Annotated in this window: 49 protein-coding genes, 1 pseudogene and 1 riboswitch (2 of these 51 running past the window's edge); of the genes and pseudogenes, 28 read left to right on the forward strand and 22 right to left on the reverse strand. The window is 63.8% G+C overall.

Annotated features, from left to right (window positions below):
- A protein-coding gene (locus ACS3WA_RS09200; RefSeq protein ID WP_438278227.1) for a hypothetical protein crosses the window boundary here: on the reverse strand, positions 1 to 194 show its 5' end (the start). 337 nt of this gene lie to the left of the window's left edge; only the first 194 of its 531 coding nucleotides appear in the window; its start codon is at positions 192 to 194; the stop codon falls past the left edge of the window.
- 398 nt (positions 195 to 592) lie between these two features.
- Here ACS3WA_RS09200 and ACS3WA_RS09205 point away from each other — a divergent pair, with 398 nt between their 5' ends.
- From ACS3WA_RS09205 to ACS3WA_RS09225, 5 genes are all read left to right on the forward strand, one after another.
- The gene (locus tag ACS3WA_RS09205) at positions 593 to 1507 is read left to right on the forward strand and encodes an ABC transporter permease subunit (protein WP_438278228.1); all 915 of its coding nucleotides are present in this window, start codon (positions 593 to 595) and stop codon (positions 1505 to 1507) included.
- 40 nt (positions 1508 to 1547) lie between these two features.
- Positions 1548 to 2906, forward strand: coding sequence for a high-affinity branched-chain amino acid ABC transporter permease LivM (gene livM, locus ACS3WA_RS09210; protein ID WP_438278229.1), 1359 nt, complete (start codon positions 1548 to 1550; stop codon positions 2904 to 2906).
- Positions 2906 to 3739 carry an ABC transporter ATP-binding protein gene (locus ACS3WA_RS09215; RefSeq protein ID WP_438278301.1) on the forward strand — a complete coding sequence of 278 codons (834 nt, stop codon included), beginning with the start codon at positions 2906 to 2908 and terminating at the stop codon, positions 3737 to 3739. The genes livM and ACS3WA_RS09215 overlap by 1 nt, the downstream gene beginning before the upstream one ends.
- A gap of 145 nt (positions 3740 to 3884) precedes the next feature.
- Positions 3885 to 4619 (forward strand): ABC transporter ATP-binding protein, encoded by a 735-nt coding sequence (locus ACS3WA_RS09220; RefSeq protein ID WP_438278230.1) that lies wholly within the window; start codon positions 3885 to 3887, stop codon positions 4617 to 4619.
- Between the two features lie 267 nt (positions 4620 to 4886).
- Complete coding sequence (locus ACS3WA_RS09225) at positions 4887 to 6008, forward strand: branched-chain amino acid ABC transporter substrate-binding protein (protein WP_438278231.1); 1122 nt, start codon at positions 4887 to 4889, stop codon at positions 6006 to 6008.
- Positions 6009 to 6365: 357 nt separating this feature from the next.
- On the opposite strand, the gene ACS3WA_RS09230 is transcribed toward ACS3WA_RS09225, so the two are convergent.
- Positions 6366 to 7100, reverse strand: a complete 735-nt coding sequence (locus tag ACS3WA_RS09230) for a cytochrome c biogenesis CcdA family protein (protein WP_438278232.1) — start codon at positions 7098 to 7100, stop codon at positions 6366 to 6368.
- A 433-nt stretch (positions 7101 to 7533) separates the two neighbouring features.
- Here ACS3WA_RS09230 and ACS3WA_RS09235 point away from each other — a divergent pair, with 433 nt between their 5' ends.
- Positions 7534 to 8532, forward strand: a complete 999-nt coding sequence (locus ACS3WA_RS09235; RefSeq protein WP_438278233.1) for a P1 family peptidase — start codon at positions 7534 to 7536, stop codon at positions 8530 to 8532.
- Between the two features lie 224 nt (positions 8533 to 8756).
- Positions 8757 to 9011: a hypothetical protein gene (locus ACS3WA_RS09240; protein WP_438278234.1), complete on the forward strand. Its 255-nt coding sequence runs from the start codon at positions 8757 to 8759 to the stop codon at positions 9009 to 9011.
- Positions 9012 to 9055: 44 nt separating this feature from the next.
- Here the strand turns inward: ACS3WA_RS09240 and ACS3WA_RS09245 are convergent, their stop codons facing one another.
- Together ACS3WA_RS09245 and ACS3WA_RS09250 are read right to left on the reverse strand one after the other, a co-directional pair.
- The gene (locus ACS3WA_RS09245) at positions 9056 to 10210 is read right to left on the reverse strand and encodes an outer membrane beta-barrel protein (protein WP_438278235.1); all 1155 of its coding nucleotides are present in this window, start codon (positions 10208 to 10210) and stop codon (positions 9056 to 9058) included.
- Positions 10211 to 10391: 181 nt separating this feature from the next.
- Positions 10392 to 11165 (reverse strand): EF-hand domain-containing protein, encoded by a 774-nt coding sequence (locus ACS3WA_RS09250; RefSeq protein WP_438278236.1) that lies wholly within the window; start codon positions 11163 to 11165, stop codon positions 10392 to 10394.
- Between the two features lie 259 nt (positions 11166 to 11424).
- Between ACS3WA_RS09250 and rpe the strand changes: the two genes are divergently transcribed.
- Both rpe and ACS3WA_RS09260 read left to right on the forward strand, forming a co-directional pair.
- Positions 11425 to 12126 carry a ribulose-phosphate 3-epimerase gene (gene rpe, locus ACS3WA_RS09255; RefSeq protein ID WP_438278237.1) on the forward strand — a complete coding sequence of 234 codons (702 nt, stop codon included), beginning with the start codon at positions 11425 to 11427 and terminating at the stop codon, positions 12124 to 12126.
- A 171-nt stretch (positions 12127 to 12297) separates the two neighbouring features.
- A riboswitch (cobalamin riboswitch) is annotated at positions 12298 to 12494 on the forward strand.
- A 107-nt stretch (positions 12495 to 12601) separates the two neighbouring features.
- Positions 12602 to 14680 carry a TonB-dependent receptor plug domain-containing protein gene (locus tag ACS3WA_RS09260; protein ID WP_438278238.1) on the forward strand — a complete coding sequence of 693 codons (2079 nt, stop codon included), beginning with the start codon at positions 12602 to 12604 and terminating at the stop codon, positions 14678 to 14680.
- A gap of 133 nt (positions 14681 to 14813) precedes the next feature.
- On the opposite strand, the gene ACS3WA_RS09265 is transcribed toward ACS3WA_RS09260, so the two are convergent.
- Positions 14814 to 15464, reverse strand: coding sequence for a peptidoglycan-binding protein (locus ACS3WA_RS09265; RefSeq protein ID WP_438278239.1), 651 nt, complete (start codon positions 15462 to 15464; stop codon positions 14814 to 14816).
- A complete protein-coding gene (locus tag ACS3WA_RS09270) occupies positions 15457 to 17349 on the reverse strand; it encodes an ATP-binding protein (RefSeq protein WP_438278240.1) in 1893 nt (630 codons plus the stop codon). The genes ACS3WA_RS09265 and ACS3WA_RS09270 overlap by 8 nt, the downstream gene beginning before the upstream one ends.
- Positions 17350 to 17666: 317 nt before the next feature.
- Here ACS3WA_RS09270 and ACS3WA_RS09275 point away from each other — a divergent pair, with 317 nt between their 5' ends.
- Both ACS3WA_RS09275 and ACS3WA_RS09280 read left to right on the forward strand, forming a co-directional pair.
- A complete protein-coding gene (locus ACS3WA_RS09275) occupies positions 17667 to 18074 on the forward strand; it encodes a DUF5330 domain-containing protein (RefSeq protein ID WP_438278241.1) in 408 nt (135 codons plus the stop codon).
- Between the two features lie 220 nt (positions 18075 to 18294).
- Positions 18295 to 18723, forward strand: coding sequence for a SufE family protein (locus tag ACS3WA_RS09280; RefSeq protein WP_438278242.1), 429 nt, complete (start codon positions 18295 to 18297; stop codon positions 18721 to 18723).
- A gap of 17 nt (positions 18724 to 18740) precedes the next feature.
- On the opposite strand, the gene ACS3WA_RS09285 is transcribed toward ACS3WA_RS09280, so the two are convergent.
- The 7 genes from ACS3WA_RS09285 to ACS3WA_RS09315 form a co-directional block, all read right to left on the reverse strand.
- Positions 18741 to 19370: a DUF6456 domain-containing protein gene (locus ACS3WA_RS09285; RefSeq protein ID WP_438278243.1), complete on the reverse strand. Its 630-nt coding sequence runs from the start codon at positions 19368 to 19370 to the stop codon at positions 18741 to 18743.
- Positions 19357 to 19740, reverse strand: coding sequence for a helix-turn-helix domain-containing protein (locus ACS3WA_RS09290; protein WP_438278244.1), 384 nt, complete (start codon positions 19738 to 19740; stop codon positions 19357 to 19359). Before ACS3WA_RS09290 ends, ACS3WA_RS09285 begins: the two co-directional genes overlap by 14 nt.
- 149 nt (positions 19741 to 19889) lie before the next feature.
- A complete protein-coding gene (locus ACS3WA_RS09295) occupies positions 19890 to 20303 on the reverse strand; it encodes a MucR family transcriptional regulator (RefSeq protein WP_438278245.1) in 414 nt (137 codons plus the stop codon).
- Between the two features lie 247 nt (positions 20304 to 20550).
- On the reverse strand, positions 20551 to 21432 hold the full coding sequence (locus tag ACS3WA_RS09300) for a hypothetical protein (protein WP_438278246.1): 882 nt from the start codon (positions 21430 to 21432) through the stop codon (positions 20551 to 20553).
- Between the two features lie 532 nt (positions 21433 to 21964).
- The gene (locus ACS3WA_RS09305) at positions 21965 to 23371 is read right to left on the reverse strand and encodes a M20/M25/M40 family metallo-hydrolase (RefSeq protein ID WP_438278247.1); all 1407 of its coding nucleotides are present in this window, start codon (positions 23369 to 23371) and stop codon (positions 21965 to 21967) included.
- 32 nt (positions 23372 to 23403) lie between these two features.
- A complete protein-coding gene (locus ACS3WA_RS09310) occupies positions 23404 to 24705 on the reverse strand; it encodes a glycosyltransferase family 87 protein (protein ID WP_438278248.1) in 1302 nt (433 codons plus the stop codon).
- Positions 24706 to 24791: 86 nt separating this feature from the next.
- Positions 24792 to 26357, reverse strand: a complete 1566-nt coding sequence (locus tag ACS3WA_RS09315; protein ID WP_438278249.1) for a helicase HerA-like C-terminal domain-containing protein — start codon at positions 26355 to 26357, stop codon at positions 24792 to 24794.
- Positions 26358 to 26923: 566 nt separating this feature from the next.
- Between ACS3WA_RS09315 and ACS3WA_RS09320 the strand changes: the two genes are divergently transcribed.
- The 12 genes from ACS3WA_RS09320 to ACS3WA_RS09375 all read left to right on the forward strand — a co-directional run bounded on the left by ACS3WA_RS09320 (position 26924) and on the right by ACS3WA_RS09375 (position 39569).
- Positions 26924 to 27331 carry a DUF4332 domain-containing protein gene (locus ACS3WA_RS09320; protein ID WP_438278250.1) on the forward strand — a complete coding sequence of 136 codons (408 nt, stop codon included), beginning with the start codon at positions 26924 to 26926 and terminating at the stop codon, positions 27329 to 27331.
- Positions 27332 to 27416: 85 nt separating this feature from the next.
- Positions 27417 to 28274: a dihydropteroate synthase gene (gene folP, locus ACS3WA_RS09325; protein WP_438278302.1), complete on the forward strand. Its 858-nt coding sequence runs from the start codon at positions 27417 to 27419 to the stop codon at positions 28272 to 28274.
- A gap of 16 nt (positions 28275 to 28290) precedes the next feature.
- Positions 28291 to 28656, forward strand: a complete 366-nt coding sequence (gene folB / locus ACS3WA_RS09330; RefSeq protein WP_438278251.1) for a dihydroneopterin aldolase — start codon at positions 28291 to 28293, stop codon at positions 28654 to 28656.
- Between the two features lie 2 nt (positions 28657 to 28658).
- Complete coding sequence (gene folK, locus ACS3WA_RS09335; RefSeq protein ID WP_438278252.1) at positions 28659 to 29150, forward strand: 2-amino-4-hydroxy-6-hydroxymethyldihydropteridine diphosphokinase; 492 nt, start codon at positions 28659 to 28661, stop codon at positions 29148 to 29150.
- Between the two features lie 345 nt (positions 29151 to 29495).
- On the forward strand, positions 29496 to 31388 hold the full coding sequence (locus tag ACS3WA_RS09340; RefSeq protein WP_438278253.1) for a methylmalonyl-CoA mutase family protein: 1893 nt from the start codon (positions 29496 to 29498) through the stop codon (positions 31386 to 31388).
- Positions 31385 to 31849, forward strand: a complete 465-nt coding sequence (locus ACS3WA_RS09345; protein WP_438278254.1) for a GFA family protein — start codon at positions 31385 to 31387, stop codon at positions 31847 to 31849. Before ACS3WA_RS09340 ends, ACS3WA_RS09345 begins: the two co-directional genes overlap by 4 nt.
- Positions 31850 to 31855: 6 nt before the next feature.
- Positions 31856 to 34021: a methylmalonyl-CoA mutase gene (gene scpA, locus ACS3WA_RS09350; RefSeq protein WP_438278255.1), complete on the forward strand. Its 2166-nt coding sequence runs from the start codon at positions 31856 to 31858 to the stop codon at positions 34019 to 34021.
- A 107-nt stretch (positions 34022 to 34128) separates the two neighbouring features.
- Positions 34129 to 34953: a PdaC/SigV domain-containing protein gene (locus tag ACS3WA_RS09355; protein ID WP_438278256.1), complete on the forward strand. Its 825-nt coding sequence runs from the start codon at positions 34129 to 34131 to the stop codon at positions 34951 to 34953.
- Positions 34950 to 35930, forward strand: coding sequence for a methylmalonyl Co-A mutase-associated GTPase MeaB (gene meaB / locus ACS3WA_RS09360; protein WP_438278257.1), 981 nt, complete (start codon positions 34950 to 34952; stop codon positions 35928 to 35930). Before ACS3WA_RS09355 ends, meaB begins: the two co-directional genes overlap by 4 nt.
- A 163-nt stretch (positions 35931 to 36093) precedes the next feature.
- On the forward strand, positions 36094 to 36759 hold the full coding sequence (locus ACS3WA_RS09365; protein WP_438278303.1) for a pyroglutamyl-peptidase I: 666 nt from the start codon (positions 36094 to 36096) through the stop codon (positions 36757 to 36759).
- Positions 36760 to 36863: 104 nt separating this feature from the next.
- A complete protein-coding gene (locus ACS3WA_RS09370) occupies positions 36864 to 38126 on the forward strand; it encodes a multidrug effflux MFS transporter (RefSeq protein WP_438278258.1) in 1263 nt (420 codons plus the stop codon).
- 75 nt (positions 38127 to 38201) lie between these two features.
- Complete coding sequence (locus tag ACS3WA_RS09375; RefSeq protein ID WP_438278259.1) at positions 38202 to 39569, forward strand: TIGR03808 family TAT-translocated repetitive protein; 1368 nt, start codon at positions 38202 to 38204, stop codon at positions 39567 to 39569.
- Between the two features lie 74 nt (positions 39570 to 39643).
- Here the strand turns inward: ACS3WA_RS09375 and ACS3WA_RS09380 are convergent, their stop codons facing one another.
- From ACS3WA_RS09380 to ACS3WA_RS09395, 4 genes are all read right to left on the reverse strand, one after another.
- A complete protein-coding gene (locus ACS3WA_RS09380) occupies positions 39644 to 40162 on the reverse strand; it encodes a TIGR03809 family protein (protein ID WP_438278260.1) in 519 nt (172 codons plus the stop codon).
- A 356-nt stretch (positions 40163 to 40518) separates the two neighbouring features.
- Entirely contained in the window at positions 40519 to 42372 is a 1854-nt protein-coding gene (locus ACS3WA_RS09385) for a S8 family serine peptidase (RefSeq protein ID WP_438278261.1), read from the reverse strand.
- A 30-nt stretch (positions 42373 to 42402) separates the two neighbouring features.
- Positions 42403 to 43098: a hypothetical protein gene (locus ACS3WA_RS09390; protein WP_438278262.1), complete on the reverse strand. Its 696-nt coding sequence runs from the start codon at positions 43096 to 43098 to the stop codon at positions 42403 to 42405.
- Positions 43095 to 43664: a sigma-70 family RNA polymerase sigma factor gene (locus ACS3WA_RS09395; RefSeq protein WP_438278304.1), complete on the reverse strand. Its 570-nt coding sequence runs from the start codon at positions 43662 to 43664 to the stop codon at positions 43095 to 43097. Before ACS3WA_RS09395 ends, ACS3WA_RS09390 begins: the two co-directional genes overlap by 4 nt.
- A gap of 557 nt (positions 43665 to 44221) precedes the next feature.
- Between ACS3WA_RS09395 and ACS3WA_RS09400 the strand changes: the two genes are divergently transcribed.
- The 3 genes from ACS3WA_RS09400 to ACS3WA_RS09410 all read left to right on the forward strand — a co-directional run bounded on the left by ACS3WA_RS09400 (position 44222) and on the right by ACS3WA_RS09410 (position 47152).
- Positions 44222 to 45331, forward strand: coding sequence for a DUF2336 domain-containing protein (locus tag ACS3WA_RS09400; protein ID WP_438278263.1), 1110 nt, complete (start codon positions 44222 to 44224; stop codon positions 45329 to 45331).
- Between the two features lie 128 nt (positions 45332 to 45459).
- Entirely contained in the window at positions 45460 to 46170 is a 711-nt protein-coding gene (locus tag ACS3WA_RS09405) for a hypothetical protein (RefSeq protein WP_438278264.1), read from the forward strand.
- 202 nt (positions 46171 to 46372) lie between these two features.
- On the forward strand, positions 46373 to 47152 hold the full coding sequence (locus tag ACS3WA_RS09410) for an enoyl-CoA hydratase (RefSeq protein WP_438278305.1): 780 nt from the start codon (positions 46373 to 46375) through the stop codon (positions 47150 to 47152).
- Positions 47153 to 47253: 101 nt separating this feature from the next.
- Here ACS3WA_RS09410 and ACS3WA_RS09415 read toward each other — a convergent pair whose 3' ends face one another.
- Both ACS3WA_RS09415 and ACS3WA_RS09420 read right to left on the reverse strand, forming a co-directional pair.
- Complete coding sequence (locus ACS3WA_RS09415; protein ID WP_438278265.1) at positions 47254 to 49104, reverse strand: acetyl-CoA hydrolase/transferase C-terminal domain-containing protein; 1851 nt, start codon at positions 49102 to 49104, stop codon at positions 47254 to 47256.
- Positions 49105 to 49186: 82 nt separating this feature from the next.
- On the reverse strand, positions 49187 to 50443 hold the full coding sequence (locus ACS3WA_RS09420) for a threonine ammonia-lyase (RefSeq protein WP_438278266.1): 1257 nt from the start codon (positions 50441 to 50443) through the stop codon (positions 49187 to 49189).
- 328 nt (positions 50444 to 50771) lie between these two features.
- Between ACS3WA_RS09420 and ACS3WA_RS09425 the strand changes: the two genes are divergently transcribed.
- Positions 50772 to 51059 carry a hypothetical protein gene (locus ACS3WA_RS09425; protein WP_438278267.1) on the forward strand — a complete coding sequence of 96 codons (288 nt, stop codon included), beginning with the start codon at positions 50772 to 50774 and terminating at the stop codon, positions 51057 to 51059.
- A 175-nt stretch (positions 51060 to 51234) separates the two neighbouring features.
- Here the strand turns inward: ACS3WA_RS09425 and ACS3WA_RS09430 are convergent, their stop codons facing one another.
- Genes ACS3WA_RS09430 through ACS3WA_RS09440 form a run of 3 tightly spaced genes read right to left on the reverse strand, consistent with a single transcriptional unit; the run spans position 51235 to position 57153 of the window.
- Positions 51235 to 54759 (reverse strand): error-prone DNA polymerase, encoded by a 3525-nt coding sequence (locus tag ACS3WA_RS09430; RefSeq protein WP_438278268.1) that lies wholly within the window; start codon positions 54757 to 54759, stop codon positions 51235 to 51237.
- Positions 54756 to 56447 (reverse strand): Y-family DNA polymerase, encoded by a 1692-nt coding sequence (locus tag ACS3WA_RS09435; RefSeq protein WP_438278306.1) that lies wholly within the window; start codon positions 56445 to 56447, stop codon positions 54756 to 54758. The genes ACS3WA_RS09430 and ACS3WA_RS09435 overlap by 4 nt, the downstream gene beginning before the upstream one ends.
- Positions 56341 to 57153 carry an ImuA family protein gene (locus ACS3WA_RS09440; RefSeq protein ID WP_438278269.1) on the reverse strand — a complete coding sequence of 271 codons (813 nt, stop codon included), beginning with the start codon at positions 57151 to 57153 and terminating at the stop codon, positions 56341 to 56343. Before ACS3WA_RS09440 ends, ACS3WA_RS09435 begins: the two co-directional genes overlap by 107 nt.
- Before the next feature lie 140 nt (positions 57154 to 57293).
- Here ACS3WA_RS09440 and ACS3WA_RS09445 point away from each other — a divergent pair.
- Positions 57294 to 57671, forward strand: a pseudogene (locus ACS3WA_RS09445) (UdgX family uracil-DNA binding protein) (its annotated part continues 303 nt past the right edge of the window); the annotation flags it as partial.

Below are 57671 nucleotides of genomic sequence, written 5' to 3' on the forward strand. Positions count from 1 at the left end.
ATCCGCACCATGCTGACCGTCGCGAAATTCATATGGTCGCTGAGAAAGAGCGCCACCGAGACGTTCGGAAGGGCATAGAGCCCCTGTACCGGCGATACCACGATGTTGAACGCCACCACGGTCCATGCCGGAATGAAATAGAGCGCCAGCAATGCACCGTTGACCGTGCTGATCCGCCAGGAATTCGTCGCCATGCCGCCATCCCGCTTCTGTATGGCCGCCGTTATCTGGCGCGGCCTTGGCGAGGTAACGCCCGTAAACTCGGGCGGACAATTGAAACCCTTTATTTACCTTAATCGGCCGGTCGGACCTGTGGACAACATGCGGGAAGCGCCGCCTCCGTTGGGGGAGTTTTGAGAGCCTCGGGAACTTCCGGTTGAGGCTGATCGACCCTGTTTTTGCGGACCGCCCTCCTGCCGCCCGGAACTTGCAGGGTGCAAGAGGAAGACGCCGGACGCCGGGATATCGCCCCTGCGGTTGCCGCACCCCGTTGCCACTGTTAGACATTGATTCAAGACGCGCCGGTCGGGCTGCCGGGCCTCCATCGCCCGCGTCTGATCTGGCCGCGTTCGGGGACACGCAACGGCAGCGCATGGATTATTTCGCCCAGCAACTGATCAACGGCCTCGTGCTCGGCTCGATCTACGGCCTGATCGCGATCGGCTACACGATGGTCTACGGCATCGTCGGCATGATCAATTTCGCTCACGGCGACATCTTCATGATCGGCGGCTTCATCGCGCTCATCACCTTCCTGATCCTGGTATCGATGGGCCTCTCCGCCGTGCCGCTGATCCTGCTCATTGTGCTGCTGGTCTCGATGGCGGTCACCGCCGTCTACGGCTGGGCCGTCGAGCGCATCGCCTACAGGCCGCTGCGGCACTCGTTCCGCCTCGCGCCGATGCTGTCGGCGATCGGCATGTCGTTCGTGCTGTCGAATTTTTCGCAAGTGACGCAGGGCGCGCAGGTCAAGCCGATACCGCCGCTCATTACCGGCGGTCACAGCCTGTACGAACAGGGCGATTTCACCGTGCGGCTGTCCAACGTGCAGATCGCCGTCGTGCTCACGACAGTCGTGCTGCTCGCGATCTTCACCTGGGTGGTGTCGCGCACCCGGCTCGGCCGCGACATGCGCGCCTGCGAGCAGGATCAGACCATGGCGGCGCTGCTCGGCGTCGACGTCGACCGCACCATCTCGATGACCTTCGTAATCGGGGCGGCGCTCGCTGCCGTCGCAGGCATCATGTACCTGCTCTATTACGGCCTCGTCGATTTCTACATGGGCTTCGTCGCCGGCATCAAGGCATTCACGGCGGCGGTGCTCGGCGGAATCGGCTCGCTGCCGGGCGCGATGCTCGGCGGTCTCGCGATCGGATTGATCGAGACATTCTGGTCGGCCTATTTCTCGGTCGAGTACAAGGACGTCGCCGCCTTCTCGATCCTCATCGTCGTGCTGATCTTCATGCCGACCGGCCTGCTCGGCCGGCCCGAAGTCGAAAAAGTCTGACGGACCCGACGTGGCAGCGCCAGCTTCGAGACAACCGACCATGGCGCGCGAACCGGCCATTGTTTTTATTTTGAAGAAATCCGTCATCAGCGCTTTCGTGGCGCTGATCCTGTTTTCCCTGATGGTCGGCATCCGCACCTTTCCCGGCGAAACCGGGCAACTGACTTACGAAACGCGCTTCGCCGAACTCGCCATGATGGTCGGTGTCGTGTTCGCCGGCAGCATCTTGGTCGAACTGTTTCGACTGTGGTGGGGGCCGGCAGACCCTGCGCGCAGTATTCCGCCGCCGCTTCAGGCCGGTCTCCGCATCGCGGGCCGGCTGCTCGGACCGGCGCTCCTGATCTTTACGCTTCTCGTTCCGGTGATCTTCTACGACAATCGCTACATTCTCGACCTTGCGATCCTCGTGCTGACCTACGTGATGCTGGGATGGGGCCTGAACGTGGTGGTCGGTCTCGCCGGTCTGCTCGACCTCGGCTATGTGGCCTTCTACGCGGTGGGCGCCTATTCCTTCGCGCTGCTCGCGCAAAGCGGCCTGCCGTTTCCGCAGATTACCGACAGCTATCCCTATATCTCCATCGATTTCCTGCAGCTCGGCCCGTGGGCATTCTGGGTGCTGTTGCCGATCTCCGGGCTGCTGGCGGCGTGCTGGGGCGTGATGCTCGGCTTTCCCGTGTTACGGCTGCGCGGCGACTATCTGGCCATCGTCACGCTCGCGTTCGGCGAGATTATCCGCCTCGTCATCATCAACTGGCAGAGTCTGACCGGCGGCCCTAACGGCATCAGCGGCATTCCGCGTCCGACGTTCTTCGGCATTCCGCTGACGCCGGGCGACAGCGGCCTTGCCGCAAAACTCGGGATTCCATTCTCGCCGACGCACCGCATCGTGTTCCTGTTCTATATCATTCTTGCGCTGGCGCTGCTGACGAACTGGGTGACGATCCGCCTGCGCCGCCTTCCCATCGGGCGCGCCTGGGAAGCGTTGCGCGAGGACGAGGTCGCCTGCCGCGCGCTCGGCATCAATACCACGACGACGAAATTGACGGCATTCGCCACCGGCGCCATGTTCGGTGGTTTCGCCGGCGCGTTCTTCGCGACCCGTCAGGGCTTCATCAGCCCGGAATCCTTCACCTTCCAGGAATCGGCGCTGGTTCTCGCCATCGTCGTGCTCGGCGGCATGGGCTCGCAGCTCGGCGTCGCGCTCGCAGCGCTGGCCATGATCGGCGGCTTCGAACTGTTCCGCGGCTTCGACCAGTACCGTATGCTGGTGTTCGGGGCCGTGATGGTGCTCCTGATGATCTGGCGTCCGCGCGGCCTGATCGGGCACCGGTCGCCAACCGTTTTTCTTGAGCACAACCGGGCGATCTCCTCCGACCTCGTCAAGGAAGGCCACGGATGATCGGCGGCGACGACATCCTCGCCGTCGAGCACCTGTCGATGCGCTTCGGCGGCATCGTCGCGGTCAACGACCTGTCTTTCGCCGCGCAGCGAAACAGGATCACCGCGCTGATCGGGCCGAACGGCGCGGGCAAGACCACCGTCTTCAACTGCATCACCGGCTTCTACAAACCGAGCGGCGGTTCGATACGGCTGGCGCAGGCCGGTGGCGGCGTCCTGCGCCTCGAGCGGCTGAATGACTTCCGTATCTCCAAGCTGGCGAAAGTTGCGCGCACCTTCCAGAACATCCGCCTGTTTCCGGGAATGACGGCGCTCGAGAACCTGATGGTCGCGCAGCACAACACGCTGATGCGCGCATCGGGTTTCACGCTGCTCGGCCTGCTCGGCCTTCCCTCCTGGCGCACCGCAGAGCGCGACGCGATCGATCGGGCGCGATCCTGGCTCGATCGCATCGGCCTGCTTCAACGCGCCGATGACGCCGCCGGAAACCTGCCCTATGGCGACCAGCGCCGCCTTGAAATCGCGCGCGCGATGTGCACCGAGCCGGTACTGCTCTGCCTCGACGAGCCCGCCGCGGGCCTCAACGCACGGGAAAGCGCGGCGCTCAACGAACTCCTGCTGGCGATCCGCGACGACCATGGCACCTCGATCCTGCTGATCGAGCACGACATGTCGGTGGTGATGGAGATTTCCGACCACATCGTGGTTCTGGATTACGGCGTCAAGATCGCCGACGGCGCGCCGCGCGCCATCCGAGACGATCCCAAGGTGATCGCGGCTTATCTCGGCACCGACGAGGACACCGCCGCCGCCGTCATGGAGGACGACGCATGATGGCCTCGCGCACAGGTATCCGGGCGCGATGTGGCGCTTCGGCGCTGCTTTGCGGAATCAAGACATTCACGAACCCTGCGCGCCGCCACGGCTCAGCAAAGCAACGCTTCGCATTGCTTTGCGTCCGCGGCGCGGAGGCCGTGTGATGAGCCAGCCACTTCTCGTCATTCGCGGGCTCCGCGCGGCCTACGGAAAGATCGAGGCGCTGAAAGGCGTGGACCTCGTCATCAGTCCGGGCGAGATCGTGGCGCTGATCGGCGCCAATGGCGCCGGCAAATCGACGCTGATGATGACGATATTCGGCCGCCCCCGCGCCAAGGCGGGCAGCATCGAATTCGACGGCCGCGACATCACCGGCATGGCGACCCACGAGATCGCGCGCATGCGCATCGCACAGTCGCCCGAAGGACGGCGGATTTTCCCACGCATGAGCGTCGCCGAAAATCTGCAGATGGGCGCCGACGCAACCGAGTCGGGCGAAAGCGACCGCGCGGCGAGCCTCGATCGCGTGCTGACGCTGTTTCCGCGCCTCAAGGAACGCCTGACCCAGCGCGGCGGCACGCTGTCCGGCGGCGAGCAGCAGATGCTGGCCATCGGCCGTGCGCTGATGAGCCGTCCGCGACTGCTGATGCTGGACGAGCCGTCGCTCGGCCTTGCGCCTCTGATCGCCCGCCAGATTTTTGATGCGATCCGCAGGCTCAATCGCGAGGACAACCTGACCGTTCTGGTGGTCGAGCAGAACGCCAACCATGCGCTGCGGCTGGCGCATCGCGGCTACGTCATGGTCAACGGCCTCATCACGCTCAGCGGAACCGGCGCTGAACTGCTGGCGCAGCCGGAAATTCGCGCGGCCTATCTGGAGGGCGGCCGGAAGATCTAGTGTGGTGGTTCAGAAGTTCGCTTCATTTTCCCGGCAAGTCCTCCCGGCAAGTCCGTCAAGCGAACTTCGGAATCGGGACACTAGGGCTTGCTCGGATCACCGGCGGATGGTCGCATTCGTCCGGCAACATAGCAAAACTCCGTTCGAATGCGGCGGCCGGATGTCGCGCAACCTCAAATTGCCGATGACTTCGCCGCCGATTCAGCCGACAATGGTGTTGGTTCGCACCGCGCCGGACCCTCCGTAACATCATCGCGAGGACCACGTATGACATCCTTGAAGCTCATCGGCCTGGCCCTGGGAGCGTCGCTCGCTCTGTCGACGGCCGCGTTCGCGCAGGACATCACAATCGCAGTGGCCGGCCCGATGACAGGCGGCGAATCCGCGTTCGGCCGCCAGCTCAAGAACGGCGCCGATCAAGCGGTGGCCGACCTGAACGAGGCCGGCGGCGTGCTTGGCAAAAAGCTCGTTCTGTTCGTCGGCGACGACGCCTGCGATCCGAAGCAGGCACGCTCTGTCGCGGAGAAGATCGCGAGCCAGGGCATTCCATTCGTCGCGGGGCATTACTGTTCGTCCTCGTCCATCCCGGCCTCGGAAGCCTATGCCGACGGCAACGTGCTGCAGATCACGCCCGCTTCGACCAATCCGCTGTTCACCGAGCGCAAGCTTTGGAACGTCGCCCGGGTCTGCGGCCGCGACGATCAGCAGGGCCTAGTCTCCGCCGAGTACATTCTCAAAAATTACAAGGGCAAGAACGTCGCCATTCTCAACGACAAGACGACCTACGGCAAAGGCCTCGCTGACGAAACCAAGAAGGCGCTCAACAAGGCCGGCTTCCAGGAGAAGATGTTCGAGTCCTACAACAAGGGCGACAAGGATTTCAGCGCGATCGTCTCGCGCATGAAGCGCGACAATATCGACCTCGTGTTCGTCGGCGGTTATCATCAGGAGGCCGGGCTGATGGTGCGCCAGATGCGCGATCAGGGCATGAAAACCGTTCTGATGGCGGGCGACGCGCTGGCCGACAGGGAATTTGCCTCGATCACCGGCCCGGCCGCCGCGGGCACGCTATTCACCTTCGGCCCCGATCCGCGCAAGAAGGCGACAGCCAAGGCGATCGTCGATCGATTCAAGGCCAAGGGCGTCGATCCCGAGGGCTACACCCTCTACACCTATGCGGCGATGCAGGTGTGGGCACAGGCCGCCGCCAAAGCCGGCACGACAGATCCGATGAAGGTCATGAAGGTTCTCAAGGCGGGCGCGTGGGACACTGTCCTCGGCAAGCTGGAATTCGATGCCAAGGGTGACATCAAGCAGATCGACTACGTCGTCTACAAATGGGACGACAAGGGCAATTACGCCGAACTCGACCCCGGCAAGGGCACCTGAAATAATATTCCTTTATTAATTACCGAGACATTCAACGCCCCGGTTCGCCGGGGCGTTTGTTTGTCAAACGCAGGCTCTGATCGCGCAAGCCAAAAGCGTTTTCAAGCGAAGTGGCTTACCGGTTCGCGTAAAGAAAACGCGTCGGATCAAAAAATATAAGAGCCCCGCTTCTGATTCCATCAGAACCGGAAAGGCTCTAGCCTGATGGGATTCCCCGGCCGTATTCCGGAAGCGGCGCGGAGCGCCGAAGCCTGAATCCAAAACCACTTGCCTTTCAATCTTTCTCGCGCAGGAGGTATGGATTCCCGACGAGCGCTGGCGCGGCTTCGGCAATGACGGCGAGGGCTTTTGAGAACCTCACCCGAAATTCTGCAGCGCCGGAAAAGTCTCCAGCAGCCAGATGCTGACGTTCGAGATCGAGCCGGTGAGAAACGCGATGCCCGTCAGCACCATCAGCACGCCGATCCCCCGCTCGATGGCGGTGAGATGGCGTTTCATGCGATTGAACAGCGAAGTGAACCGTTCGATCATGAACGCCGCCAGCAGGAACGGAATGCCGAGTCCCGCCGAATAGACCGCGAGCAGCCCGGCTCCCTTCACGACCGTGGCCTCCGCCGCCGCGACCGACAGGATCGCCGCAAGGATCGGCCCGATGCACGGCGTCCAGCCGAATGCGAAGGCGAGCCCCATCACATAGGCGCCCCACAGGCCAATCGGCTTCGGCGCGGTGAGCCGTCCTTCGCGCATCAAAAATCCGATCCGCGTCAGTCCCAGGAAGTGCAGTCCCATCACGATGATGACGATGCCGGCGACGATCGACAGTTGCGCCGACCAGGCCCGGATGAGGCTGCCGATGAAGCTGGCGCTGGCGCCGAGCGCGACGAAAACCGTCGAAAATCCCAGCACGAACGTCAAAGCGGCCAGCATCACGGCCCGCTTCGAAGCCTTGGCCGTCTCGTCGTTGGAGACATGTTCGATGGTCGCGCCGGTGAGATAGATCAGATAGGGAGGGACCAGCGGCAGGACGCAGGGTGACAGGAAACTGACAAGGCCCGCGACCAGCGCGGCGGGAATTGAAACGTCGTGAATCATGAGGCTACTTGCCCTGCGATGCCGTCCTGACGCAAGAGCTTCGCTTCCTTCCGACTGCGTTTGTGATCGAACCGTGATCGGTTGACCCGGCTGCGCACATGCGTCATCTGGCCAGCAGGTCCCCAGCGGCCTGGTGTGGGAGTTCAGATTTTCGTTTCATTTCTCTGCAAGTCCTTCAAACTCTCTGCAAGTCCTTCAAACGAATTCCGAACTTAAACCACCCTAGAATCATTGGTTTGCTGGTGTCCTTTCGAATCCGGAGTTCGCTAGGCCCGCGCCACTCGGGGAGACGCACCTCAGATTCGGGACGCTAGAGCATGATTCCGAAAAGTGGAAACCGGTTTTCCGAAAAGATCATGCTCAAACAAAAAGATAACCGACGAGTCTGATTCAACGCAGTTGAACCAGACTCTAGCCCTTAAGAGGCCGAACCATGAAGAACCTGCTCACCGACATTCCCGGCGTCCGTGTCGGCCACGCCGACGATGCAGCGCTCGCCTCCGGCGTCACGGCGATCCTGTTCGATTCTCCAGCCGTCGCGGCGATGGACGTGCGCGGCGGCGGGCCGGGCACGCGCGACAGCACCCTGCTCGATCCCGTCAACACCGTGGAACGGGTCGACGCCCTGGTGCTGTCAGGTGGCTCCGCTTTCGGGATCGAGGCCGGCGGCGGCGTTCAAGCCTGGCTCGCCGAACGCGGGCGGGGCTTCGTGATCCGCGACGCCGTCGTCCCCATCGTGCCCGGCGCGGTGTGCTTTGATCTTTTGAACGGCGGCGACAAGCAATGGGGCCGTTTTGCGCCCTACCGCGATCTCGGCTACGCCGCCGCCGCGGCGGCGGCAGACGACTTCGCGCTCGGCAGCATCGGTGCCGGACTCGGCGCCACCACGGCCAACTTGAAGGGCGGCCTCGGGTCGGCTTCGGCTACTACGCCAGGCGGCGTGCAGGTGGCGGCGCTGGCGGTGGTCAATGCGGTCGGCAGCGTCACGGTCGGCGACGGCCCCTGGTTCTGGGCCGCGCCATTTGAATCCGGCGGAGAATATGGCGGGCGCGGACTGCCGCCGTCGTTCACGCCGGACATGCTGACCATGCGATTGAAGGGCGGCCCTGCGGCAACCGGAAGCGAAAACACCACGCTGGCGGTCGTCGTCACCGACGCCGAACTCACCAAACCGCAGGCACGACGGCTCGCGATCATCGCGCAGACCGGATTCGCGCGGGCGATCTATCCGGTGCACGCCCCGCTCGACGGCGATGTCGTCTTTGCTGCTGCTACCGGAGCGAAGCCGATCGAACCGTTCATTGGATTGACTGAACTCGGCATGGTCGCAGCCAACACCGTGGCCCGCGCGATCGCACGCGGCGTCTACGAGGCCACTGCGCTGCCGTTCAAGGACGCGCTGCCGGCATGGAAGGATCAGTTTGAACGATAAGAATTTTTCAATGCACCTACCTACTGAGCGCGCCGGACGCGGTTGCACGGGATGCAGGATTTTTGCTGATGTAATGCGGTATCAATTTAAAGTATAATACGTATATATACTTGATATTCATGCTTAATTTAAGGTTAGTTTACAGTATAGCTTGAGACGACGCTGTGACCGGCCGATGCTCTCCCGGTGCGCGCTGTCGCGCATGTCAACAGTGGAGAAACGTCATGAAGAAGATTCTCGTTCTCGCCGCGGTCGCCAGCACCCTCATGGCTGCGCCAGCTTTCGCCAAGGGCCAGGGCATCGGCATCGGAGCGAACGTGCTGACCGGCCGCGGCGGCGTGGTCGGCCTGCTCGACGGGCGCGGCGCGCTGGTCGTCAACACCGCGGTCACCACCGGCAAGAGCGGCGTACTCGGCGCGGTGCTCGGCCGCAGCAATGTGCTGGGCGGGCTGCTCGGCGGCGGATGCGGCTGCCACTGAACATCGATGGGAGCGGGCGGGGGCAACCTCGTCCGCTCCCGCGGTTACGCGCCCGAGCCTTTGTCCAACACCGGCGGCCTCGCGGAAAAGCGCTTCGTGATCGACGACGTGACCACAAGCCCGTTCACGTCGTCGCCCGAGATCAGCGAGCCCTTCGCATAGGCGACATCGATGCCGAGCGTCAGGTCGTCGTCAATGTCGCGGGACGCGCCAAGGCCGCAGGTCAGCGTGCGCGCATGGAACGGCGAGTCCAGATAGTCGGACGCCGCATAACCGACCGAAGCCGCCAGCGTCACCTTCGGTTCCACGGTCCACGAAACCTTCGCCGAGTATGCGGTATCGATGGTAATCGGCGAGATCGGGAACGTGGTTTCGCCAGCGCGACGCCACGCGGTCAGATCGATTTGAAAAGGCGCTGCGCGCCAGGCCAAACTTGCATCGAACAGCGTGCGATCGACGTTGGTGAAATCCGGATCGTGCCACCTTCCGTATAACCGCGAGACCGAGACAAACGCGCTCACGGCATCGCCTCGATATTTCGCAAACAGAAACGGCTGCACCCTCTCGTTATTGCGACGATAGCCAAACACGTCGAATTCCTGCAGATAGTGCCGCACCGACAGGTTCACGGACGCACCGAGTTCGGACTTGCCACTGACGAGACTGACGCCGGGGATCAGCGTGCCACGCAGATACTGTTGCGGATCGGGAAGAAAATCCTGAAAGATCGCATTGGTCTGGTTCAGGCTCGAGCGGCCTCCTTCCGCGGTCGCGAACAGCTTGATCGACCGGTATCGGGCTTCAGCCCTCACCGACTGGATCAGATCGGTCGAGCGCAAATTGTAGGTGCTGGCGTCGGCAATGGTCGATGTGGAATCCAGCTTGAGATCATCGTCGCCGATCGAACCGCGCAGGATCACCTTGCCGCCGCGTGAGGGCGTCAACAGTGGCTGGACGTAGTGCGTCGTACTGGCTTCCGCCGCGACGCCCAGCGTATAGCCGTCGGCTTTCGTTCCCGCCGCCAATGCCGTGTCGGCGGCAACGAACGCACTGCCGCTGCCCTGCCCGGTCGAAAACAGCGGGTTGGAATCGAAACCGCCGCGCAACCGGAACGAAGCGGTGAAGTCGTCTTCGGCGAAAGCGTGGGAGCCGATGAGGCCGAGACAACCTGCGAGCAGAAATACTTGTGGTAGATACATACGCTCCTCGCAATACTTTGCAGAGGAAACGATTACTTGACGCGTATGGTTATCGGATCATGAAAATCGGCAGCGGCTGCGCAGTGATACGGATGCGGCGAACCCAAGGCTACCATTGGCCGCAACAGCGACGGTTACCGGATTTCCCGACTGCAGCGCAGCTATCCCGGCTCGGCTTCAGCTAGACGCTGACCGAGAGCGATTGAGTAGCTGCCGCGGAAATCTCCTCGGTTTCACGCTGGATTGCCTGCTGCATGAGGCTGTAGGACGATGATGCGGTGCCTGATGTCGACGAGGACGGCGGCGACGTCAGCGTCACCTGAGTTCCATCCGCAAGCGTGGTCGTGGTGGTGACCGATCCGTCGCTGTTGGTGGTCGAAGTCGACGGGTCGATCGCCGAGAGCAGTGAATCGGGACTAGCCCCGCTGGCACCGCTCGATCCGTCCGCGCTGCCGGAGCCATCCGAACTCGCGACATGGTGATGGCCATGACCGCGTCCGTGTCCACCCGCGCCCTTCAGGGCGGAGGACATCTCATCGAGGTTCACGGAGCCGTCGCCATCGGTATCCAGCTTGCCGAACACGTCGTCGGCCTGCGCCAGATTGGTGCCACCGGCGCCGAGCGCACTTTCGAATTCGGATTTGCTGATGCGGCCGTCGCCGTCGCCATCGATCTGCGAGAACAGATCCTGCAACGCGCTGGAGGCGCTGGCGCTTGGCGCGCCCGACGACTGCCCCTGGGCAGCAAGCAAGGCGCTCATGGTCGCCGGCGAGATGCAGGCTCCCGACCCGCCGCCCGAAGCCGTTGGCCCCGTCGGGCTCGCCGCACTGCTGGTGGGATCGAATGATGCCGGTGCAGGCTGGCCGACCCCGGTCTTGACCTTCGCGGAGGCCGACGACGTCAGCGATTGAAATGCTTCGATCGCCGATGACACGGCCCCTAAGGCAAACAGCATGGCCCAACTCCTGATACAGCTTCGCGCGTGGCGTGCCCGTTCCGGCATCAATCGAGCAAATGCCGTGCCATCACGAAAATGCCGATAAATGTGGAATTTCCACGCAACGTCCCGGCGAGACCGGGCAGAACATGCCGTCCGCGGCAGAACTTGCCGCCGCCTGCGTCGCCCCGATCAGTCGATGCCGCGCATTGCCCCCGGGCGCGGCCCATGTTAGGCGAGGCTCTCTCAAGCCCCGCAGAAACTCCCGGAAACGTTCATGTCTCAGACTTTTGCGCCGCGTCCTCTCGTCATCGCACCGTCGATCCTGGCCTCGGACTTCTCGAAGCTGGGCGAGGAGGTTCGCGCCGTCGATCAGGGGGGCGCCGACTGGATCCACCTCGACGTGATGGACGGCCATTTCGTGCCGAACATCTCCTACGGCCCCGACGTCATCAAGGCGATGCGCCCGTACACGAAGAAGATCTTCGACGCCCACCTGATGATCTCTCCCTGCGATCCCTATCTCGAAGCCTTCGCCAAGGCGGGTTGCGACCACATCACGGTTCACGTCGAGGCCGGGCCGCATCTGCATCGCTCGCTGCAGGCCATTCGCAACCTCGGCAAGAAGGCCGGTGTCACGCTCAATCCCGCGACGTCGCTCTCCACCATCGAATACGTGCTTGATATGGTCGATCTCGTGCTGGTGATGTCGGTCAACCCCGGTTTCGGCGGCCAGAAGTTCATTCCCTCGGCGGTCGACAAGATTCGGGATTTGCGTTCGATGATCGCCGGGCGGCCGATCGACATCGAGGTGGACGGCGGGGTCGGACCTGACGTCGCGGGCGAACTCGGCGCGGCCGGCGCCAACGCCTTCGTGGCCGGCTCGGCGGTCTTCAAGGGCGGCACGATGGAATCCTACAAGGCCAACATGGATGCCATCCGCAACGCCGCCGCCGCGGCGCGGGGCGAACTGGTCTGACGCAAGCGCAGTCCTGACCGCGCATCACTCCCGGCCATGACAGACACAAGCCCGCCGAGCAGGCGGGCTTGTTCACGCCGGCGACAACTCCCGCCCTGCTGCGGATATGCAACGTCAACGGGAAAAGCCCCGGCGCAACCGCGCCGTCAATTGACATCGACTTTGATCCCCTCCAAACAGATCGACGACGGTTCTCCCTTGGGAGATCAAAAGGGAACGTGGTGCGGGATCATCCCAACGCCACGGCTGCCCCCGCAACTGTAAGCGGCTAATCTGCGTCACAAGCCACTGGGGAATCTCGGTCCCGGGAAGGCGACGCAAGGTCACGATCCGCGAGCCAGGAGACCTGCCGTCAGCCGTGGTCACACGCGAAGATGTCGGTCGGGGACTACAGACATCCGCTTCACCGGGCCGCAGGGCTTTCGTGAAACCTCGTTCGCTGTGACGTGCCACCGCCGTCTGCCGAGGTTTCCTCATGTCCGCCGTCATTTTTAATCGCAGAAGCCTGTTTGCCTCCACCCTCCTCGCATCCGTGGGATCGGTCGGCCTGAATGCGCCAACTTTCGCGCAGCAATCCGCCTCCCCCAACCTGCTGCCGCCGATCCAGATCGCGCCCCCGCCGGCGAGAAGCGCGGATATGCCGCCGCCTGCCCGCCGCGCAGCATCGCATGCGCGGCGCGCGGCGCGTGCTGCTCCTCAGCAACTTCCGGCCGGCGACGCCGCCGCGCCCGGCGCGACAGCTCCGGTGGTGGTGAGCCCGACGGGAATCGTGACGCCGGCCTCCCAGTTGGCAAGCTCCGTCACCATCGTCACCGAGCAGGATATCCAGACCCAGCAATACCGCACCGTCCCCGACATCCTGAATACGGTCCCCGGCTTGAACGTCATACAAGCCGGCGGACCAGGCGCCCAGACCTCGGTCTTCATGCGCGGCACCAACGCCAACCACACCAAGGTGCTCCTCGACGGAATCGACATCGGCGATGTCGGCAACGCGAACGGCGCGTTCGACTACGCGCATCTTCTTGCAGCCGACATCCAGCAGATGGAAATCCTCCGCGGCCCGCAGAGCGGACTCTATGGTTCCGACGCGATCGGCGGTGTCGTCTCCATCATCACCAGGAAAGGAGAAGGCCCACCGCGCGCCACGGCCTCGATTGAGGCGGGCTCGTTCAACACCTTCAACCAGACGCTCGGATTGAGCGGCTCCGAACAGAACTTCAACTACGCGGTCAATGTCGCCCATCTCCATGCCGGAGACATTCCCGTGACTCCGCCGGAGCTTCTGCCGCCGGGGCGGAAGGCGATCGGGAACAACTACGACAACAAGACCTATTCGACCAAGCTCGGGGTCGATCTCAATGACAACCTGACCGTCAATTCGGTGGTTCGTTATATCGACACGACACTGCTGTTCACCGGAGACAGCGGATTTCCAAGTTTCCCCAATGCCGCGCAGAGCACGCACGCCGTCCAGCAACTCTTCAACCGCGAAGAGGCGGTATGGTCGCTGTTCGACGGACGCATAAAAAACTACTTCGGCGTCAACTATACCAACAGCAGAGCCTACGACATTGGCCCCGGAGATCCGGTTGGAAAAACCACCACTGGCGAACGCCTCAAGCTGGACTGGCACGCCGTGGCCGAGATCGCGCGCGACAACAACCTGATCGTCGGCGCCGAGCAACAGACCGATCGCATCGAGACCACCGACTTGACGGCCCAGAACGGCAACAAGGCCGGCTTCATCGAACTGCAATCTGCTTTTGCGAAATGGTTCTTCCTGGTCGCGAATGTCCGAGAAGATTCCAACGACCGCTTCGGCGAGCATATGACCTATCGGGTCGCGCCGGCGGTCATTCTTCCCGTCACGGAGACGAAACTGAAGGCGAGCTACGGCACCGGATTCAAGGCGCCGTCGCTGAGCCAGTTATATCAGGACTATCCGGCCTTCGGTTTCTTCGCCAACCCCAACCTGAAGCCAGAGGAAAGCACGGGCTACGATGCGGGTTTCGAGCAGCCTCTGTTCAACGACCGCGTGCGGTTCGGTTCGACCTACTTCCACAACGACCTCACCAACCTGATCGACTACAACGACACGTTCACCTCACTGGTGAACGTCAACCGCGCGACGACGGAAGGCACCGAGACGTTCGTCTCCGCCCAGATCACCGGCCGTTTCGGCATCCGCGCCGATTACACATTCACCCGCGCCGTCGATGCTGCCACCGGCCTGCAACTGTTGCGCCGGCCCAAGGACAAGTGGAGCGTGACGGGGACATGGCTCCCCCTCGATCAGTTGACCTTGTCGGCGACGGTGCTTCATGTCAGCAACTGGATCGACGTCACCCGCGACGGCTCGGCCTCCGGCATTGTCGCGCCCGGCTATACGCTCGTGAACCTGCGCGGCGACTACGCCGTCAACGACCAGATCAAGCTCTTCGCGCGGGTCGATAACCTCTTCGACCGCCGCTACCAGAACCCGACCGGATTCCTCGCGCCCGGCCTCGGGATTTTCGGAGGAATCCGGGTGGCGAGTTACGGAGTGCAGTAGGTTTCGAAGGACAATCGGCGGCGATCACAGATGCGCAATTGCGCATCTGGGGAATCCAGTTATCCGAGAATTATTGACTACTGGATTCCGGGTCGTCGCTTCACGACGCCCCGGAATGCGAAGCAGCCACGCTTTAATCAATGGGCCGTCCGGTCATGGCGACGAGTTCTCGCACCAGGCGGTCAGACATCTGTCCGGTCACCGGCAGCCGGCGAGCCTGCTCGAATTTCCGGATCGCGGCCTGGGTGTCGGTCCCGACCGTTCCGGTCGGCTTCAACTGGCCGTAGCCGTATTCGGTCAAGGTCCGCTGAACCGAGGCGACACGACGTGTCGCGTTGATGAGATCGGCAACGGGATCGCCATGCGGCGCAGCCGCGACCGGCGCCGGCGAACGCGCACCCTGCCCTGATGCCGCACGCGACGGTGCAGCCGACTGGGCAGGACTGGCGGAAGGAGCTTCGGACGATTCAGCCGGCCGTACGCTGGCCGTATCCGCCTCGACCGGCCGGGGCCGCGGCAGCGGATTGGCCTGCGGCAATGCCAGCGGCGTCGCGCCGCTCGATCCGAACATCGGCGACGGATGATGACCGGCCTGCATGAACATGGCATTGGCGACGATCACGCCGACGGCGGCAAAGGCAAGCGACCCCGCAAGCAGGTCCTTCGGACTGTGCAGCAGAATGCGCATGGCGAAGCCGCGTTCCTCGTCAGCTTCGCCTCTCCCGGCAGCCACGCTGCGGCGGCGCGGCCGGATCAAATCTCCTCCGACAGCTTTTCTAGGCACTCTTCTTCACCCGATGACCTTGATCCTGTTTGCCGGGACGCGGCGACGGCGTCAGCGTCGCGATGTTGTCCGATGACGGCTCGACTTCGGACATGAACGTCAGCGGCAACGTGACGGTCACCGTGGTCCCCTCCTCCACCTTGCTCTGCACATCGATCTCGCCCCGATGCAAGGCGACGAGACTCTTGACGATCGACAGTCCGAGCCCGGTCCCTTCGTGACGCCGCTGGTAGGTTTTTCCAGCCTGGAAGAAGGGATCGCCGATCCGCTTGAGGTCCTCCTGCGCAATGCCGACGCCGTTGTCCATCACGCACAGCATCATGCGCGCCCCCTCGACGCGGGCCGAGACCGTGACCCGGCCGCCGCGCTCGGTGAACTTGATGGCGTTCGATACCAGGTTCAGAACGATCTGCCGGAACGCGCGCGGATCGCCGGTGATCTGCGGCAAATCCTCCGGAACGCGGGTGACGAGTTCGATGCCGTTGTCGCGCGCCTTGAGCGCAAGCAGACTACCGCAGTTGAGCAGCATCTCACGCGGCGCAAACGGCTCGGGCACGATCTCGAAGTTTCCGGATTCCATTTTCGACATATCGAGGATGCTGTTGACCACCGACAACAGATGCTGGCCGGAATCGTTGATGAGCTGGGCATACTCCTTGCGCCGCGCCGCATCGATCAGCAGAGCATCCTCCTGAACCATCATCTCCGAAAAGCCGATGATGGCATTGAGCGGCGTTCGCAGTTCGTGGCTCACGGTTGCGAGAAACCGCGACCTGGCGGTGTCGGCGCGTTCGGCCGCGGCTCGTGCCAATTCCAGCGCATGCTCCTGATGCTTCCGCTCGGTGATATCACGCATCACCGCGACGACTTCGGGTTCATCGGAGATTGTTGCGGCGGAGGCCGGCTCGAGCGGACGGCATCGCATTTCAACCCATATGAAGTCCGCCGGATGGCGCGCCTCTCGCTGCGGACCTCGCGTAGTTTCGCGCCTGAGCCTGAATTCGACGCTTTGTGCGTCGTTGCCGAGCGCGGCCGCCGCGAGCGCGGTGAGATAGGCCGGGCGGTCGGCCACATGAACCCGCTCGAACAGGCCGTGATCCCGCAATTCCGATACGGGCACGCCGAGCAGGACTTCTGCGGCAGGCGAAATGAACTGCACGGCGCCGTTGCGCCGGTGACGCGAAATCACGTCGCTCATGTTGCGCGCCAGCAGGCGATAGCGACCTTCCTCGACGTTCAGCAGCGACGTTCCGGTGCGCGCCAGCGCCTCGGCACCGAACGCAATTCCCGCCGCATAAAGCGTCGCGGACGCAATGCCGGAAGCCATCAGGACGCTGTGCGCGGTCGCGTCGGAGTCCAGCGACGGCAGGACGCCGAGGTAGCTCATCGCGATCAGCGCGAGCGCGCACGAAACCGCAAGCGCCGATGCGAACCCGATAACGCGGCGGGAAGCGGACAGCGCCGCTTCCAGTGGAATCAGGGCAAGCCAGATCGCCGCGAACGATCCGATTCCGCCGGTCGCAATCGCGATCATCATGACAAGGCCAGCGAGCGCGATCGACGACAGCACGTGCGCGTCTTCGTAACGGCCGGTCCGCGACAGGAAATAGGCGAGCAGGATCGGAACGACGAGCCAGGCGAAAGCCAGCACTTCCAGCGCCGTCGGCGCACCGCGGATCGCAAGATAGACCGGAAACGCCGCGAACGCGACGAGGCTTCCCAGGAGACGCGGCCCCATGAATGCCCGATGACGCGCCCGCGTCAACGCATCGTATCGCGCCGACGGATGCAGCAGGGCGTCGAGACAGTCCTGGATAAGGGTCAATGCGGTCACGTCGCTCGCGCTTCGGCCGACGTCGTAGCAGACGCGCCGGAACGCCTCCATTTTCGTTGGCGCAACGTGTCAGAGTGAACTTAAGCGAACGCTAAGGCCGTCCGGTCCGTGACGAAACAACGCGCGCGGATGCCGTTTTCCCGGCCGCCGACGGCGGCATTCGACGAGAATGGTGAACGCAAGGTTTCCAGCGTGCGTGGACGGCGCATCAATCGAAAATTTACGCCGAATCGAATTCCGCCGCCGTTCGTATGATTTTCTTCGCGGTAAAGACTGGGGACACACCTGCGATTCAGCACCGCCTGATACGGAAGGGGACAGATTGCGGAATTCAACGCAACGGGGTGAAAGACACATAGGGACGCGACATGTTTTTCCTGCTTCGCATGGCCTTCTGGCTCGGGCTGGTGCTCGTGCTGCTGCCGAGGGACAACGCGCCCGAGGCGAACAAGGGTCCCCAGATCAAAGCCTCCGAGGCCGTATCGGCCGCGACGGCGGCCGTCTCCGACATGAGCCAATTTTGCACGCGCCAGCCGGCCGCTTGCGAGGTCGGCGGCCAGGCCGCGGTCGCAATCGGACAGCGCGCGCAGGATGGCGCGAGAAAGCTGTACCGGATCATCACCGACAAGCGCGCGCCCGACCATACGGGCTCGATCGGGGCCATGGCCTCGAACGAAGGAGCAACCTCCGGGGAAACGCAGCATGACACGCTGACGCCGGAGGATTTGCAGGCGGAATGGCATCTTGTGGTCCCAGCCACCGTCACGGCCAACTAGCCTGCTCGGGAAATGGAGTGATCTTCGGGGCGCCACAGGCACGGAACAATTTCCGCAATGATCGCCGCGCCCGTATCGATTTTACCCGCCGGGCGTCTTATATAGGGCTGACGGTTCAATTCCAGCATTCGAATGCCGTGCGCCGTGTCAGCGGGTGCTGTTCGGATGCCGGAATGATGGAACCACGGGCAACACCGCATACATGGACACCTGGGCCTGAATGACGATCGACGAGATCAGGGACAACTTCGAGCTGCTGGAGGAATGGGACGACCGCTATCGGTACGTCATCGAGCTCGGACGCACCCTCCAACCGATGAGCGAAGCCGAACATTCCGCCGCCAACAAGGTTCAGGGCTGCACCAGCCAGGTCTGGCTGTCCCTCAAGACCGGCCGCGACGCCGACAACGATCCGGTGCTGACCTATGTCGGCGACAGCGACGCGCATATCGTGCGCGGCCTGGTCGCGATCCTGCTGACGCTTTATTCCGGCCGGAAGCCGCAGGCCATTCTCGATACCGACGCGATCGCCGTCTTTGACGAACTCGGCTTTCGCGAGCATCTCACGCCGCAACGTTCGAACGGGCTGCGCGCCATGGTCGAGCGCATTCGCCGGGACGCGCGGGAAGCGCTGGCCGACGCGGTCTGATCCGACAATGCGCGTGTTTACCTGCTGGTAAAGGCTGCGTCGCTCGCGAGCCATGTGCGGACATGCGCGCTCGCCTCGGCTCGCCCAGCGTTCCCCAGGCCGTAGTGCCGCGCCAGCCTGTCCAGCGCCAGTTGCAGCACGACTTTGGCAGATCGCGGCGGCCAGCCGCGCTCGCGCTCGACATCTTCGAGCCCGCGCAGAAAGCAGCAGACATCCATCAGCAGGCCGGAAAATTCCGGTCCGCACGCCTGCATCGCCAACCGCACCCGCTGCCGCGACGCGACGATCAGATCGGTCATCTCGCAAGGGCCTGCTCCGGACCCGCGCGGTCGTCCTCCGGTTGGCGCCGACCAGTTCGAGGTCACCCGCGGCGTCAGATTCCCGCGCGTAAAATCCGCGCGCAGCCGTTCGCCGGCTGCGAACTGATCGCGGCTGATCATCGCGCAGCCATCGCGGCCCTTGCGACGCGCCAGCCAGGCGAGCGGACTCTCGCTGTCGTTGGCCATCACCGTCGCAACGCCTGCGTCGGTCATGATCTCGCGCTCGGCAAGCGCGAGATGCTGCGCGCGAAACCGATCGACGACTTCGGCCGTGCGGCTCTTCGGCCGACGCGTCGACTTGCCGACGCCGCGATCAGAGGCCGACATCGGGCGTTCCATCGAGGCGGGCACCGGGAGCCGCGCATATCGTTTCGAGCAATGCGAGACGGCGGTCCTGTTTCTCGTCGTCGCGGCTGTCTTCGACAACGCGGCATGCGTGGGAGACCGTGGTACGGTCGCGGTCGAAGGCGCGTCCGATCGCTTGGAAACTCAGGGCGAAACCGACATGGGCCAGATACATCGCCACCTGCCTGGCATATGCGGCGCATGGCGAGCCGCGCGTGGGCGACATGAGGCTTGCGGCATCGAGCCCGAATTCGTCGGCCACCAGCGCCGCGATACCGTGACAGATCTGCTTTGCCGGAACGGGCGGCCGCTGGATGAGCGCGGGCTGCCTGGACAGATGGGTCAGAAGCATGGAACCTCCGCTATAGGAATATATTCACATATCCTATAGGGCCATTCCACCCCCGGGGATAACATTTTTCAAAGAAAACGGGGCATCAGCAAGGCTGCCGAAGGGTCGATTCAGATATTATTCCTAATATAGAGTACCCGGAACGCACGCTATTTTCGCCGCCGGCGCTGTTGGCCAAGGCCCATGTTTTTGGCCAGTTGAGAGCGCGTGACCGCATAATTCGGGGCCACCATGGGATAGTCCGCCGGAAGTTTCCATTTGTCCCGGTACTGCTCGGGGCTCATGTTGTACTGCGTCCGCAGATGGCGCTTGAGCGATTTGAAGCGTTTGCCATCCTCCAGACAGATCAGATAGTCGGCCGTCATTGATTTCTTGACCGGCACGGCAGGCTTGGTCGGTTCTGCCGGGGATTCGCCCCGGCCGGACGACACCCGCGTCAGCGCGGCATACACCTGGCTTATGAGCGCGGGAATTTCCGATGCCGGCGTCGTGTTGTTGCTGACATAGGCCGATACGATCTCCGCCGTGAGGTCGAGAAAGCTCTTGCCTGCTAGGTCGCTCATGATCTCAATCTTCCGGATCGTGAAGCAGCATCGATACGCTCAGGCCATAGTCGGATTCAATGCAGTTGAACCAGACTATGCCTTATCCTTTCGATTGAGCATGATCTTATCCGGAAGCCGGTTTCCACTTTGCGCTGGCGCGGCTTCGGGCCGGGAGCATGCCCCTACGATCAGAATCTGCCTTTACTCGGCAAATATGAGCGGATTGCCGCCGGCGTGACAAGAACGACGCGCAGGCGCGCCAAATTTATTTCAGGGATGACCGGGCGGGCCCGTTGTCGAGATGCGCGCGCAGTTGATCGATCGATGCAAATCGCATCATGCCCTCCGGCATCTGCGCCTCGATCGTGCCGTCGGAATAGAGCGAATAGGCCATTCCGTCGACAACGCCGGACCTCAGCACCGTGACCGCGGCAATGTTCTGGCTCTGAAGGCCAGCCGGGCGATCGGCGCGCGCGCCAGAGGACGACGCCGGCGACGGCGCGCTGCCCGGCTCCAGCCGCGACCGCTCTGACCGCGCCCAGGCATCGTCGAATGATACCCGCGAGACGTCGGGATCCGGAGCGAATGTCGCTGGCGGAGACAGGCCGGCCGGATCGGATCGTTCCGCCATCGCACGCTCGCGATCCCTTCTCATCGACGACTCGAACAGGAGGTTGCGGCGATGCTTCGACGGTGGCGACGTATCAAAGGATGCCGGACGCTCCGGCGCAGCGATCTCCGGAGCGGCTGCGGCAGCAATCCGGTCGCGGGTGGGAATGTCCGCTTGCCAGCGCGCCGATTGAACGGCGGGCGTGATTGCCGGATCGCTGTCCACGCTCGGCAGGCCTTGATCCACATCCCACGGCGGAGGGTTGTTCCCGATGCCCCTGCCCGGCGCAATGGACTCACGAAGATCGGGAATGCCGCGATCCGCCGCGATCACTCCGGAATGCAGCCGGTCTGCCGCTTTCCGCACCTCGCGGATAACAAGCGAAAGGCCGATCATGATCAAGCCGGTGCAGGAAGCGATCGTCCCCGACAAGATCAGGGTATTGCCGAAGGAGAACTCCTTGACAGGGAGTCCGAAGGCGGCGGCCACCAGACCGGCCGCGAACACGGCGATCCCTCCGACCAGAAGCATTCTCATTCGTAAGCTCCGCCACTAATGGTTCGGTTCTAACATTCGCATCCCGTTTCGGCAGGTCTTTTTGCGAATTTTAGAACCATGACCAACTGGCAATTAAAAGTTCCTGGTGAAGTTCGAATTTGGCATTCGCCTGCAGCGTTTTGCTGCAGGGTAAGGTAGCGAATGACAAACCCTAATCCCACAGGCGGATACGGTTCTGTGCCCGGAATGGACGCAAGCTGCAGCGAACTTTCGAACCACCACACGAGCGCCACAAAAACGTCCCGCCGATGACGATAACGGCATGGGATGCGACTCGCCAGTCGCCAATTCGTCGCCGGCAACCGCGCGATATATGGCGGCGGAATAACTGCGCGGTTCAAACCCGAACGAGACCGCCACCGGCAAAGTTATGGCTGGCCGACATGGATCACAACTCGCCAGGTCTTGCCGGATTATGGAATTGATGTAGGCTCACGCCATCACCCTCTGCACATCACGTCAAACGCCGTCCAATCCCGGGCGGCGTTTTCACGTGCGCATAGGGATCGCTTCAGCGCGGTGCCTCCCCCAGCGCCGCAAGGATCCGCGCCCATGAGCGGATGCCCTTGTGAAAACTCTTCAGATCGTATTTCTCATTCGGCGAATGGATGTTGTCGTCGTCCAGGCCGAAGCCGACCAGCACGGTGTCGAGGCCCAGCGTCCTCTTGAAATCCGCGACGATCGGAATCGACGCGCCGCAGCCAATCAGCAACGCCTCCTTGTTCCATTCGTCGGTCAACGCCCGCTTCGCGGCGGCCAGCGGCTTCATGGTCCAGTCGAGCGCGATCGCGGGCGCGCCGGCGTGGTCCAGGAACTCGGTCGAGCAGTCCGCAGGCACGCGCGCCTTCACGTAGGCACGGAAGGCGTCGCGTATCTTTTCGGGCTCCTGACCCTCGACGAGGCGGAACGAGACCTTGGCCGACGCCTGAGCCGGGATCACCGTCTTGGAGCCCTCGCCGGTGTAGCCGCCGACGATCCCGTTGATGTCGCAGGTCGGCCGCGACAAAAGTTGCTCGATCAGTAGACGGTCCTTTTCGCCCGCGGGGATTGAGAGTCCGATGGGCTTCAGGATCCTGTCCGGCGTCAGATCGAGCTTCGCCCATTGCGCGCGGATGTCGTCCGGCAGGTCCTTCACGCCATCGTAGAAGCCGGGAAGCGTGATGCGGCCGTTGTCGTCATGGAGACCGCCGAGAATCCGGGTCAGCACCCGGATCGGGTTTTGCGCGCCGCCGCCGAAAAGACCGGAGTGCAGGTCGCGGTTCGCGGCCTTGATGATCACTTCCTCATAGACCAGTCCGCGCAGCGACGTGGTGATAGCCGGCGTATCCGGGTCCCACATGCCGGTATCGCACACCAGGGCGAAGTCCGCGGCAAGGTCGCTCTTGTTCTGTTCGAGGAACGGCCCGAAGTTTTTCGAGCCGACCTCCTCCTCGCCCTCGATCAGCATCGTCACGTCGAGCGGCAGCGAACCAGCCACCGACATCCAGGCGCGACAGGCCTCGACGAACGTCATCAACTGGCCCTTGTCGTCCTCCGCGCCGCGCGCCACGATGATCTTCCGGCCGTCGGCATGGTTCGTCACCATCGGTTCGAACGGCGGCCGATGCCACAAATTCAGCGGATCGACCGGCTGAACGTCATAATGGCCATAGAACAGAACGTGCGGCCGCGACCCGGTGTTGCCGTTGCTCTTGGCGACGATCGCCGGATGCCCCGCTGTCGGGCGGACCTCGGCGGCAAATTTCAGCGTCGCGATATCTTTGGCAAGATGATCAGCCGCCGCCTTGCAATCGCCGGCAAATGCCGGATCGGCGGAGATCGACTTGATGCGCAGCAGCGCGAACAGCCGCTCCAGGCTGTTGTCGAAATCGGCGTCGATGTGGTCGAGGACCGTCTGCAGTTGCGATGTGCCGGACATTTTGTTTTCCCTCGCGTTGCGGGTCGAATCCTTCAGAATTCTCTCTCGGATTTTTCTGGTAGCGCTGACGAATGCGGATCGCTCGCCGGTAACGGATGACGGATGTGCCACGCCAGCGCGGCGATCAGCACGAACGTCGCCGCGAGGTTGTTTCCGAGGGCCTGAAGAATCTTCGGAAAAAACGGCAGCGACAGCGCCAGCAGCGCAAACGACAGTCCGAGCGCCGCGCCGGACATCGTCCGCATCTTCGTCCGGGGATCGAACGCGGCACGATGAAACAGCACCGTCAGCGGGAAGAACAGCCACAGGAAGTAATACTGACGCGCCAGGGGCGATGCGATCGTCATCAGACAGAACAGGATTCCGACTTCCTCGGCGCTCGATCTCGATGTCATTTTCGCCCGTGCCGGAATGATTGCGATGAAGCCGAGCCCGAGCACGGCAAAGACGGCCAGCACGATCCAGTTCGCCGTCTTGTAATCGAGATCGGCGACGTTCATGTATTGCGCGGGCCTGGCTGGATCGATCTGGTTGTAATTGACCGGACGCACCAGGCGATGCGTGACGGCGATGATCGACTGGTTGACCCAGGACCAGTTCTGGGCATCGCGCTGCCCGAACCCCTGCTCCGAATTCGCTCCCACCATGCCGCGATACCAAGTGGTGAGTTCGGAAACGTTACGCTCGAAGCCGCGGATCGGAGCCGGCACCAGAAACAGGAAAATGCCGAGGCATGCGATCATGCTGATCGCGCTGGCCCATCGGCGGCGCCACAGCAGGTAGGGCAGCACGGCGACCGGAAAGACCTTGATGGCCGCCGCAAGCGCGAACATGCCTCCCGACAGCCATGCGCGCTCCTGCCAGAGCCAGCGGAAGCCGAGCAACATCATGGCGAGAAGTACCAGGTTGGGCTGACCGAGATCGAACATGTCGAAGACGAAGGTGATCGTCACGATGCCCGGCAGCGCCTCAAGCCACGGGTCAGGCGTTCTGCCCGATCCGGTCATCACATTGGAAAGCTGCGCCGTCATCCACCATGCGGCGGCATTGAGAAGGCACAGGCCGAGATACAGCGGGATTTTTCCGAACCAGCTCGGTACGGCGAGCAGGATCGCCGACAACGGCGGATACAGGAAGGCAAAACCCTCGTTCGATCCTTTCGGATACAGATCGCCGCCGTGCAGGACCTGCTGCCCGGCCCAGTACCACAGCGGATAATCCTTGGTCTTGCCGTGCCCCCATATCTCGGGGACCAGAACCTCGGCCGTCAGCAGAATGCAGGCCGCAAGAAACAGGACATCCAGCGGACGCCGAAGCGATGGCCATCTCAGCACGAGCGTTTTTCCGTTATCGCCGCGGCAACATCTTCGGCGCGCCTTGCGTTATCAGAAGCGGCCCCGCCTGCAAACTGTTGCCGGTGCTATCGTCGCAGCAATCCTCCGAGCGCGCCACGCACCAGCGCGCGACCGACCGATCCTCCGAGCGAACCGCCAACCGATTTGCCGAGATCGGAGACGATTCCTCCGACCACCTTGTTGGTGACGGTGCGCGTGACGCTGCGCGCGACCACCTGTCCCGTCGACAGTTTGCCGCGCGGCGTATTGGTGCCGAACACGGTGCCGACGATCGATCCGATCTGGCCGAGAATTCCGCCTTCCGGCGCATCGGCGGTCGCCGCGGTCCCGGCGACCCGCTTCTGGAGCACCTCGTAAGCCGATTCGGAATCGATCGCGGTGTCGTACTTTCCCTTCACCGGGCTGCCGTTCATGATGGTCTTGCGTTCTTCCGCGGTGATCGGGCCGATGCGCGCCGACGGCGGTCGCACCATCACGCGTTCGACCACGGCGGGCGTGCCGTTGCCTTCCAGGAACGACACCAACGCCTCGCCCTTGCCGAGCTCGGTGATGACCTGCGCCGTGTTCAGCTTCGGATTGGGCCGGAACGTCTGCGCGGCGGCCGCGACCGCCTTCTGGTCGCGCGGCGTGAAGGCGCGCAGCGCATGCTGCACGCGGTTGCCGAGCTGGGCCAGCACCTTGTCCGGAACGTCGATCGGATTCTGGGTGACGAAATAGACCCCGACACCCTTGGAGCGGATCAGGCGCACCACCTGCTCGATCTTGTCCATCAGCGCCTTGGGCGCGTCGTTGAACAGGAGGTGGGCTTCGTCGAAGAAGAACACCAGCTTCGGCTTCGGCGGGTCGCCGACCTCGGGCAGATGTTCGAACAGCTCCGACAACATCCACAGCAGGAACGTCGCATAGAGTTTCGGGCTTTGCATGAGCTTGTCGGCGACAAGGATGTTGATCATCCCACGCCCGTCCCGATCCGTCCGCATGAAATCGTCCAACGACAGCGCGGGCTCGCCGAAAAACTTGTCGCCGCCCTGGTTTTCCAGCACCAGAAGCTGGCGCTGGATGGTTCCGACCGTCTGTTTCGAGACGTTGCCGTACTGCGTCGTGAGATCGGCCGCATGTTCGGCAATGAAGGACAGGATGGCCCGCAGATCCTTCATGTCGAGCAGCAGCAGACCCTGTTCATCCGCCACGCGGAAGGCGACGTTGAGCACGCCCTCCTGCACGTCGTTCAGATCCATCATGCGGGACAGCAGCAGCGGCCCCATTTCCGAGACGGTCGCGCGCACCGGATGGCCCTGCTCGCCGAAAACATCCCAGAAAATCGTCGAAAATTGATCGGGCTGGAAAGTCAGCCCCATGTCCTTGGCGCGCTTGAGGATGAAATCCTTGGCTTCGCCGGGTTCGGAGATGCCGGACAGGTCGCCTTTGATGTCGGCTGCGAATACCGGCACGCCGGCGCGCAAAAATCCTTCCGCCATGACCTGAAGCGATACGGTTTTTCCGGTTCCCGTGGCGCCGGTGACAAGACCGTGTCGATTGGCGAGCCCCAGCGTCAGCCATGCCGGCTGCTCGCCTTTGCCGATGAAAATACTGTGATCGGTATCGCCGATCCCGGTCGCGGTTTCCGCCATGATCGCCTCTTCGTGATCGCATCGTCGAGCAGTCTTATTCTACTTCATGTTTTGCACTGATTGAAACCAGCGAACGGCCGCGCTGCGCTTAAAATCATCACGCTGAACCGACGCGGATCAAGTCGTAGCTGTGCACCTCTCCTGCAATGGCGAGCTATCGCGACGTTTTATGCACGAATCGAACATTCGGTCTTGCATCTCGGCAACACTCGTCACGCGATTTAAGTTCAATCGCCGTTTGTTCTGCCTCGTCGCTTGAATTTCGCATCGCAGGAGTAGCAAGATGGAATCATAAACAATGAGCCGGCGAGCAACCGGCGGAGGCGGGGTACCATGAACGAACTGGTCGAGCGGTGTGCCGCGAGAGCTGGCACCGATGCCGCTGTCGCGTGCGTAACCGTCGGCACGATTCCGGACTTTCAGCGCCAGGAAGGTCCGGCCGGCAAGGTTCAATCATTGATCGGTACGAGGACCGGCAGGGACAATACGACCGAACGGGCGCGATCTCTGCCGGCACGCCGCAGCCTCGCCTTTTCGCCTCAAGCACCTTCGTATTCCTGAACGCCATGACATATCCCATCTCCAAGCTCGAAGGTCTGAGCGCCGTCGACGCCAAGAAGCTGAGGTCCGTCGGCATCAGGACGACCGATACCTACCTGGAGGCGGCCAGCACCTCGAAAGGCCGCAAGGCGCTCGCCGCCAAGACCGGATTCAGCGAACAGCAATTGCTGGAGTGGGCCAATCTTGCCGACTACATGCGCATCCCGGGGATGGGCAACGGCAAGACCAAGCTGCTGCGCGCAGCCGGCGTCACCACGGTGCGCGAGCTGACGCATCGCAACCCTGCCCGCCTGGCTCAGGCGATGAAGGACGTGAACACCAGGCGCAAGCTCGTCAGCGTATTGCCGTCGGAGAAATCGATCGGCGACCTGATCGCGCAGGCTCGCAAGCTCCCGCTCAAGATCACCTATTGAGCCTACCCCTTCCGCAAAACCCGGCGTTTCCGAACAGGCTTTTTCGCGCCTTGACACCATGTCCGGGACCGCGCAAAGCCACCGCATGGCGGCAGCCGATTCCATATCCAGCCCTGTAACGGATGACACACGTCATCCGCTGCTGCACAGACTGCTGTCGCGGCCGTTTCCGGCCGTCATGGGCGTCCTGAACGTCACTCCCGACTCCTTCTCCGACGGAGGTCAATTCATCGCGCCCGACCGCGCGCTGGCGCAGGCGCACCGCATGATCGCGGAAGGAGCCGACATCATCGATGTCGGCGCGGAATCCACCCGTCCCTACGGCTCGCAATCGGTCCCGCGCGACGAGGAGATGCGGCGGCTGGAGCCGGTGCTGGCCACTGTTGCCGCGCTCGGCACGCCGGTGTCGATCGACAGCATGAAGTCCGAGGTCGTGGCCTGGGCATTGGAGAACGGGGCTGCCATCGCCAACGATGTCTGGGGTCTGCAGCGCGATCCTGACATGGCGAGCGTGATCGCCGCGCACGATGCACCCGTTATCGTCATGCACAACCGCGACAAGCCCGACGCCACCCTCGACATCGTGCGCGACATCGCGGCGTTCTTCGAACGATCGCTGACCATCGCGGCAAGGGCCGGGATCCCCGCCAGCCACATCGTCCTCGATCCGGGCATCGGCTTCGGCAAAACGCAGGAACAGAGCATGATCGCGCTGGCCCGGCTCGACGAGTTGCGGACCTTCGGATTGCCGGTTCTGGTCGGCGCGTCGCGCAAGCGCTTCATCGACACGGTGGTGCCGTCGGAACCGAAGGAACGGCTCGGCGGCTCGCTCGCCGCGCATCTGATCGCGGCACGCGGCGGCGCACAGATCATCCGCACGCACGACGTAGCGGCCACGGTGCAGGCGCTGCGCGTGGCCCACGCCATCGAGGCCAGAAGGTAATCAAGGATCCTCAACCATGACCGGCACGATCTTCATTCGCGGCCTCGTGATCCATGCGCAGCACGGCGTCATGCAGCACGAGACCGAAGTCGGCCAGCGCTTCGTGATGGACATCGAGCTGTCGACCGATCTGTCGGAATCCTCCCGGACCGACCGGCTCGCCGATACCGTCTCCTATTCCAGTGTGATTGCGACCGCCAGCGCAGCGTTCAAGGACGCCAATTACAAGCTGCTCGAACGCGCGGCGGGCGCGGTCGCCAACGCGGTGCTGACGGCTTTCCCGCGCGTGAACACGATCAAAGTCACCGTGCACAAGCCCCATGCGCCGATCGCGGCGATCTTCGACGACGTCGGCATCACCCTCATCCGCGGCAGGGAATAGTTTTGGCCAGCGTGCTGATCGCGCTTGGGGGCAACGTCGGAGACGTCCGCCAGACCTTCCGCAAGGCCATCGCCAACATCTGCGGCATGGCGCAGGCCGTGCTCGTCGCACGTTCCTCCGACTACGCCACCCCGCCCTGGGGCGACGAAAATCAGGACCGCTTCGTCAACGCCTGCATCGAGATCGACACCCGCCTCGACCCGCACGCGCTGCTGTACACGCTGCACAAGATCGAGAAGAAGTTCGGCCGCGAGCGCGGCACGGAAACCCGCTGGGGGCCGCGCACGCTGGATCTCGATCTGATCGCCTATGACGATGCCGTCCTCGACCGGCCGGAACTGAAGCTGCCGCATCCGCGCCTGTTCGAGCGCGCCTTCGTGCTGGTTCCGCTCGCCGAGATCGCGCCGGATCGCGTGATCGCGGGGCGAACGCCGGCCGAGGCGCTGGCCACTATCTCGACAGCGGGCATCGAGCGCCTGCCCAAACTCGACTGACCTTACCCTAGAGCCCCGCTTCTGATGGAATCAGAAGCGGGGCTCTAGGATTTTGGTTTGACGCGTTTTCTTCACGCGAACCGGTCCCCACTTCGCTCGAAAACGCTCCTAAAGGATCGTTTGGCTTGTCGGCCGCCGCATGGCATTTTGGCTAGTGTGGCGGTTCAGAAGCTCGCTCCATTTTCTCCGCAAGCGCCTCAAGCGAGCTTCTGAACCCAAACCACACTAGAATCATAAAGGTTGCTAGTGTCCCATTGATTCCGAAGTTCGCATCAAAGGTTGCTGCAGGGGCATGCGAACTTCGGAATCGGGACACTAGACGGCTTTTTCGCAACCGAGCGCACAATGCCCGCTGCTCCCGACGACGTGGTTTCCGATCTGCCGCTGGCCGCCGATTTCGCGCCGGCCACAGTGGACGACTGGCGCAAGCTGGTCGATGGGGTCCTGAAAGGCGCGCCGTTCGAGACGCTGATCGCAAAGACCTATGACGGCCTCGCGATCGAGCCGATCTATACGCGTGCGAAAGGCGCGCACGCCATCGCCAGCCGCGCAGCAGGCGCCCCCTGGCAGGTGATGCAGCGGATCGATCATCCCGATGCGGCGCAAGCCAACGCGCAGGCGCTTCACGACCTGGACAACGGCGCCAGTGGCTTGACGCTGGTGTTTGCTGACGCGATCGGCGCTCGCGGCTTTGGACTGCCGCCGACGGCGGAGGCTGTCGCAAAAGCTCTCGATGGGGTTTGTCTCGACGCAGGCATCTCGATCGAACTGGAGATGGGGCCGCAGTCGCGCGCGATCGCCCTGTGCATTGCCGACGACATCAGGACCAGAGGGGTAGACCCGGCGGCCTGTGACATCCGCTTCGGCCTCGACCCGCTCGGCGCCTGCGCGGCATCGGGATCGAGTCCCTCGCCCTGGAGCGACATCGCTCCGGCAGTCGCCGAGACCGCGAAGAAGCTCACCGCCGTGGGCTTCCACGGTCCCTTTCTCGTCGCCGACGGTCGGATCATTCACGACGCCGGCGGATCCGAGGCGCAGGAACTCGCCTTCGTTCTCGCATCATTGGTCGCATATCTCCGCGCGCTCGAAAGCGCCGGCATTGCGCTCGATGACGCGCGCGGCATGATTTACGCGCGACTTGCCGCCGACGCCGACCAGTTTCTGACGCTGGCGAAATTCCGCGCGTTGCGCCTGTTATGGGCGCGGGTCGAACAGGCTTGCGGCCTCGCGCCGAAACCGTTGTTCACTGCCGCCGAGACCGCGTGGCGGATGCTGACCCGGCGCGACCCATACGTGAACATGCTGCGCGCCACCATTGCTGCGTTTTCGGCCGGCCTCGGCGGCGCCGATAGCCTGACCGTGCTGCCGCATACGCTGGCGCTCGGCCTGCCGGACTCCTTCGCGCGACGCATCGCTCGCAACACGCAACTCATTCTGATCGAGGAATCCAATCTCGCCAAGGTCGCCGATCCGGCGGCGGGCTCGGGCGGCATCGAGGCGCTGACGCGGCAGCTTTGCGATGCGGCCTGGACGCAGTTTCAGGATATCGAGAAAGCTGGCGGCGCGTTCGCCGCGCTGACGCAGAACCTGATCCAGCGCGACGTCGCCGCAACGCGCGCGGCGCGCGAGGCCGGTGTCGCAACACGCCGCGACGTTCTCACCGGCGCCAGCGAGTTTCCAAACCTGCATGAAAGGCCGGCGGCCGTACTCGACGCTGCGACGCACGCGCCTGAGCCCTGCGGCGACGCCAAGATCACCTTCGACGCACTGGCGCCGATGCGGCTCGCCGCGGCTTTCGAACAATTGCGCAACCGCTCCGACGATTGGCTTCAAACCACCGGCGCGCGGCCGACAATCTTTCTCGCCACGCTCGGCGCCGCCGCCGACTTCACCGCGCGCGCGACCTTCGCCCGGAGTTTCTTCGAGACCGGCGGCATCGAGGCGATTGATCCGCCTTCGCCACTTCCCGTCGGGGAAACTGTCGCCCTCGCCGCCGCCTTCAAGGCATCCGGCGCACAACTGGTCTGCCTGTGCTCCTCGGATCAGGTCTATGCCGATCAGGGGGCAGCCGCAGCGCGGACCTTACATGCCGCGGGCGCATGTCATATCTATCTGGCAGGCCGGCCGGGAAAGCTGGAGGCCACGCTGCGGTCGGCCGGCGTGCAGGATTTCATTTTCGCGGGCGTCGATGCGCTGGCGATACTGAACGACGCCTGGCGGCGACTGGAGCAACGATGAGCGAGCAGGTGAAACCGTCGCTGACCGGCGGGTGTCAGTGCGGCGCGATCCGATTTGCGCTGACTGCCGCGCCGATGCGGATCAGCATCTGCCACTGCCGCATGTGCCAGAAGGCCACCGGCGCACCGTTTGCGTCTTTCGCCGATATCCCGCGCGAGAACTTCCGCTGCACCAAAGGCTCACCGGCGACGTTTCGCTCGTCCTCGATCGCCGAACGCGGGTTCTGCGCCGCATGCGGCACGCCGTTGAGCTTCAGCCGCATCGGCGGTCCGTGCATCGAAATCATGACCGGCGCGTTCGACCGGCCGGATTTGCTGGTGCCGACGCGGCAATATGGCACCGAGTCCCGGCTCGGCTGGGTCGCGACCATCGTCAACCTGCCGAGCCATACCACCATGGAAAACTACGGGTCGGAGAAGATGGCAAGCATCATCAGTCACCAGCACCCGGACCATGATTGAACGACGATGACCCGCATTCCGAATTTCGCCGATATCGCCTTCGAACCGGTCGCTCCCACTGCCAGCGGCAGCGCCGACCCGTCTACCGAACTCTGGCTGACGCCCGAGGACATCCCGGTCAAGTCGAGCTACAGCGAATCCGATCTCAACGGCATCGACTTCCTCGACACATGGCCCGGCATCGCGCCCTACCTGCGCGGCCCCTACCCGACCATGTATGTCAACCAGCCCTGGACCGTCAGGCAATATGCGGGGTTCTCGACGGCTGAGGATTCCAACGCCTTCTATCGCCGCAACCTCGCCGCCGGGCAGAAGGGACTATCGGTTGCCTTCGACCTCGCCACCCATCGCGGCTACGACAGCGATCATCCGCGTGTCGCCGGTGACGTCGGCATGGCCGGCGTCGCGATCGATTCCATCTATGACATGCGTACGCTGTTCGCGGGCATTCCGCTCGACAGGATGAGCGTGTCGATGACCATGAACGGCGCGGTGCTTCCGGTGCTGGCGCTGTTCGTTGTGGCGGCTGAGGAACAGGGCGTGCCGCCGGAGAAACTCTCAGGCACCATCCAGAACGACATTCTCAAAGAGTTCATGGTGCGCAACACCTACATCTATCCGCCCGCGCCCTCGATGCGGATCGTCTCCGACATCTTCGCCTATACCTCGCGCAAGATGCCGAAATACAATTCGATCTCGGTCTCCGGCTATCACATGCAGGAAGCAGGCGCGACGCAGGACCTCGAACTCGCCTACACGCTCGCCGACGGCGTCGAATATGTCCGCGCCGGCCTCAAGGCCGGGCTCGATGTCGACCGCTTCGCGCCGCGGCTGTCGTTCTTCTGGGCGATCGGCATGAACTTCTTCATGGAAGTCGCCAAGCTGCGCGCCGCGCGGCTGTTGTGGGCCAGGCTCATGAAAACCTTCGATCCGAAGGATGCGCGCTCGCTCTCCTTGCGCACCCATTGCCAGACCTCCGGCTGGTCTCTCACCGCGCAGGACGTCTTCAACAACGTGCCGCGCACCATGATCGAGGCGATGGCGGCGACGCAAGGTCACACTCAATCTCTGCACACCAACGCGCTCGACGAGGCCTTGGCGCTGCCGACCGACTTCTCCGCGCGCATCGCCCGCAACACCCAGCTTGTCCTGCAGCAGGAAAGCGGCACCACCCGCATCATCGATCCATGGGGCGGCTCGTACTATGTCGAGCGGCTGACGCACGATCTCGCGATGAAGGCGTGGGGCCATATCCAGGAGGTCGAGGAGCTTGGCGGCATGGCCAAGGCGATCGAAGCCGGCGTGCCGAAGCTGCGCATCGAGGAGGCCGCCGCCAGGACGCAGGCGCGGATCGACGCCGGCAGGCAGGCGGTGATCGGCGTCAACAAGTACCGACCGGCAAGCGAAGCGCCGATCGACGTGCTGAAAGTCGACAACTCCGCGGTGCGGCGTCTGCAGATCGACAAACTGAAACGGTTGCGCGGCGAACGCAACCAGCAAGATGTCGATGCCGCGCTCGCGGCGTTGACGCGGTCGGCCGGCGACGGCAACGGCAACCTGCTTGCGCTCGCCATCGATGCCGCGCGCGCCAAGGCCACCGTCGGAGAGATTTCCAGCGCGATGGAGAAGGTGTTCGGTCGCCATCGCGCCGAAATCAGGTCCATCACCGGGGTCTACAAGCGCGAGGCGTCAGCCATGTCCGACAGGATCTCAAGGGTGCAGGCGCTGATCAACGCCTTCGAGGAGGCCGAGGGCCGCCGCCCGCGCATCCTCGTCGCCAAGATCGGACAGGACGGCCACGACCGCGGCCAGAAGGTGATCGCTTCCGCGTTCGCCGACGTCGGTTTCGATGTCGATATCGGACCGCTGTTCGCCACTGCCGACGAAGCCGCGCGGCAGGCGGTGGAGAATGACGTGCACATCCTCGGCGTGTCATCGCTCGCCGCCGCGCATCTGACCACGGTGCCGGAACTGAAGGCGGCGCTGAAACGCTACGGTCGCGACGACATCATGATCATCGTCGGCGGCGTGGTGCCGCCGCAGGACTACGACGCGCTCTATAAGGCCGGCGCGGAGGCGATCTTCCCGCCGGGGACGGTGATTTCTGATGCCGCCGAGGAGCTGATCCGCAAGCTCAACGCGCGGCTCGGTCATAGCGAGGCGGCGGAATAGCGCAGGGGTCTGTTAAACTCTCCACACAATGATGCGTGCGCTTGTCGCGGGCATCCACCTCTCTATGATCCAAACGCCGAGACCAGGACGGCCGGAACGAGCCGGCCATGACGAAGGTTGCCATGATCACCAGCCTCAGTTCTTTCGCGAGTCCGCTTCAGAAGTTTTCATGTCTCATGGCAGTCCTGATACTCGCAGGCATCGCTCCTGCCATCGCAGCCGAGCCCAAGCCCGACTTCGCCGTCAAGACGAAATACATCGACGCCAGCGTCTTGCTGGACGACGGCATCAAATCGAATGCAACGCTGGCGGCGAATTGCCTTGCCGAAGGCAAGCGCTGGGTGGAACACAACCGCGCCGACGCAGCGCAGGAGTTCAAGGCCTCACCAGACCTGTTTCGCGAGAATCGCGCCTGGAGTTTCGAGCGCAGCTACAGCCGCGTTTCGCAGGTGGATGGTCGCTATGTCAGCGTGGTGCGCACCGACTATGCCTATACCGGCGGCGCGCATCCCAACACCGACATCGACACCATCCTGTGGGACGACAGCGCCGGCAAACGCATCAGCATTCGGCCGTTCTTCAAGGAAACCGCCGACAACGGCGCCACCATGAGAGCGCTGCGCGCGGCGGCCATCGCCGCCGTCAAGGCCGACAAGAAAGCGCGCGGCATCGACGACGCAGGCGGGATCGACTGGTACAAGGGCATCGAGCCGACGCTGCTGAAGGTCGGCGCGGTGACACTTGCCGCATCGACCGAACCCGGCAAAAGCGCCGGCCTCGAATTCCATTATTCGCCTTATGCGGTCGGTCCCTATGTCGAGGGATCGTTCGTCGTCTTCGTGCCTTGGCAGACCTTCGAGCCATATCTTTCGCCGCAAGGTGCTGCGATCTTCGCCGGCGACCGCGCGAAAGCAGCCAAACAGGACAAATGACTCGTCCCCTTTCGACCGACACCCTCGCGAGCGAGATCCGCGCCGGCAATCGCGCGGCGCTGGCGCGCGCCATCACGCTGATCGAAAGCCGCCGCCTCGATCACGAGGCGACCGCGCGCGAGCTGGTGCAGGCGCTGTTGCCGGCAACCGGCAGCGCCATCCGCGTCGGCATCACCGGATCGCCCGGCGTCGGCAAGTCTACAACCATCGACGCGCTCGGCATGTTCCTGATCGAGCATGGCCACAAAGTCGCGGTGCTGGCGGTGGACCCGTCCTCGACGCGCAGCGGCGGCTCGATCCTTGGCGACAAGACGCGGATGGCGCGGCTGTCGGCTTCGGACGCCGCTTATATCCGCCCCTCGCCCGCCGCCGGCACGCTCGGTGGCGTCGCGGCCAGAACGCGCGAGGCGATGCTGCTGTGTGAGGCGGCGGGCTTCGACGTGGTGCTGGTTGAAACGGTCGGTACCGGACAGTCCGAGACCGCTGTCTGCGACATGACGGATTTCTTTCTCGCCTTGATGCTGCCCGGCGCCGGCGACGAATTGCAGGGCATCAAGAAGGGCCTCGTCGAGCTCGCCGACATGATCGCGGTCAACAAGGCGGATGGCGACAACATCAAGCGCGCCAATCGCGCGGCGGCCGAATATCGCAGCGCGCTGCATATTCTCAGTCCCCGCTCCGAGCACTGGCAGCCGCCGGTCGTGACCTATTCCGGGCTGACGGGAACAGGCATTCCGGAGTTGTGGCAGAAGATCGTCGAGCATCGCACCGCGATGCAGGCGTCGGGCGAGTTCGCTGCGCGGCGCAGCCAGCAGCAGGTGAAGTGGATGTGGTCGATGTTCGAGGACCGCATGAAGGCGCGCCTGCGCGGCGATGCCGCGATCCGCGCCAAAGTGAAGGCGACCGAAGCCGCGGTCGCCGAGGGCCGCATCACCCCGGCGCTGGCGGCGGACCAGATCGCGGAGTTGCTGCGGTGAGTTGTATTAAACCTGCTTTCATCATGGCCGGGCATAGCCGTTCGAAGAACGGCGTCGCTTCCGCTCGCCTACGCCCGGCCATTCACGTCTTGTTTTCTGTGATCCGTCACAACAGAAGACGTGCATGCCCGGCACAAGGCCGGGCATGACGGCCGAGGTTCCGTTGTCTCAAGACCTCCGCATCCTCGTCACCGGCTTCGGCCCCTTTCCCGGCACGCCGTTCAATCCGACCATGCCGCTGGTCGGGCGGCTGGCGAGGCTGCGTCGGCCCGCGCTGGACGACGTCGCGATCGCAACCCACGTTTTCCGCGTCGCTTACGAGACGGTGGACCGCGAACTGCCGCAACTGCTTGCAACGCATCGTCCGCATGCGCTGCTGATGTTCGGCCTCGCGACGCGCACGCCGTGGCTCCGGATCGAGACCCGCGCGCGCAACGCGGCGACGGCGATCTGGCCGGACCTTAACGGCGCGCGGATGCGCAAGAGATCGATTGCAAGCACGGCGGGCGCGCGCGCCTTCGGGCCGCATGTCGTCAGGCTGCTGCGCGCGGCGCGGGCAACCGGCATCGACGCGCGCGCCTCGCGCGACGCCGGTTGCTATCTCTGCAACTACCTGTGCTGGCGCGCCATCGAGGCCACGCGCCAAGAAGCGGGGCCGCGCCTCGCCGCCTTCATCCATGTTCCGCCGCTGAAGCGCGACGGCTCGGCTCATGTTCCCGGCGGAATCACGCTGGAGCATCTGGCCGATGCCGGCGAGGCCATGCTGCTGGAGATGGTGAAAGCGGCACGGCGGGCGAGACACGCGGGGTTGGTTCCAAACTCATTGTGATGGCCGCGTCCTGCCCGGCGGTGGACAGTTTTGTTTGAAACGGGCATTGTGCAGCGCAGCAGCGATATCGATATGGGCTGCATGCCGATCTTCCGGACCAAACAATGACCGACGCGAGCGTGGACGGGTGGGTGTCGCAAACCCATCGGCCGATGGGGTTTCCTGAGTTCATCGCCATCGTCGCCGGCATCATGGCGCTGAACCCGATCGCGACCGACATGATGCTGCCGGCGATGCCGGATGTGCGCGCCGCTTACGGAATCGCCAATCCCAATCACGTCCAGGCGGTGATCTCGGTGTATCTGGCCGGTTTCGGTGGCGGCCAGTTCATCATGGGGCCGCTGTCGGACCGCTTCGGCCGCCGCCCGGTCCTGATCGGCGGAATGCTGCTCTACAGCGCCGCGGGCGTTTTGTCGGTGATCGCGCCGTCGTTCGGAATGATGATGCTGGCGCGCGTGCTGCAGGGCATCGGAAGCTCGGCCGCCCGCGTCATCGCCACCTCGATCGTGCGCGACTGCTACACCGGACGGCGGATGGCGAGCGTGCTGTCGCTGGCGATGATGATCTTTATCTCGGTGCCCGTCCTTGCGCCCTCGATCGGCCAGGCGATCCTGCTGTTTTCGGCATGGCGCGGCATCTTCGTGGTGCTCACGGTCTACGGCCTGCTTGCTCTGCTGTGGTGCGCGATCCGACTCCCCGAAACTTTGCCGCCGGCGGAACGCAAGCCGCTGACCGCCTCAAGCGTCTTCGACGCGTTTCGCCAGACCATCACCAACCGGCAGACCATCGGCTACGCGCTCGCCGCCGGCGGCATCCAGAGCGTGCTGTTCGCCTACGTGTTCTGTTCGCAACAGATCTTCACCGGAATCTATGGCCTCGGCGATTATTTTCCGCTCGCCTTCGCGGCGATCGCCGTCGGCATCGCCGCGGCGGGTCTCTTGAACTCGCGCATCGTCGGCCGGTTCGGCATGCGGGTGATTTCGCACGGCGCGCTCACGGGATCAGTGGTGATCTCGATGCTGATACTGCTCGCGGCATGGCAGGGTTGGCTGTCGTTTCCGGTCTACATGGTGCTGGCGATCGGCACCATGTTCGCATTCGGGCTGATGTTCTCCAATTTCACCGCGCTCGCCATGGAACCGCAGGGCCACATCGCCGGGACCGCCTCCTCGCTGTTCGGCTCCATCACCACCCTGATCGGCAGCGGCGTCGGCGCGCTGATCGGACAGGATTTCAACGGCACCATGCTGCCGTTCGCGACCGGCGCGTTCCTGTGCACGCTTGCCGCTCTCGCGGTCGTGCTCGTGGTGGAGCGCGGACGGCTGTTCGTGCCGCATAATGCGGTGGTCCAGACACCGCCGCGTTAACCCTGTCGCCAACAATCGCCTGCGTCCATCGTCGTCGTTTCGGCGTCATTGCGGTTTTTCGCGTTACATCCTCGCATGGACATCGACCGCCGCCATATCCTCGGAGCTTCCGCCGCGGGCGTCGCCGGCGTGCTGGCGATGCCGGCAGACACCGCGCGCGCCGCCCCGCTGACGTCGACGCTCGGGCGCGACGTCTCCCATTACGGCGTGCGGCCGAATTCACCGGACGACCAGACCCACGCGCTGCAACGGGCGATCGACGAGGCGGCCCGCGCCAACGCGCCGCTCGCGCTGCCGCCCGGCGTCTATCGCACCGGACCGCTGCAACTCGCCAACGGCTCGCAACTCATCGGCGCGCGCGGCGCAACCACAATGATGTTTACCGGCGGGGCATCGCTGCTCACGAGTGAGGGCGCCGACCATATCGGGCTCGTCAACCTCACGCTTGCCGGCGGCGGCATTCCCCTCCCCGAACGGCGCGGCCTCGTCCATTGCCTTGGCGGGCACGACCTGAGGATTCTGGATTGCGAAATCACCGGCAGCGGCCGCAACGCAATCTGGCTTGAGAACGCCGCGGGCGAGATCAGCGGCAATGTCATCGAGAAAACCGCGACCACCGCGATCGTCTCGTTCGACGCGCTCGGGCTGACGGTGACGCGCAACACCATTCTGGAGACAAACGACAACGGCATCGAGATCCTGCGCACGGCGATCGGCGACGACGGCTCGATCGTCACCGGCAACCGCATCGCACATATCAAGGCCGGCGCCGGCGGCTCCGGCCAGCACGGCAACGCCATCAATGCCTTCCGCGCCGGCAATGTCATCGTCAACGGCAACCGCATCAGCGATTGCGACTACTCGGCCGTGCGCGGCAACTCCGCCTCCAACATCCAGATCACCGGCAACAGCGTCAGCGGCGTGCGCGAAGTGGCGCTGTATTCCGAGTTCGCCTTCGAGGGCGCGGTAATCGCCAACAACACCGTGGACGGCGCGGCGGTCGGGGTCTCCGTCTGCAACTTCAATGAGGGCGGCAGGCTCGCGGTCGTCCAGGGCAACATCATCCGCAACCTGTTGCCGAAGCGCCCGATCGGCACCGCGCCGGACGACGACGCCGGCATCGGCATCTATGTCGAAGCTGATACGTCGGTCACCGGCAATGTGATCGAGAACGCGCCGTCGTTCGGTATCATGGCCGGCTGGGGCAAGTATCTGCGCGACGTCGCGATCACGGGCAACGTCATCCGCAAAGCCTTCATCGGCATCGGCGTTTCGGTCGTGGACGGCGCCGGCACGGCGCTGGTGAGCAACAACGTGATTTCGGATACGCCGCGCGGCGCGGTGGTCGGCCTCGACCACGCCAGGCCGATGACACCGGACCTTGCCGCCGATGGCGCTGCCAAATACGCGCAGATCGCGATCAATGCCAACCTGGTGCGTTGAATTCAGGCCGGCTCGCGTCCCGCGAGCGTCCCGGAGGCAGGCTCTCGATTATGAACGTCCCATCGAAGCGGCCGCTACAGGGCGTTATAGCGCAGCATCGGATAGCGTTCCTGGAAAGTAAGCTGGCCCGGCACGATAGCCGCCGACATTGCGGCGCTCGATGCCGTTTGCTCTTCCGCCGGTGCGTCGTCGTTCGCCTCGACCAACGTATCCTCAGGCAGTGACACGATCGACGCCAGCGCCGCATGCACGGCCGCGGTTCCGCACTGCCGGGCCGTCGATGGTCCGGTCTCGTCCTGCGTTATGGCAGAGGTCTCCGCGGGCCGGTCGAGGGGCGACCGATCGATCGCCTGATTGTCAGGCGTCGCCTCGCGCCGTGCCAGCGCTCGCCAGGTTTCGACGGCAGCCTTCGCCTCAAGGATGTTTTCCATGAAGGCGTGCTCGGAATGGAAGCGGCGCCACCGTCCGCTTTCATAAAGTTCGATGAGATAGTCGAGCCGCTGTTCGGCGATCCTGCACCAGCGATCGAGGATGTGCTGAGCGTAATCCTGAACGTGCCTTCGGGCGAGGCCGGCGTCGCTTCGTTGAGTCATGGGACAGTCCGCAAGGAGGAGAACGGACGCAGACGCAACGAACGAATCATTCAAGCAATTGCTGGATATTCTGTGGAAAACTTTGGCGAAGTCCAGCACTTTGTGGCACGAATATGACGCCGCTCGCACGGGTTTCCACGGATGCGGCTGTCGCTGCGATTCAGAAGGTCCCTGAAACGAAGAGACCCGCCCGGGGGGACAACCGGGCGGGTCAAGCCATATGGGCGCTGGGGTGGATGGGCGCTCGCGCCTGATATAGCCTCGGGGGAGTTTTGGCTCCCACATTGCTTGTGTCGTCGCGCCCGCGAAAAACGTTCAAGGCGGCCCTGAATTTTTTAACGGTCTGGAAAGACTGATTATTTCGCGGAAGGAGCCGCCGCCGGCGGGTCCATGTTTGCGGGCGCGGGTAACGGTTCGCCCGCAGCGGTCGCGGGGTCCGCCTCGCCGGACGTCGCCGCGGGGGTATCGGATGCGGCAACGGCCGGCGCCGGATTGGATACGGCGATGACCGGCGCAGTTCCGTCCGCGGCAGAGACAGCGCCATCTGGCACGGCCTTCACGGCGTCGTACCCGTTCGCCTCGCCGGCCCCGAACAGATCATCGCGGCCCGGCGCTCCGAGATCGCGGGCGCTGGTCGTCAGGATAGCGCGAACGTCGGCCGGCTTCAGCGCCGGATTGCGCTCCAGCACCAACGCCGCGAGGCCGCTGACATAGGCGGCGGAGAACGAGGTGCCCGACGTCATCTGGTATTTTCCGCCCGGCGCGGGAAGAAAGATATCGACGCCGGGAGCCGCGACCGCGATATGGCTGCCGCGGTTGGAAGCGGCAAACAGTCGGTCGTCGACATCGGTCGCGCTGACCGCGATCACACCGGCGTCGGCGGCCGGATAAAGCGGCGGCGATTTCGGACCGGCATTGCCGCTTGCGGCCACCATGATGATGCCCTTTGCCGCCACGGCCGCGATGCCGCGCGAGACCAGCGCATCCTTCGGGCCGGCAAAGCTCATGTTGACGACCTGCGCCCCGTGAGCCGCCGCATAGTCCAGACTCCTGAGGATCGTGAACGACGTGCTCTCGGCCGCGCCCTGCGTCACGCCGAAAGCGCGGATCGCGAGAATTCTGGCGGCTGGCGCACTCCCCATCAGCCGCGCATGGGCGACGATCGCGCCGGCGATGCCGGTGCCGTGCACATGCGGCCCGTCCCTGGCATCGAGCGCATCGAAACTCCCGGCGATCGAGCCGGCCAGTTCGGGGTGATCGGCATCGATCGCGGAATCGATCACGGCGACGACGACGCCTTTGCCGTGTGCCAGCGTATGGGCTTCCGGAAGCCTCAGCTTTGCCAGCGCATATTGCGCGGGATCGCCTTCGGCGACCGCGGCCGTTGTCCTCTGGTCCTGCAGGACGTAACGGAAATTCGGCTGCACCGCGCGGACGGCTGCATCGGCGCGCAGCTCAGTCTGGACCTGCTCGACCGGACGCTGGCCGACGATGCGGAACAGGCTGACCGTGCTGCCGGTCAGCGGAAAATCCTGGGAGTTGATACGTTGGAGCCGGTGCCTTCGCGCCAACGCGGCGAGTTGCGCATCGGGCATGGCGGCGGTTTCGGCGACGATCTGGCCGGGCAGATAGTTGCGCGACGCAGCAGCTTGCCCCGCACTCCGGCGAGGTCCGCTGTTCTGATCCGCCGGCGGCGGACCATTGCCTCCGGGGTCGGCAACGAACGGACGGCCGTTGCATTCGCCGCTCATCACGCCGTCGCCGCGCGCACAAACCGGATAGGTGTTGGACGCGTAGCGGATATAGGAGATGCCTGACGCGGTGACGGCGGTGACCGGTTTTCGCGGTTTCGGCTCGCGGTCAACGGTCTTGCGGCGCAGCGGACGCGACCGCTCGCCGTCGTTCACCGGGACGTCCTCGCGTTCGATGACACGATAAGGAGCTTCGACATAGGGAGCTTCGATCACACCCAGCGGCAGTCCATAACCCAAACCGCCATAACCCAGCCCGATGCCACGATGGCCCCAGCCCGGATGGTAGCCGCCACCCATCCCGCCGCGTCCGGCCGTCACGCCGCCGCGCGATCCGAACGCCGAAGAGCCTCTGGATCCTCCTTGCGTGAGGGTTTGCGCGTGAACCGTGGGAGCGTCGAATCCGGCGATCCCGCACAGACCCGTCAAGGCGGCGAGCACGGCGCTCCATCTCGTCATGCTCGTCGCGCGCCGACGCATCGCCCGATCCTATTGAGCCGGAACGGCGAGATTGACGATCTTCTCACTCTGAAGCCTGCTGATCAGGTCGCCTGAGTCCTTCGGCGCCTTGCCGTCGAAACGCAACTGGAACAGTCCGCCTCTGGATACCGAAACGATCGTCGCCTGATAGGCATCGAGCAGCGCGCTGATATCCGACATGCGCGCGTCCGGTGCGAACCGCACCAGCACTTGCGGACTGGAGTCGGTGGCCAGCCCCCGGGTCAACGGCGTGTTTTCCGTCCGATGAGACGCGGTCTGGAACGAATGGCCTCCGTCCCTTGCCAGCATCGCGGCGATCACGCCGGCCTGAAGCAGGACGACGAGCCCGCCGATCGCACCGCTTGCGGCCAGCATGCGCGGCGAGAGTCCGGCAAAGAATTGCGAAATCCGCGCCGAGAGGCCGCGCGACATCGAAGCACTGCGCACCGGCTCGGCATCGATCGCGGCGAACAGCTTTTGCATCGGGCGAACAGACGGCGCGCCTAGACTTTCATTCAGCGAAATGGTTTCGACATACTCCTGCTGGATGACCGAATACTGCTTCGCGAGCGCCGGATCCCGCGCCAGCGCCTGCTCGACCCGGCGCGCATCGCGGGCACTCAGCGTTCCGGCTGCGTGCCACGGCAGCAAGGCCTCGATGTCGTCGGGTCCAGCCTCCACGATCTTCTTGTTCGCCGCCATCATGGCCAACCTCGTTCTATGCCGGCTGCCTTCAGCAGACCGGCAAGCTTTTTGCGCGCATAGAATAGCCGCGTCTTCACCGTGTTCTCGGGAATCCCGACGATCTCGGCGACCTCTTCCACCGATTTCTCGTGGTAATAGACAAGATCGACGATTTCCCGGTGTTCCGCCGAAAGCCGCGTCAGGCACTCACGCAATGCGTTACTCGTATCCTTCTTCTGGACCATCACCTCGGGATCGTCGGATTGATCCTCGATCGCGTTGGCGGTCTCATCGTCCAGCTCGGCATCCTTCCTGCGGCGCAGCGCCGACAGGGCCTTGAAGCGCGTAATGGCCAGCAACCATGTGGAGACGGCGGATCGGCCCTCGAACTTGCCGGCCTGGCGCCAGACGTCAAGAAAGACCTCGCTGATAAGATCTTCCGCGACCTGTTCGTTTCTCACGAGCCTCAGTCCAAAACGAAAGACTCTGACGTGGTGTCGCCCATACAGCACCTGCATGGCGAGGCGGTCGCCTTGAGCGATCCGGGCGATCAGGGTCTCATCCGATGCCGCCTGTGCCGCGCTCACTGGCCGTCTCTCAGAATTGGTCGGCGTTGCAGGGCTAAAGGTTCGACTGACAAAGCAAATCTTCTCAAATTGTCGGCATCGGCCATCAGGCAGGCTTGTGGTCTGATCTGCATCCCGGTGCGGAAGGATTTTTGCAAATGCGAAGAACCACCAGCAATAAACAGGAGTCTGGCAGAGGATTTGAATCTTGTACGTCAGCGACGCGGGTAGCACTCCACCAAGGTTGAGCCTGAATCAGCGGAAAGGGCAAGGCACCCGGACCGCCATGCAAGAGGACCACGCTGTAAGGCCAGCCTGACAGCGGGCCGCGAGCCTCACCTCCGCCCCCGATGGATGAAAATTCCTCTGCAGAAATAACCTGTTAACGATACCGTCGGGCGCCCCGCCGGCCAAAAGATACCAAACCTAAAGGCTTTTCCCGGTACACTCCTGTCAAGCTGCGGCGTCATCGACGGGCGCTTTTGATCCACGCTTATACCCGTACCGTTCCGACCGCGATTCGGATCCAGGCGAGCAGAATGTCGCTGCGTACGATGTGGGAACTCTAGGATAGAGCCATGGCTTCCAAATCGGCCGTCTCCTCCGCAAGTCTGCTTGACGAACTTCAGACTGTTCTCGCCCATGGCACCGTCGCGCGGCGGGTCGAAACGCTGCGGCGCGTCACCGACCTGTTCCTGAACAACGCGGTCGACTATTCCGACGAACAGATCACAGTCTTTGACGACGTGTTCAATTGCCTGATCCGGCATATCGAGACCTCGGCGAAAGCACTGCTCGCCAGGCGGCTCGCTCCCGTTGCCAAGGCTCCGCCGCAGATCATTCACGCGCTGGCCTTCGACGATCTGATCGAAATCGCCGCGCCCGTGCTGTCGCTGTCCGAACGGCTCGGTGACGATGCGCTGGTCGAGAACGCCCGCAGCAAGAGCCAGGCGCATCTGCTGGCCATCTCGACGCGGAAAGTTTTGAGCGGAGCTGTCACCGACATTCTGGTAGAGCGAGGCAACGACGAGGTCGTCAAAAGCACCGTCAACAATCCGGGCGCGGAATTTTCCGAGCAAGGTTTCACGCGGCTCGTCGCACGCGCCGAGGCCGACGACGACATCGCGATCTGCGTCGGGAAGCGGCGGCCGTCGATCCCGCGTCATCATTATCTGAAGCTGATCGCAAAGGCCTCCGCCTCGGTGAAGGCCCGTCTCGCCGCGGCCAACCCGGATCGGGTGAACGATGTTTCGGTCGCCGTCAGCGAAGTGGCACGGCGGGCACGTTCGGCGCCGGCGGCCATCAGCGAGGATACGACCATCGCGCACGGACTGGTCAGGTCTCTGTACGAAGACGGACGGCTCGATGAAAAAGAAGTCGCCTCATTTGCGAAAGCCGGGAAGTTCGACGAAACCAACGCCGCCATCGCCTGCCTCGCCAAAGTCTCGGTCGCCGTCGCCGAGAAAATGATGATCGAATCCAAAACCGAGGGCTTGCTCATTCTCGCGAAAGTCAGCGGGCTCTCCTGGTTGACCGTCAAGACCATCATCAACATGCGCAAGGATCTCACGGATATCGAGGTGACGGATATCAACGCCACAGAGCAGACCTATGAACGTCTGCGCCCGTCCACGGCGCAGCAGGTGCTGCGTTTTCACCGGACGCAACAGGCGGCTGACGCCGGCTGACGTAAGCGGACCGGACGGGAATGCCATGGTTTCGCCACGGTCGTTGAAATTCCCTTTTTCTGCCCCGGTGTGGCCACGCCCGGCGTTTCTTTTGTCGACCAATCGGCTGACAAAACGGGGAGATTGCCATGAGCATCAAGGCCAGAGGACGCTCGGCGTTGATCATCGCAGCAGGGCTATGTTTGGGCTTCGCAGGGCCGATGCGCGCGACCGACAGCGCTGCGGAACCGGCCAGTCCGGCCTCCCACGCTGAAAGCGCCGGAGCGCCGGTCAAGCTCAGCACCAACCACAAGCCACACAAGCGGCACGCACGAACGCGGAAATCAACCAAGCCGGAAACGAAAGCCGATACGAAAGTTCACGCGGCGACAACCGCTCACGAGACGACAGCGGCTGAGGACAGCGACAAGCAGACGCCGCTGCCGCCGGCCGTCGCCGACGCAAACGCCAATGCCGAGATGCCCGGCGCCATCGAAGATTTGCCCAGGACCGAAGCGGGCGCGCTCGCCAGCAGTGCCGGCCAGATGCTGTCCGCCAATCAGGGAAATCCTGCGCCGCAAGCCGGCAATACGAACTCCGCGGCTGTCGCGGATATCGTTTCGCCCGACGAACTCAACGAAATCGACCGCGCCCTGATCGACGACAAACCGGCCGAAGCTCATCTCGCACTGGCGTCCATCGACGTCGCGCCGTCCGCGAGCAGTGCCGACACCGCTGCACAGGCGGTGACGGGAAGCGACAACACCACCTGGAACCATACCTCCCTGATCGGCAAGATCTTCATCGCCTTCGGCGGCCTGCTCACGCTCGGCTCCGCCGCGCGGATGTTCATGGCCTGATCCCGCGTCCGTGCCGCGCCGGAAGCCGGCCGATATTTCTGTTCTTCCGCCGCCGGTCCGTCGCTCTCGCCGGACCGGCGTTTTGCATCCGCGCCACAGGTCGCGCAACGCAAAACGCAGCCTTGCGGCCTCGCCTGACCGCGGGCACATTGCCAACCGACACACATCCGGCGCGGCATGCAGCGGGAGAAGCGGGATGGCCATGAGCACGTTCGAGCACATCGTCGTCGAGAGAAAGGACGCGGTCGGCATCATCAGGCTGAACCGGCCGAAAATGCTCAATGCGCTGTCATTCGCGGTGTTTCGCGAAATCGCGGCCGCGGTGGACGATCTCGAGGCCGACGACGGCGTCGGCTGCATCCTGATCACCGGCAATGAAAAGGCTTTCGCCGCCGGCGCCGACATCAAGGAAATGCAGCCGAAAACCTTCATCGATATGTTCGGCGAGGATTTCCAGGCAATCGGCAGCAATCGCGTCGCCGCCTGCCGCAAGCCGACCATCGCGGCGGTGAGCGGCTACGCGCTCGGCGGCGGCTGCGAACTCGCCATGATGTGCGACGTTATCATCGCCTCCGATACCGCGAAATTCGGTCAGCCCGAAATCACCCTTGGCACCATTCCCGGCATCGGCGGCACGCAGCGCCTGACCCGCGCCGTCGGCAAGGCCAAGGCGATGGACCTCTGTCTCACCGGTCGGATGATGGACGCGGCGGAAGCCGAGCGGTCGGGTCTTGTGAGCCGCATCGTACCCGTCGACAGACTGATGGACGAGGCGATCGCCGCCGCCGAGAAGATCGCTTCAATGTCCCGTCCTGCCGCGGCGATGGCCAAGAGCGCCGTCAATCGCGCGTTCGAGACGACGCTGTCGGAAGGCATGAACGTCGAACGCGACCTGTTCCGCTCGACCTTCGCGCTGGAAGATCGCGCCGAAGGCATGGCGGCGTTCGTCGAGAAGCGCAAGCCGGCGAACAAGAACAGATAACGGAAACGCCTACCCTCCCCGTACAGACGCCGCCATAGCGGGCTTGACGCGCGTATCCATCTATCTTCGCGATATTCTTTGGACCATCGCCTTGACGAGAACTATTTCCCGCTGCTCCGCTTCAACGCGCCGTTGAGCAGCGCACGATAAAGCCTGTCCGAAAACCTGTTCGGATGATCGAGCCCCATGCGCGCCAGCGCGGGCTGTATCGACGCATCACCGGGGCGCAATCCCTCCATCAGCAAACCGGCAAGAGCCAATGGCGAACGCGATGCGTCACGCAAGGATTCAAGCGCGGGGATCAGCCGCTGCTCGACCTCGGTGAAATCGCTACCGAACGGAAACGCCGGCAGCAGGCCAGCCACCTGCGCGGGCTTCAACGCGGCGGCGATACGCGCCGGCGTATTGTCGCAATGCACTACGGGAATCCGGTGATCGCGCGGCAGCTTTCCGGCGTCGACCGCCTGCCGCATCAACTGGTCCTGGAAGCGCGAGTCCGCGACGTTGAGCATCGCCGCGATCACCTCGGCATCCGACTTGCCGCGCAGGTCCGCCACGCCGTATTCGGTGACCACGATATCGCGCAGGTGGCGCGGGATGGTGCCATGACCATAGGACCAGCGGATGTTCGACACCACGCCGTGCTTCTCGCGCCGCGTCGATTCCAGCGTGAGGATCGAGCGCGCGCCTTCGAGCGCGAAGGCCTGCGCGACGAAATTGTACTGACCGCCGACGCCGCTCACCACCTGGCCGTTGTCGAGGCCGTCGGAGATCGCGGCGCCCATCAGCGTCGCCATCATGGCGTTGTTGACGAAGCGCGCATCGACGCGGGCGCGGCGCCTGACGGCCTCGTCGCCGTACAATTCGTTGGTGAAGGACACCGCCGTCATCTGGATGCGCGCGCGCTGCGCGGGCGCCATCTCGCGCAAGGCGCGGTAGAATGATTGCGGACCCAGAAAGAACGCGCCGTGCAGAACAGCGCCATCGACCTCGCGCCTGAGCACGCCGGCCTGGATCAGCCCGAGGAACGCCTCGAACACCATTTCGCTGACGCCATAAAGACCGGTCGCGAACGGCGTGGTTTCTTTCATCGCGCTATTCGGCGCGAGCCGCGCCGCGATGTCGCGAAACCGCGCGTTGTCGCGATGACGCAGGATCAGGCTTTGCGCCAGCGCGTCACCGACCTGGCCAATGCCGATCTGCAACGTGCCGCCGTCCTTGATGAGCCCCGCCGCGTGCAGACCGATGGCGTACTTGATATCCGACACGGGCTCGGACGGCGGCGCGAACAGCGGAAAATCGGTCTCGGGGCTGTCCAGGATGGCGCTGAATTCGCCGGCCGGCAGGTCGCCTGCGCCGGGCATGAACGGCAGTTGCGAATTGACCTGTCCCACCAGCTTGAACGACGCCCGGCCGGCGGCACGGGCATGCAGCAGGTCGAGCGTGGTGTCCGTGTTGCAGCTCAGACTGTAGCGCGTCTCGCCGTTCACGACGCGTTTGGCCACGAGCTGGGTGATAACGTTGAGGCCACGGTCGAGGATGTAGGATGCGGCGTGGGTATAATTGGCGGCGATGTAGTGTTGCTGGGCATAGGCGTTGCGCAGCCACTTGCCCGCCAGGAAGAAGAATTCGGTGACCTTGATGTTCGGCGGCAGTTCGCCTTTGTGCAAGGCGGCGGCGTAATCGAGGTCCGGCCAGCCGCCGAACAGGCGCTCAATCACAGGGGCGATGAATCGCTTTTCCAACTCGCTCGACGGCCGCGGTTTCTCCAGCGTCAGCGCCGAAAAGAAAGTCAGGTCGAGATTGCGATCGGCTGCGGCGCGCCGATAAAGCTCATTGATGATATGATTGGCCTTGCCGAGCCCGAGCGGCAACCCCACCATCAGATGGGAGCCGACATCGCGAATGATGTCGTCGACGATCGCGGCGGGATCGGTGAAAATTTTGGGCATCAGCAAATGGTCTGCATATCGATCAAATTCGGTACACCTTCCCGCCTTGCACGCTGCGGCCCTCGCCGCAACGATACCATCGTCATTCGTTCAAATCCCGGGACAGCACCAGCCGGTCGCGGCGACGCGCTCTCACGCCTTTTGCTTCCAGGCCGGCAACAATGGCGCTGCCGTGCGCGGTGTCCTGCGCCTCGATCACCAGTTCGACTTCGGTCATGTTGGCGGACAGTGCGCTGAACAGGCGCTGATGCTGCACCTCGACGATATTGCCGCGGAGTTCTGCGATGATGCAGGCGAGTTCGGCCAGCGCGCCCGGCTTGTCGGATATCTCCACCACGAGATCGATCAGCCGGCCGTCGCGCACCAGTCCGCGCATCAGCACGTTGGCGAGCGTGCGCGTGTCGATGTTGCCGCCGGAAATGATCAACCCGACTTTCCGCCCCACAAACCGGGCGGGATTGCTCATCAGCGCCGCGAGCGCAGCCGCGCCCGCGCCTTCCGTCACGGTCTTCTCGATCTCCAGCATCTGGATGACGGCTTTTTCGATCAGGCGCTCCGCCACCGTCATCACCTCGATGCCATATTCGCGCAGGATCGCCAGCGGCAGCGCGCCGACGTCGCGCACCGCGATGCCTTCGGCGATGGTCGCGCCGCCGACCGAGACCGGGCGTCCGGCGAGATGCTGCGCCACTGCGGCGTAGGATTCCACCTCGACGCCGATCACCTCGACGGCCGACGCATGGTTCGCCGCCGCGATTGCGCAGCCCGCGACCAGTCCTCCGCCACCCACCGGCGTGAGAATGCAGTCGAGGGTGGGCTGATCCTCCAGCATCTCGATCGCCACCGTGCCCTGCCCCGCGATCACGGCCGGATCGTTATAGGGATGGACAAAGACGAGATTTTCGTCCGCGGCCAGTTGCCGGGCAAAGGCGGCGGATTCCGCCAGAATCTCACCCTCAAGCCGCACCCGCGCTCCGAGCTTCCTCGTCCGCGACACCTTCACGAACGGCGTCGATTTCGGCATCACAATGGTGGCGGCGATGCCGAGGTTGTGGGCATGATAGGCGACGCCCTGCGCGTGGTTGCCGGCGGACATGGCGATGACGCCGCGCTTCGTCTCCTCAGGCGACAGCGTGAGCAGCTTGTTGGCGGCGCCGCGCTCCTTGAAGGACGCAACGAACTGCTGGTTTTCCAGCTTGAGCCAGACCTCGGCGCCGCTGATATCGGACAGCGTGCGCGAATGAACCAGGGGCGTGCGGATCACCCGGCCGGCGAGACGGTCCGCGGCCGCCCGCAGATCCGCCACGCCGATGGATTTGCCGTGCTCTGCATCGCTCATTTTCATCCCTCGTGAATGGTCGAACGCGGGTTTATGCTACCTGCGAGAAATTCGAAACAGGTATCGTCGGCGGCCTCGCCTTGTCCGCGCGAGGCGGAGATCAGAGGAAATGGCGCTCCGGGTCAGGTTCGTGGAAACCGCCGGCGACATAGTCGCCGACCGCAGCCCTGCTTTCGCGCAAAAAGCATACCGACGCATTAATATTTTGCGATGCTGGGGCCACAACAGCCGGCGCCGGGAGGCCATCGCCCCGCCGGGACCGGCGCGGCGCGTGACAAACGGCGTCGGCCGTCGTCCATGATTTACGCGCCGAACGCAAGGAGCTCGAATGTCCGCCATTGATCCTTTGACCGCTGCGGGTGTCGTCCTGGCCACCGCGGCAACCGACGCCGTCTATGTGATGTTCACCTCGGCCGTGGTGGCGCGGCGGCGGGTGCCGGCGGCGACCTGGAGCAGCGTCTGGTACCTGCTCTCGTCCTTCGCGGTGATCAGCTATACCGAGAACTGGGTCTATGTGGTCTTCGCCGCGGTCGGCTCCTGGCTCGGGGCGTTCGCCACCATCACCTTCCTGCACCGCCCGCCCGGCGGACCGCCGGTCGGCGCGTCGGTGGAGTGAACGGAGCAAGACGATCTACGAATCGTCGATCGTTCTCGTCGTCATTCCGGGGCGCGTCGAAGGCGCGAACCCGGAATCCAGTCGTCAATGATTCCCGGATGACCGGATTCCCGATGCGCAATTGCGCATCTGTGATCGCCGCTGAGGCGGCGTCCGGAATGACGTGGAGAGGCCCTCAATGAAAATCCCGCGAGCGCGGCAGGATGCGCACATTGCGCGGATGGCGGATGCGTTGCGCCGGATTGTCAGGATGATCGCGACGATCATCGTTGAGCGGTTCGGCCGGTGCAGCCGGCGACGGCAGCGGATGCCTGGGGACAAGCGCGTCGTTCGCCAGATGCATCAGTTCCGTGGAGCGATCGGTCAGTTGATCCGCGACCAGATGCACGACCTGCTCCGGGCTGCTCTGGATAGTGCCCTCCACCTCGATCAGCCGCGCCCCCATCACCTCCTTGCGATAACGCTCCATGATCTTCGGCCACACCACGATATTGGCGATGCCGGTCTCGTCCTCCAGCGTCATGAATACGACGCCCTTGGCGCTGCCCGGCCGTTGCCGCACCAGCACCACACCCGCGCATCTGACGCGGCGCTTGTCATTGGCATGCGAGACCTCGGCACAACTGACCACGCGCTCGCGGATGAACATCGCGCGCAGAAATTCCATCGGATGCCCCTTCAGCGACAACCGCACGGTCTGATAATCGGCGACCACCTGCTCCGGCAGCGGCATCGCGGGCAGCGGCGCGGCATGTTCGTCCGGCAATTCGCGCGCGATGGCATGCTCGAACAGCGGCAGCGGCACATCGTCCGGCAGACGCCGCACCGCCCACAACGCCGCGCGGCGGTCGAACCCGAGCGAGCGAAAGGCGTCGGCATCGGCCAGCAGGATCAGCGCGCGCTTCGGCAGTTTCGTATCACGGGCGAAATCCTCAATGGAGGTGAAGGGCCGCCGCCAGCGCGCGGCGACGATCCGCTCGCCCCAGTCGTCGGATGTCAGCGAAGAAGAAGATAACTGTTCTTGAGACGGCTGGTTTGAAGTCCCAATCCACGCATTGCCTGCTCTCTCCCCCCTTGTGGGGGAGAGGTGGAGAGAGGGGTATCTCAAGCACCGGTCTTGTAGCTCACCCCCCTCCCTTTCCCTCCCCCATAAGGGGGAAGGGAACAATTCCTCATCGGTCGCCTGCTGCTCGCCCCTCTCCTCATCCTTATCAACCCACTTGAACCCGTCGATCTGGCGGAAGCCGAGCCGCACCGCGTGATGCGCGCCCACGCGTTCCTCCAGAGTGTTCTGCGAATGGCTGAATGAAACATCGACCGGCCGCACCTCGACGCCGTTCTTGCGGGCATCGCCGACGATCTGCGCCGGCGCGTAAAAACCCATCGGCTGCGAATTCAGCAAGGAACAGCAGAACGCGTCGGGATGAAAATGCTTCAGCCACGATGAGACGTAGACGAGTTGCGCAAAACTCGCCGCGTGGCTTTCGGGAAAGCCATAAGAGCCGAATCCCTTGATCTGCTCGAAACAGTTTTTCGCGAACACCGGATCGTAGCCGCGCGCGATCATGCTGTTGACCATCTTCTCCTGGAAGGAGCCGATGGTGCCCACGTTGCGGAACGTGGCCATGGCGCGACGTAACCCATTCGCCTCTTCCGAGGTGAATTTCGCGGCGACGATGGCGATGCGCATCGCCTGTTCCTGAAACAGCGGCACGCCCAGCGTGCGTTTCAGAACATTCCGCAATTCATCCTTGTCGCCACCCTTCGGATAGGGATACGCGATCTTGTCGGAATCCATGGCGCGCCGCTTCAGGTAGGGATGCACCATGTCGCCCTGGATCGGTCCCGGCCGGACGATGGCGACCTCGATGACGAGATCGTAGAACGTGCGCGGCCTCAAGCGCGGCAGCATGTTCATCTGCGCCCGGCTCTCGACCTGGAACACGCCGAGGGATTCGCCACGGCACAGCATGTCGTAGACCGGCTTCTCATCCTGCGGGATCGTCGCCAACTCCCATCGCTCGCCCTTGTGATCCGCGATCAGGTCAAAACACTTGCGGATGCAGGTCAGCATGCCGAGCGCCAGCACGTCGACCTTCATCATCCGGAGCGCGTCGACATCGTCCTTGTCCCACTCGATGAAGGTGCGGTCGTCCATCGCCGCATTCCCAATCGGAACGTAAGTGTCGAGCCGGTCCTGCGTCAGCACGTAACCGCCGACATGTTGCGACAGGTGACGCGGAAAGCCGATCAGTTCGGTGGCAAGTTCGACGGCGCGGCGCACCATGGGGTTTTGCGGATCGAATCCGGCCTGCCTGACCTGCATGTCGCTGACATCGTCGCCCCAGCTTCCCCAGACCGTATCGGCGAGCGCCGCCGTGACATCCTCGGTCAGGCCCAGCGCCTTGCCCACGTCGCGGATGGCGCTGCGCGGCCGATAGTGAATGACGGTGGCGATGATCGCGGCGCGGTGACGGCCGTAGCGGCGGTAGACATATTGCATGACCTCCTCGCGGCGCGAATGCTCGAAATCGACGTCGATATCGGGCGGCTCCAGCCGCTCCTTGGAAATGAAACGTTCGAACAGCAGATCGACCTTGGTGGGATCGACCGAGGTGATGCCAAGCACGTAGCACACGGCCGAATTCGCCGCCGAGCCGCGCCCCTGGCACAGGATGTTCTGCGCGCGCGCCCAGTGCACGATGTCATGCACGGTGAGGAAGTAATGGGCGTAGTCGAGTTCGGCGATCAGGTTCAATTCCTTGCGGAGAACTGTTTTCAGATCTTCATTCGCACCTCCCGGAAAATATGTTTCGACACCCGCCCACGTAAGGTCCTCCAGATGACGCTGCGCCGTCTTGCCCGGCGGCACCGGCTCGTCGGGATACTGGTATTTGAGCTGATCCAGCGAAAATTCGATGCGCGATGCGAACGTTACCGTCTCGGCGATCGCCTCCGGAATATCGCGAAACAGCACCGCCATCTCATGGGCAGGCTTCAGATGCCGCTCGGCGTTGGTGTCCAGCTTGCGACCGATGGCATCGATCGCAGCCTTTTCGCGGATGCAGGTCAGCACATCCTGCAAGGGACGGCGCGCGGGATGATGGTACAGCACCTCGTTGGTTGCGAGCAGCGGCACGCGCGCGGTGGTTGCGATCCGCTGCAATCGCAGCAGGCGGCGACGGTCGTCGCCGCGATAGAGCAGGCTTGCCGCGAGCCAGACGCCATCCGCGCTGCTCTGCCGCAATCGCTCCAGCACTTTCAGCGCGGCTGTCGTCTCGAAACGATGCGGCAAGGACAGCACGAGACACTGGCCTTCGGCAAACTCCAGCAAATCATCCAATGTCAGATGACATTCGCCCTTCTCCGCTACCAGCTTGCCTTTGCTGAGCAACTGACATAGCCGGCCATAGGCATCACGGTCGTGAGGATAAACGAGAATGTCTGGCGTCCCATCGATGAAAACGAGACGCGATCCGATCAGCAGCCGCGGCTTGTAGCGGACTTTGGGATTTTCCAGTTCGGTATAAGCACGCACCACGCCCGCCAGCGTATTACGGTCGGCAATGCCAATCATCGGAAGGCGCAATTCGCTGGCCTGATGCACATACTCCTGCGGATGCGACCCGCCGTGCAGGAACGAGAAATTGGTCGTGATGCCGATTTCGGCATAGGCCGGACTATCGCGCGGATGCTTCATGCGAACAACCCGTGCAAGAACCAGCGGAACGTCCGGACTTCACGCCCGTAAGTTCCTTCGCGATAAAGCCAGTACCGCACGCCTTCCCTATCCTCGGCACGAAAATAATCACGCGTCAGCGCGCTGCCATCGGCGCGCGCGACTGCCACCTCGCCTTGTGGCGGATGCAGGCGCATGAATTCATCGTCGGGTTCGGGCGACAAGGGCTGCTCGCAGCGATTCCACCATTCCATGGCGATGCGTTCGGGTCCTTCGACGTGTGCAATGAGACACTGGCGATGACGCCATTTGAACTGTGCCGGCGGTCCATCCGGAAACATCGCCGTCACCTCGATCGGCTCCGGCGGCGCAAACATGCGCAGCGGCCGCAGCGGCGGCTCGCCCTCGATACGCTCCAACCATTCGGCACGCATGGCCGCCGCAAGACTCTGTTGCGCCGGCACCGGGAACGACGCGCGCTCCGGAATGTGGGTGTCCTGCGGCAGATGCACGACGACGCGATGGCTGCCGATGCGGGCGGCAAGACGATCGACCAGCGCCGCCACCTCGTCATTGTCCCTGACATGCGTGTCGAGGTCGCGCTGCTCCTGTATCACGAGATCGGTCCGGACGGCGGACAGCCGCACCAGATCGAAGCCGAAACCGGGGTCGAGCGGATCGGCCAGCGCATCGAGCCGCTCGCGGAACAGGCGATCGATGGTCTCGCCGCGCGTGACCGGACGTCCGGTCTCGACGGCAATGACGCGCACCGCGCCGTCGGTGCGGAAAAAACCTGCTTCCAGCCGCCGCGCTCCCTTGCCCTGTTTCTCCATCGCGGCGATGAGCGTGCGCGCAAGACCCGCCAGCGTCATCGCGATCGCGCCGTCGGTGGCGATCGGCTCGGCGAAGCGCCTCTCGACGATAAAATCCGGCAGCGGCTTGCGCGGGTTGATCGGCGCATCGCCCTGCCCCAGCGCCTGCTCCAGCAGCGCCGTGAACGCCGCCCCGAACCGCGCCGCGATCTCGTGGCGGCCGCGCGCGGCGACATCGCCGATGGTTTTCAGCCCGGCGCGGCGCAGCCCGCGCGTGATCGCGTCATCCGCGCCAAGCGTGAACACTGGCAGCGCCGCAACCGCTCCTGCCTCCTCGCCGGGCGCAACGATCCGGCCATGGGCATGGCGCGTCAGCGCCCGCGCGCAGGCCGGCGTGCCGGCGATCGCCGCGCTGACGACAAAACCCTGCCGCGTCAGCGCGCCGCATAGAGCATTCATAAGCGCCGCTTCGCCGCCGAACAGATGCGCGCAGCCGGTGATGTCCAGAAGCAGACCATGCGGCGGATCGAGCGCCACCAGCGGCGTGAAGCGGTCGCACCAGTCGACGATGCCGTTCAGGGTTTTGCCGTCGGCCATCTCATCGGCATCGAACACGTCGATGTCGGGACAGATCGCGCGGGCATTGGCCAGCGGCAACCCGACCGCGAGACCAATCCGCGCGGCCGCGCCATCCAGCGCGGCGACGACCAGCGCATTGTTCTGTTTGGCGACGACGATGCGGGGGGATATCTCCTTCATTGCCGGGCTTGATTGCGAAGCACGATAGGCTTCACCCAGCCCGCCGGAGCGCAACAACTCGCGCGCGATCCGGTCGGTCGGCAGGCGCGGCAGCCACAGGCTGAGGATGCGTCTGTGCGTCACGGATCGAGACGTCACGGAAGAGGCACTCATCACATTTCCACTCCATGATCCATTGGCCGGTCCGGCCATGACGATTGCGGACAAGCTGCGTCTCGAACACGGGCGCGCCCCACGTCTGCCACGCCGCGCATGGCGGCGAGCGCGCCGGGCGCACGATCCACCGCGTCTCCGCTGTCGAAGGCAACGGCGTCGCCGCCACCCGCAGAAGCAGCCCGGTAACCCCGGAGGTCCCCGCCGCCAGCGTCAGCCTGCGGCTGGCGACAAGATCGAGCAGACGCGTCTCGCCCCATATCTCCATGACCACGGCACCGAGCGCATCGCAGGCCAGCGCATCGGCCGCCGTCCGCAACGCGCTCTCCACATCTGATGCATGGACCGTCACCAACAGACACGGATCGAGACCGAACTCGCGCCATCCGCGCATCGACAGCGCACCGGATTCGCGCGCGGCAAAATCCTGCCGCACCCAGAGCAGCGGCCGGTTTGCGCATATCCGCTGCGCAAGACCCGCGATGAAGCCGCTCGCCGCCGCGCCGTGCCGCCCTTCCGCGAACACCTCGTGCACGGCGCCACGCGCAAGCCCGCCCTGCAGCTCGGCATCCGCCTCGTCATGACCGAGCGCGGCCCGGCCCGGCATTCCGCCGCCGTGACCGGCCTCGATGCGCGCGATGCGGTCGCGCAGACGCGCAAGCGTCTCTGCGCTGCTCCGGTTTCCAGTCATGATCACAATCCGCCCGTGACAATGAACTCGCGGCGGAGTCAATTGTTCACGTTATGTTCTATAATAAGCTCACCAGGCGGCCGGGAGTCAACCAGCTTTTCGCACACGATTTTAGCTCACGAATCCAAAGGCATCAAAGGAACGCCGGGCAGCGTCCGGAATTGCCTCAAGGGTTTTCCGTGGCAAACCCGACAGCGGAGACGCCCATGACCGCCCCGCAGCTCTCCCTCCCGCGTCTGCGCGAAGAAGCCGCCGGATGCCGTGCCTGTCCGCTCTGGAAGAACGCGACGCAGACCGTGTTCGGCGAAGGGCCGGCGCCTGCGCCGATCATGCTGGTGGGCGAGCAGCCCGGCGACAAGGAAGACCTCGTGGGAAAACCGTTCGTCGGACCCGCCGGCCAGATGCTCGACCGCGCGCTGAAAGAAGCCGGTATCGATCGCGGAAAGGTCTACGTGACGAACGCGGTGAAGCATTTCAAATTCGTGCCGCGCGGCAAGATCCGGCTGCACCAGAAACCC

This window comes from Nitrobacter sp., from assembly GCF_051535235.1.
Classification (GTDB): Bacteria; Pseudomonadota; Alphaproteobacteria; order Rhizobiales; family Xanthobacteraceae; genus Nitrobacter.

Excerpts from the sequence above, each read along its gene's own strand:
- ACS3WA_RS09235 (WP_438278233.1), top strand. The coding sequence starts at position 7,534 with ATGAAGAACCTGCTCACCGACATTCCCGGCGTCCGTGTCGGCCACGCC.
- ACS3WA_RS09430 (WP_438278268.1), bottom strand. The coding sequence starts at position 54,759 with ATGAAGCATCCGCGCGATAGTCCGGCCTATGCCGAAATCGGCATCACG.
- meaB (WP_438278257.1), top strand. The coding sequence starts at position 34,950 with ATGACTCGTCCCCTTTCGACCGACACCCTCGCGAGCGAGATCCGCGCC.
- ACS3WA_RS09280 (WP_438278242.1), top strand. The coding sequence starts at position 18,295 with ATGACGATCGACGAGATCAGGGACAACTTCGAGCTGCTGGAGGAATGG.
- scpA (WP_438278255.1), top strand. The coding sequence starts at position 31,856 with ATGACCCGCATTCCGAATTTCGCCGATATCGCCTTCGAACCGGTCGCT.
- ACS3WA_RS09390 (WP_438278262.1), bottom strand. The coding sequence starts at position 43,098 with ATGATGGCGGCGAACAAGAAGATCGTGGAGGCTGGACCCGACGACATC.
- ACS3WA_RS09270 (WP_438278240.1), bottom strand. The coding sequence starts at position 17,349 with ATGGAGGCGTTCCGGCGCGTCTGCTACGACGTCGGCCGAAGCGCGAGC.
- ACS3WA_RS09285 (WP_438278243.1), bottom strand. The coding sequence starts at position 19,370 with ATGTCGGCCTCTGATCGCGGCGTCGGCAAGTCGACGCGTCGGCCGAAG.
- ACS3WA_RS09425 (WP_438278267.1), top strand. The coding sequence starts at position 50,772 with ATGTCCGCCATTGATCCTTTGACCGCTGCGGGTGTCGTCCTGGCCACC.
- rpe (WP_438278237.1), top strand. The coding sequence starts at position 11,425 with ATGTCTCAGACTTTTGCGCCGCGTCCTCTCGTCATCGCACCGTCGATC.
- ACS3WA_RS09355 (WP_438278256.1), top strand. The coding sequence starts at position 34,129 with ATGACGAAGGTTGCCATGATCACCAGCCTCAGTTCTTTCGCGAGTCCG.
- ACS3WA_RS09385 (WP_438278261.1), bottom strand. The coding sequence starts at position 42,372 with ATGACGAGATGGAGCGCCGTGCTCGCCGCCTTGACGGGTCTGTGCGGG.
- ACS3WA_RS09320 (WP_438278250.1), top strand. The coding sequence starts at position 26,924 with ATGACATATCCCATCTCCAAGCTCGAAGGTCTGAGCGCCGTCGACGCC.
- ACS3WA_RS09340 (WP_438278253.1), top strand. The coding sequence starts at position 29,496 with ATGCCCGCTGCTCCCGACGACGTGGTTTCCGATCTGCCGCTGGCCGCC.
- ACS3WA_RS09380 (WP_438278260.1), bottom strand. The coding sequence starts at position 40,162 with ATGACTCAACGAAGCGACGCCGGCCTCGCCCGAAGGCACGTTCAGGAT.
- ACS3WA_RS09240 (WP_438278234.1), top strand. The coding sequence starts at position 8,757 with ATGAAGAAGATTCTCGTTCTCGCCGCGGTCGCCAGCACCCTCATGGCT.
- ACS3WA_RS09345 (WP_438278254.1), top strand. The coding sequence starts at position 31,385 with ATGAGCGAGCAGGTGAAACCGTCGCTGACCGGCGGGTGTCAGTGCGGC.
- ACS3WA_RS09260 (WP_438278238.1), top strand. The coding sequence starts at position 12,602 with ATGTCCGCCGTCATTTTTAATCGCAGAAGCCTGTTTGCCTCCACCCTC.
- folP (WP_438278302.1), top strand. The coding sequence starts at position 27,417 with ATGGCGGCAGCCGATTCCATATCCAGCCCTGTAACGGATGACACACGT.
- ACS3WA_RS09250 (WP_438278236.1), bottom strand. The coding sequence starts at position 11,165 with ATGCTGTTTGCCTTAGGGGCCGTGTCATCGGCGATCGAAGCATTTCAA.
- ACS3WA_RS09405 (WP_438278264.1), top strand. The coding sequence starts at position 45,460 with ATGAGCATCAAGGCCAGAGGACGCTCGGCGTTGATCATCGCAGCAGGG.
- ACS3WA_RS09420 (WP_438278266.1), bottom strand. The coding sequence starts at position 50,443 with ATGAGCGATGCAGAGCACGGCAAATCCATCGGCGTGGCGGATCTGCGG.
- ACS3WA_RS09220 (WP_438278230.1), top strand. The coding sequence starts at position 3,885 with ATGAGCCAGCCACTTCTCGTCATTCGCGGGCTCCGCGCGGCCTACGGA.
- ACS3WA_RS09275 (WP_438278241.1), top strand. The coding sequence starts at position 17,667 with ATGTTTTTCCTGCTTCGCATGGCCTTCTGGCTCGGGCTGGTGCTCGTG.
- ACS3WA_RS09300 (WP_438278246.1), bottom strand. The coding sequence starts at position 21,432 with ATGAGAATGCTTCTGGTCGGAGGGATCGCCGTGTTCGCGGCCGGTCTG.
- folB (WP_438278251.1), top strand. The coding sequence starts at position 28,291 with ATGACCGGCACGATCTTCATTCGCGGCCTCGTGATCCATGCGCAGCAC.
- ACS3WA_RS09205 (WP_438278228.1), top strand. The coding sequence starts at position 593 with ATGGATTATTTCGCCCAGCAACTGATCAACGGCCTCGTGCTCGGCTCG.
- ACS3WA_RS09400 (WP_438278263.1), top strand. The coding sequence starts at position 44,222 with ATGGCTTCCAAATCGGCCGTCTCCTCCGCAAGTCTGCTTGACGAACTT.
- ACS3WA_RS09370 (WP_438278258.1), top strand. The coding sequence starts at position 36,864 with ATGACCGACGCGAGCGTGGACGGGTGGGTGTCGCAAACCCATCGGCCG.
- ACS3WA_RS09410 (WP_438278305.1), top strand. The coding sequence starts at position 46,373 with ATGAGCACGTTCGAGCACATCGTCGTCGAGAGAAAGGACGCGGTCGGC.
- ACS3WA_RS09230 (WP_438278232.1), bottom strand. The coding sequence starts at position 7,100 with ATGATTCACGACGTTTCAATTCCCGCCGCGCTGGTCGCGGGCCTTGTC.
- ACS3WA_RS09440 (WP_438278269.1), bottom strand. The coding sequence starts at position 57,153 with ATGACTGGAAACCGGAGCAGCGCAGAGACGCTTGCGCGTCTGCGCGAC.
- livM (WP_438278229.1), top strand. The coding sequence starts at position 1,548 with ATGGCGCGCGAACCGGCCATTGTTTTTATTTTGAAGAAATCCGTCATC.
- ACS3WA_RS09290 (WP_438278244.1), bottom strand. The coding sequence starts at position 19,740 with ATGCTTCTGACCCATCTGTCCAGGCAGCCCGCGCTCATCCAGCGGCCG.
- ACS3WA_RS09295 (WP_438278245.1), bottom strand. The coding sequence starts at position 20,303 with ATGAGCGACCTAGCAGGCAAGAGCTTTCTCGACCTCACGGCGGAGATC.
- ACS3WA_RS09415 (WP_438278265.1), bottom strand. The coding sequence starts at position 49,104 with ATGCCCAAAATTTTCACCGATCCCGCCGCGATCGTCGACGACATCATT.
- ACS3WA_RS09245 (WP_438278235.1), bottom strand. The coding sequence starts at position 10,210 with ATGTATCTACCACAAGTATTTCTGCTCGCAGGTTGTCTCGGCCTCATC.
- ACS3WA_RS09225 (WP_438278231.1), top strand. The coding sequence starts at position 4,887 with ATGACATCCTTGAAGCTCATCGGCCTGGCCCTGGGAGCGTCGCTCGCT.
- ACS3WA_RS09375 (WP_438278259.1), top strand. The coding sequence starts at position 38,202 with ATGGACATCGACCGCCGCCATATCCTCGGAGCTTCCGCCGCGGGCGTC.
- ACS3WA_RS09305 (WP_438278247.1), bottom strand. The coding sequence starts at position 23,371 with ATGTCCGGCACATCGCAACTGCAGACGGTCCTCGACCACATCGACGCC.
- ACS3WA_RS09315 (WP_438278249.1), bottom strand. The coding sequence starts at position 26,357 with ATGGCGGAAACCGCGACCGGGATCGGCGATACCGATCACAGTATTTTC.